The 57,671-nt window shown below is 56.3% G+C and carries 53 protein-coding genes (2 of these 53 only partly in view); 33 read left to right on the top strand and 20 right to left on the bottom strand.

The window, feature by feature from the left end:
• The 4 genes from AC1RP7_RS17340 to AC1RP7_RS17355 form a co-directional block, all read left to right on the top strand.
• On the top strand, positions 1–215 hold the final stretch of the coding sequence (locus tag AC1RP7_RS17340) for a winged helix-turn-helix domain-containing protein (RefSeq protein ID WP_167362854.1). 526 nt of this gene lie to the left of the window's left edge; only the last 215 of its 741 coding nucleotides appear in the window; the start codon falls outside the window, past its left edge; the stop codon is at positions 213–215.
• A gap of 29 nt (positions 216–244) precedes the next feature.
• The gene (locus tag AC1RP7_RS17345; RefSeq protein ID WP_057715618.1) at positions 245–988 is read left to right on the top strand and encodes an EAL domain-containing protein; all 744 of its coding nucleotides are present in this window, start codon (positions 245–247) and stop codon (positions 986–988) included.
• A gap of 34 nt (positions 989–1,022) precedes the next feature.
• Positions 1,023–1,709: a winged helix-turn-helix domain-containing protein gene (locus tag AC1RP7_RS17350; RefSeq protein ID WP_493181841.1), complete on the top strand. Its 687-nt coding sequence runs from the start codon at positions 1,023–1,025 to the stop codon at positions 1,707–1,709.
• 352 nt (positions 1,710–2,061) lie between these two features.
• On the top strand, positions 2,062–3,456 hold the full coding sequence (locus tag AC1RP7_RS17355) for an undecaprenyl-phosphate glucose phosphotransferase (protein ID WP_090454165.1): 1,395 nt from the start codon (positions 2,062–2,064) through the stop codon (positions 3,454–3,456).
• Positions 3,457–3,938: 482 nt separating this feature from the next.
• On the opposite strand, the gene rfaH is transcribed toward AC1RP7_RS17355, so the two are convergent.
• Complete coding sequence (rfaH, locus tag AC1RP7_RS17360; protein WP_154863131.1) at positions 3,939–4,445, bottom strand: transcription/translation regulatory transformer protein RfaH; 507 nt, start codon at positions 4,443–4,445, stop codon at positions 3,939–3,941.
• Positions 4,446–5,110: 665 nt separating this feature from the next.
• Here rfaH and AC1RP7_RS17365 point away from each other — a divergent pair.
• The 17 genes from AC1RP7_RS17365 (at position 5,111) to AC1RP7_RS17445 (ending at position 23,251) form a co-directional block, all read left to right on the top strand.
• A complete protein-coding gene (locus AC1RP7_RS17365; protein ID WP_218496633.1) occupies positions 5,111–5,551 on the top strand; it encodes a low molecular weight protein-tyrosine-phosphatase in 441 nt (146 codons plus the stop codon).
• Positions 5,552–5,588: 37 nt separating this feature from the next.
• Positions 5,589–7,814 (top strand): polysaccharide biosynthesis tyrosine autokinase, encoded by a 2,226-nt coding sequence (locus AC1RP7_RS17370; RefSeq protein ID WP_218496634.1) that lies wholly within the window; start codon positions 5,589–5,591, stop codon positions 7,812–7,814.
• Positions 7,815–8,152: 338 nt separating this feature from the next.
• Positions 8,153–9,271: a non-hydrolyzing UDP-N-acetylglucosamine 2-epimerase gene (gene wecB, locus AC1RP7_RS17375; protein ID WP_218496636.1), complete on the top strand. Its 1,119-nt coding sequence runs from the start codon at positions 8,153–8,155 to the stop codon at positions 9,269–9,271.
• Between the two features lie 88 nt (positions 9,272–9,359).
• Positions 9,360–10,595, top strand: a complete 1,236-nt coding sequence (wecC, locus tag AC1RP7_RS17380) for a UDP-N-acetyl-D-mannosamine dehydrogenase (RefSeq protein WP_218496638.1) — start codon at positions 9,360–9,362, stop codon at positions 10,593–10,595.
• A gap of 37 nt (positions 10,596–10,632) precedes the next feature.
• A complete protein-coding gene (locus tag AC1RP7_RS17385) occupies positions 10,633–11,889 on the top strand; it encodes an MATE family efflux transporter (RefSeq protein WP_218496640.1) in 1,257 nt (418 codons plus the stop codon).
• Positions 11,879–13,036 (top strand): polysaccharide pyruvyl transferase family protein, encoded by a 1,158-nt coding sequence (locus tag AC1RP7_RS17390; protein WP_218496642.1) that lies wholly within the window; start codon positions 11,879–11,881, stop codon positions 13,034–13,036. Before AC1RP7_RS17385 ends, AC1RP7_RS17390 begins: the two co-directional genes overlap by 11 nt.
• On the top strand, positions 13,003–14,133 hold the full coding sequence (locus AC1RP7_RS17395) for a glycosyltransferase (protein ID WP_218496644.1): 1,131 nt from the start codon (positions 13,003–13,005) through the stop codon (positions 14,131–14,133). Before AC1RP7_RS17390 ends, AC1RP7_RS17395 begins: the two co-directional genes overlap by 34 nt.
• Positions 14,130–15,362: a DUF6369 family protein gene (locus AC1RP7_RS17400; RefSeq protein WP_493181838.1), complete on the top strand. Its 1,233-nt coding sequence runs from the start codon at positions 14,130–14,132 to the stop codon at positions 15,360–15,362. The genes AC1RP7_RS17395 and AC1RP7_RS17400 overlap by 4 nt, the downstream gene beginning before the upstream one ends.
• Positions 15,363–15,376: 14 nt before the next feature.
• Complete coding sequence (locus AC1RP7_RS17405; RefSeq protein ID WP_493181836.1) at positions 15,377–16,111, top strand: WecB/TagA/CpsF family glycosyltransferase; 735 nt, start codon at positions 15,377–15,379, stop codon at positions 16,109–16,111.
• Between the two features lie 383 nt (positions 16,112–16,494).
• Positions 16,495–16,662, top strand: coding sequence for a hypothetical protein (locus AC1RP7_RS17410; RefSeq protein WP_224795414.1), 168 nt, complete (start codon positions 16,495–16,497; stop codon positions 16,660–16,662).
• 88 nt (positions 16,663–16,750) lie between these two features.
• Positions 16,751–17,863, top strand: coding sequence for a polysaccharide biosynthesis/export family protein (locus AC1RP7_RS17415; protein ID WP_218496867.1), 1,113 nt, complete (start codon positions 16,751–16,753; stop codon positions 17,861–17,863).
• A 13-nt stretch (positions 17,864–17,876) separates the two neighbouring features.
• Positions 17,877–18,536, top strand: coding sequence for a YjbF family lipoprotein (locus tag AC1RP7_RS17420; protein WP_057715627.1), 660 nt, complete (start codon positions 17,877–17,879; stop codon positions 18,534–18,536).
• Entirely contained in the window at positions 18,533–19,300 is a 768-nt protein-coding gene (locus AC1RP7_RS17425; RefSeq protein ID WP_371318476.1) for a capsule biosynthesis GfcC family protein, read from the top strand. The genes AC1RP7_RS17420 and AC1RP7_RS17425 overlap by 4 nt, the downstream gene beginning before the upstream one ends.
• Positions 19,297–21,381 carry a YjbH domain-containing protein gene (locus AC1RP7_RS17430; protein WP_493181834.1) on the top strand — a complete coding sequence of 695 codons (2,085 nt, stop codon included), beginning with the start codon at positions 19,297–19,299 and terminating at the stop codon, positions 21,379–21,381. The genes AC1RP7_RS17425 and AC1RP7_RS17430 overlap by 4 nt, the downstream gene beginning before the upstream one ends.
• Positions 21,378–21,767: a VanZ family protein gene (locus tag AC1RP7_RS17435; protein WP_090454135.1), complete on the top strand. Its 390-nt coding sequence runs from the start codon at positions 21,378–21,380 to the stop codon at positions 21,765–21,767. Before AC1RP7_RS17430 ends, AC1RP7_RS17435 begins: the two co-directional genes overlap by 4 nt.
• Positions 21,768–21,887: 120 nt before the next feature.
• Complete coding sequence (galU, locus tag AC1RP7_RS17440; protein WP_057715631.1) at positions 21,888–22,721, top strand: UTP--glucose-1-phosphate uridylyltransferase GalU; 834 nt, start codon at positions 21,888–21,890, stop codon at positions 22,719–22,721.
• Between the two features lie 68 nt (positions 22,722–22,789).
• Positions 22,790–23,251, top strand: a complete 462-nt coding sequence (locus AC1RP7_RS17445) for a phosphohexomutase domain-containing protein (protein WP_090454133.1) — start codon at positions 22,790–22,792, stop codon at positions 23,249–23,251.
• 38 nt (positions 23,252–23,289) lie between these two features.
• Here the strand turns inward: AC1RP7_RS17445 and AC1RP7_RS17450 are convergent, their stop codons facing one another.
• Both AC1RP7_RS17450 and AC1RP7_RS17455 read right to left on the bottom strand, forming a co-directional pair.
• On the bottom strand, positions 23,290–23,874 hold the full coding sequence (locus tag AC1RP7_RS17450) for a hypothetical protein (RefSeq protein ID WP_493181832.1): 585 nt from the start codon (positions 23,872–23,874) through the stop codon (positions 23,290–23,292).
• A 116-nt stretch (positions 23,875–23,990) separates the two neighbouring features.
• On the bottom strand, positions 23,991–24,359 hold the full coding sequence (locus tag AC1RP7_RS17455) for a hypothetical protein (RefSeq protein WP_090457794.1): 369 nt from the start codon (positions 24,357–24,359) through the stop codon (positions 23,991–23,993).
• Positions 24,360–24,831: 472 nt separating this feature from the next.
• On the opposite strand from AC1RP7_RS17455, the gene tal reads away from it, so the two are divergent.
• A complete protein-coding gene (gene tal / locus AC1RP7_RS17460; RefSeq protein WP_057715632.1) occupies positions 24,832–25,758 on the top strand; it encodes a transaldolase in 927 nt (308 codons plus the stop codon).
• A gap of 204 nt (positions 25,759–25,962) precedes the next feature.
• Here tal and rssC read toward each other — a convergent pair whose 3' ends face one another.
• From rssC to AC1RP7_RS17475, 3 genes are all read right to left on the bottom strand, one after another.
• Complete coding sequence (gene rssC / locus AC1RP7_RS17465) at positions 25,963–26,445, bottom strand: anti-sigma factor antagonist RssC (protein WP_057715633.1); 483 nt, start codon at positions 26,443–26,445, stop codon at positions 25,963–25,965.
• Positions 26,445–27,626, bottom strand: a complete 1,182-nt coding sequence (gene rssB / locus AC1RP7_RS17470; protein ID WP_057715634.1) for a two-component system response regulator RssB — start codon at positions 27,624–27,626, stop codon at positions 26,445–26,447. The genes rssC and rssB overlap by 1 nt, the downstream gene beginning before the upstream one ends.
• A 389-nt stretch (positions 27,627–28,015) precedes the next feature.
• Entirely contained in the window at positions 28,016–28,705 is a 690-nt protein-coding gene (locus tag AC1RP7_RS17475) for an MlaA family lipoprotein (RefSeq protein ID WP_150812442.1), read from the bottom strand.
• Between the two features lie 201 nt (positions 28,706–28,906).
• Between AC1RP7_RS17475 and pcrP the strand changes: the two genes are divergently transcribed.
• Both pcrP and AC1RP7_RS17485 read left to right on the top strand, forming a co-directional pair.
• Complete coding sequence (pcrP, locus tag AC1RP7_RS17480; RefSeq protein ID WP_057715636.1) at positions 28,907–29,527, top strand: HAD superfamily inactivated hydrolase PcrP; 621 nt, start codon at positions 28,907–28,909, stop codon at positions 29,525–29,527.
• Positions 29,528–29,639: 112 nt separating this feature from the next.
• Positions 29,640–29,903 carry a DUF4404 family protein gene (locus AC1RP7_RS17485; protein WP_057715637.1) on the top strand — a complete coding sequence of 88 codons (264 nt, stop codon included), beginning with the start codon at positions 29,640–29,642 and terminating at the stop codon, positions 29,901–29,903.
• 51 nt (positions 29,904–29,954) lie between these two features.
• Here AC1RP7_RS17485 and queF read toward each other — a convergent pair whose 3' ends face one another.
• Positions 29,955–30,785: an NADPH-dependent 7-cyano-7-deazaguanine reductase QueF gene (queF, locus tag AC1RP7_RS17490; RefSeq protein ID WP_493181829.1), complete on the bottom strand. Its 831-nt coding sequence runs from the start codon at positions 30,783–30,785 to the stop codon at positions 29,955–29,957.
• A gap of 61 nt (positions 30,786–30,846) precedes the next feature.
• Positions 30,847–31,368: a copper-resistant cuproprotein CopI gene (copI, locus tag AC1RP7_RS17495; protein WP_429521333.1), complete on the bottom strand. Its 522-nt coding sequence runs from the start codon at positions 31,366–31,368 to the stop codon at positions 30,847–30,849.
• Positions 31,369–31,523: 155 nt separating this feature from the next.
• Here copI and AC1RP7_RS17500 point away from each other — a divergent pair, with 155 nt between their 5' ends.
• Together AC1RP7_RS17500 and AC1RP7_RS17505 are read left to right on the top strand one after the other, a co-directional pair.
• Positions 31,524–32,204 (top strand): heavy metal response regulator transcription factor, encoded by a 681-nt coding sequence (locus AC1RP7_RS17500; RefSeq protein WP_057715640.1) that lies wholly within the window; start codon positions 31,524–31,526, stop codon positions 32,202–32,204.
• Positions 32,204–33,553, top strand: coding sequence for a heavy metal sensor histidine kinase (locus AC1RP7_RS17505; protein ID WP_493181828.1), 1,350 nt, complete (start codon positions 32,204–32,206; stop codon positions 33,551–33,553). The genes AC1RP7_RS17500 and AC1RP7_RS17505 overlap by 1 nt, the downstream gene beginning before the upstream one ends.
• Positions 33,554–33,659: 106 nt before the next feature.
• Here the strand turns inward: AC1RP7_RS17505 and AC1RP7_RS17510 are convergent, their stop codons facing one another.
• The 3 genes from AC1RP7_RS17510 to AC1RP7_RS17520 form a co-directional block, all read right to left on the bottom strand.
• Positions 33,660–34,904, bottom strand: a complete 1,245-nt coding sequence (locus AC1RP7_RS17510; protein ID WP_090454120.1) for a lipoprotein-releasing ABC transporter permease subunit — start codon at positions 34,902–34,904, stop codon at positions 33,660–33,662.
• A gap of 66 nt (positions 34,905–34,970) precedes the next feature.
• Positions 34,971–35,654, bottom strand: coding sequence for a lipoprotein-releasing ABC transporter ATP-binding protein LolD (gene lolD / locus AC1RP7_RS17515; RefSeq protein ID WP_167362852.1), 684 nt, complete (start codon positions 35,652–35,654; stop codon positions 34,971–34,973).
• A gap of 7 nt (positions 35,655–35,661) precedes the next feature.
• Complete coding sequence (locus AC1RP7_RS17520) at positions 35,662–36,912, bottom strand: lipoprotein-releasing ABC transporter permease subunit (RefSeq protein ID WP_493181826.1); 1,251 nt, start codon at positions 36,910–36,912, stop codon at positions 35,662–35,664.
• 94 nt (positions 36,913–37,006) lie between these two features.
• On the opposite strand from AC1RP7_RS17520, the gene AC1RP7_RS17525 reads away from it, so the two are divergent.
• Complete coding sequence (locus tag AC1RP7_RS17525) at positions 37,007–37,588, top strand: PilZ domain-containing protein (protein ID WP_429521335.1); 582 nt, start codon at positions 37,007–37,009, stop codon at positions 37,586–37,588.
• Between the two features lie 14 nt (positions 37,589–37,602).
• Positions 37,603–38,325 (top strand): glycerophosphodiester phosphodiesterase, encoded by a 723-nt coding sequence (locus AC1RP7_RS17530; RefSeq protein WP_057715645.1) that lies wholly within the window; start codon positions 37,603–37,605, stop codon positions 38,323–38,325.
• 42 nt (positions 38,326–38,367) lie between these two features.
• On the opposite strand, the gene sthA is transcribed toward AC1RP7_RS17530, so the two are convergent.
• The 3 genes from sthA to AC1RP7_RS17545 form a co-directional block, all read right to left on the bottom strand.
• Positions 38,368–39,762 (bottom strand): Si-specific NAD(P)(+) transhydrogenase, encoded by a 1,395-nt coding sequence (gene sthA / locus AC1RP7_RS17535; RefSeq protein WP_007984277.1) that lies wholly within the window; start codon positions 39,760–39,762, stop codon positions 38,368–38,370.
• Positions 39,763–39,969: 207 nt separating this feature from the next.
• The gene (locus AC1RP7_RS17540) at positions 39,970–41,007 is read right to left on the bottom strand and encodes an FAD:protein FMN transferase (RefSeq protein WP_493181824.1); all 1,038 of its coding nucleotides are present in this window, start codon (positions 41,005–41,007) and stop codon (positions 39,970–39,972) included.
• A gap of 295 nt (positions 41,008–41,302) precedes the next feature.
• Positions 41,303–42,766 (bottom strand): glyceraldehyde-3-phosphate dehydrogenase, encoded by a 1,464-nt coding sequence (locus AC1RP7_RS17545; protein ID WP_090454111.1) that lies wholly within the window; start codon positions 42,764–42,766, stop codon positions 41,303–41,305.
• Positions 42,767–43,129: 363 nt separating this feature from the next.
• On the opposite strand from AC1RP7_RS17545, the gene mfd reads away from it, so the two are divergent.
• From mfd to AC1RP7_RS17560, 3 genes are read left to right on the top strand one after another with little or no spacing between them, the layout of a single operon-like run.
• Positions 43,130–46,579 carry a transcription-repair coupling factor gene (gene mfd, locus AC1RP7_RS17550; RefSeq protein ID WP_057715648.1) on the top strand — a complete coding sequence of 1,150 codons (3,450 nt, stop codon included), beginning with the start codon at positions 43,130–43,132 and terminating at the stop codon, positions 46,577–46,579.
• A gap of 10 nt (positions 46,580–46,589) precedes the next feature.
• Complete coding sequence (locus AC1RP7_RS17555; protein WP_057715649.1) at positions 46,590–47,168, top strand: CsiV family protein; 579 nt, start codon at positions 46,590–46,592, stop codon at positions 47,166–47,168.
• A gap of 6 nt (positions 47,169–47,174) precedes the next feature.
• Complete coding sequence (locus AC1RP7_RS17560; RefSeq protein WP_349736682.1) at positions 47,175–49,868, top strand: SNF2-related protein; 2,694 nt, start codon at positions 47,175–47,177, stop codon at positions 49,866–49,868.
• Between the two features lie 122 nt (positions 49,869–49,990).
• Here AC1RP7_RS17560 and AC1RP7_RS17565 read toward each other — a convergent pair whose 3' ends face one another.
• The 3 genes from AC1RP7_RS17565 to AC1RP7_RS17575 all read right to left on the bottom strand — a co-directional run bounded on the left by AC1RP7_RS17565 (position 49,991) and on the right by AC1RP7_RS17575 (position 52,617).
• The gene (locus AC1RP7_RS17565) at positions 49,991–50,728 is read right to left on the bottom strand and encodes an S-methyl-5'-thioinosine phosphorylase (protein WP_349736683.1); all 738 of its coding nucleotides are present in this window, start codon (positions 50,726–50,728) and stop codon (positions 49,991–49,993) included.
• A gap of 12 nt (positions 50,729–50,740) precedes the next feature.
• Complete coding sequence (gene nagZ / locus AC1RP7_RS17570) at positions 50,741–51,751, bottom strand: beta-N-acetylhexosaminidase (RefSeq protein WP_056722002.1); 1,011 nt, start codon at positions 51,749–51,751, stop codon at positions 50,741–50,743.
• A gap of 158 nt (positions 51,752–51,909) precedes the next feature.
• Positions 51,910–52,617, bottom strand: coding sequence for a TetR/AcrR family transcriptional regulator (locus AC1RP7_RS17575; RefSeq protein WP_007974041.1), 708 nt, complete (start codon positions 52,615–52,617; stop codon positions 51,910–51,912).
• Between the two features lie 229 nt (positions 52,618–52,846).
• On the opposite strand from AC1RP7_RS17575, the gene lexA reads away from it, so the two are divergent.
• A complete protein-coding gene (lexA, locus tag AC1RP7_RS17580; protein WP_007995278.1) occupies positions 52,847–53,455 on the top strand; it encodes a transcriptional repressor LexA in 609 nt (202 codons plus the stop codon).
• Between the two features lie 10 nt (positions 53,456–53,465).
• Entirely contained in the window at positions 53,466–53,942 is a 477-nt protein-coding gene (sulA, locus tag AC1RP7_RS17585) for an SOS-induced cell division inhibitor SulA (RefSeq protein ID WP_349736684.1), read from the top strand.
• 92 nt (positions 53,943–54,034) lie between these two features.
• Here sulA and AC1RP7_RS17590 read toward each other — a convergent pair whose 3' ends face one another.
• The 3 genes from AC1RP7_RS17590 to topA form a co-directional block, all read right to left on the bottom strand.
• Positions 54,035–54,268: a hypothetical protein gene (locus AC1RP7_RS17590; RefSeq protein ID WP_046041430.1), complete on the bottom strand. Its 234-nt coding sequence runs from the start codon at positions 54,266–54,268 to the stop codon at positions 54,035–54,037.
• A 94-nt stretch (positions 54,269–54,362) separates the two neighbouring features.
• Positions 54,363–54,887 carry a DUF6586 family protein gene (locus AC1RP7_RS17595; protein ID WP_057715652.1) on the bottom strand — a complete coding sequence of 175 codons (525 nt, stop codon included), beginning with the start codon at positions 54,885–54,887 and terminating at the stop codon, positions 54,363–54,365.
• A gap of 243 nt (positions 54,888–55,130) precedes the next feature.
• Positions 55,131–57,671 carry the 3' portion of a type I DNA topoisomerase gene (gene topA, locus AC1RP7_RS17600; RefSeq protein WP_493181818.1) on the bottom strand. Its footprint extends 87 nt past the window's final position, so the window shows 2,541 of its 2,628 coding nt (coding positions 88–2,628); the start codon falls outside the window, past its right edge; its stop codon occupies positions 55,131–55,133.

The raw sequence follows: 57,671 nt of genomic DNA on the forward strand, positions 1-57,671 counted from the left end.
TTGAGGCTTTTTCTCAGACCAAAAACCAAATATTGAGCCATGATGAAATCGCCAGGATCATGGGGCTGAATATAAATTTTTATGACCCAAGAGCCTTGGAAAAGTCGATCAGTCGCCTTCGCGGCAAAATAAAAGGCATGTATGGAACCAACGCCATTCAAAGTATCCGTGGGCATGGATATCGTTTAATCAGGGGTCTGATCTCGACAACCTGATTCTTAATGTAAAAGGGAGTTTCTGTTTTATGAACGCAACAGGGAGCGTGCGATTCTACGATCACGCAGAGCATTACCTGTCTCGACAATTGATCCTCACTCGGGATGACTGCCCGTTTGCCAGCGAGATCAGAATACATTTTGACGATTCTGCTTCCGCGCCCTGCGCGCCAGAGGCGTATCAGATGAGTGGGATCTACAGTGAAGTACTGATGCAAACCAGGCTGATTGCGTTCTCACTAAAAGATCGCGACACCACTAACGGGAGCAAGTACTTAAGCCGTAGTTTTGTTTGCGTAAAACAGTCGGACCTCGCCAACTCTGCGCTCACGGAAGAGTTGATACAGTCCGGCGCTGCTCTGCGCGAATTTGGCCAGACACTGGTTATCGCGCTCAATGAACTACCCCTCTCGGCAGTCAGCTTCGCAGAAAAAAAGAAAATCCTTCATAACGTGTATCTATTGAAAGATCACGGCATAGAAATCGCGCTCGACGATTACAACATCGATGATGAAAGTATCGAAATCTTTACAACCCTGAATCTATTCGACTATATAAAGATTTCCACTTCCTCTCTAGACTTGAGTCTCAAGCTCAGCGGCAATCCAGAATTATTCAATCGCCTCCACGAACGCATGACCATGCTCACTCACAACACAAAAGTCTCCTTTATAGCGGACAGAGTCGAGCATGCTGCCAGCCATATACTGGCACGTGCGCTGCCCTTTGATTACTTCCAAGGGAGCCATTACTCCCCCGCCGACAACCTTTAAATCAACACCCAGATGTGCAAATCAGGAGAGAGCCATGGATAGCAGCACAAACCTCCCTAGAAAATACTTTGTCGTGGTTACTCACAACCCCGCACTACAACTAGAGCTTGAGGCATTACTGACCAGCAAGCGATATAACAGTTACGGCACGTCACAGGCAAAGATGTTTTATGAAGGCGTTGCCCCACCCACTTCTGCCCCCAAGCTTATGGAATTTATTTCCCCGCAGGTAGCCAAGATGGTTCCTCCGGTTATCAAGCATGATACCCAGCGCATCCTTTCGACGTTCAAGTCCGAATGGCAAGCAGTCCAATCCGTAACGAAATTTACTCACTTCACATCAACTGCGGACAACGCCAGAGATGACACCAGGGAATGCGTCTCCCAGGCGTCCAAACCGCACGCTCCACTGACTGAAACCTGGCGACTGAGCGATGCCAACGGCGCGCTGACCAAAGATGGCGTGGAGATTGCCTTGACTGGCCTGGAGGCCACGCTGCTGAAAAAAATGCTGCACCATGAAGATCGCGTGGTCAGCAAGGACGATCTTATCCGCAGCATCGGCAGAGAACCTGAACACTATCGGGGTCTCGAAATGTGCCTGAGCCGACTACAGGAAAAGTTTAAAAACGCCAGCAACGGCGAACGTCTTTTCCGTGCAGTAAGGAATCGTGGGTACTGCCTGATACAAAAAATCGTGCGCGTAAAAAAATCAGCCTGAACCATTCAGGCGTTCGCCCTGGCAGTGCAATACAACAATAAAAAAGCACGCCAATTTATCTCCCCCCCTCTCCACCCGCCCCCCTTCTAAAAAGCCGTGTTAATAAAGTTGAATCCAGACTATTTCTAACGCCACTCTCGCCCAGATATATCAACCATATACACCGCCCTCTCGTTAAAAGTCGTCAGACAGTGCTCCCCCTAATAACTTAATCTATCCATTGATGACGGCGCCGCCCTCTTGGCGTTTCGATCATCAATGCTCCGCCATCTAATATGAACAATAACTCTTATTTCATTAATTTTGGCTTTTGTCTGTCGAAACGCGAATGGACGTATTTTGGGGATAACGTATGGTTAACAATCTTCGTATCAATCGAAATACCACTCTCAAAGGACTGACCTTCTGGGGACAGTGGGCTCTTGGCCTGGGCTTTGTTGTTGCCCTATTGTTAATACTGGTTTATTACAAGACGGGTACGGTTGAGTTCTATTATCGAGTATGTGCAACCCTTACTGTACTTGCATCGGTTCCAGCCTATTCCTGGTGTGGCGTCTACGCCAAGAAGGACAACTACCTGGAGGGTCTGGTAAGACTTCTGATGGGTTGGTCAATGACACTGGCAGCGCTGGCTATTGTCGCCTTCCTCTGTAAGGCCAATGAACTGTTTTCTCGTCAAATCATTCTGATATGGGCTATCTGCAGCTACCTCGGGCAGGCGCTGTTGTACGTCCCACTGCATGGTTTTTCGAAGTACTACCAACGGGCGCTTCAAGTTGAGCGCAGAACGCTGATTGTGGGTACTGGCGAACTGGCACTGGGACTGGCTAACAAGCTTCGTGCCCTCGAGCACTTCCCATTGGTCGGCCTGGTAAGCTCCGACACCACTCCTTTGCTGGAGACCGGCGCACCACCGGTTGTAGGCCCGCAAGAGGAACTGCTCGAACTGATCAAGACTCATGACATCCGACGTCTGTACATCACGCTTCCCCTGAGCGAAGCGGTACAAATCGAAGAAATGTATGTCGACTTGCTGGATGCCCACGTCGATGTTGTCTGGGTCCCGGACTTGAACAGCCTGACGCTGCTCAATCACTCGGTCAGTGATGTGGATGGCATGCCGGCAATCCACTTGATTGAATGCCCGCTTTCCAGCCAACCCACTGCCGCATTGAGTAAAAGCCTGTTCGATAAAAGCGTGGCTCTGATGGCCATTATCGCTCTAAGCCCGTTACTGTTGATCATTGGCCTGGCCGTCAAATTCACCTCCCATGGTCCGGTATTTTTCAAACAGGACCGCCACGGGTGGAACGGAAAGGTCATCAAAGTCTGGAAGTTTCGATCCATGCGCGTGCACGACGATCACGAGGTGAAGCAAGCCAGTCGTAACGACTCGCGGATTACCCCGATCGGGCGCTTTATCCGTCGCACTTCCATTGACGAGTTGCCGCAGCTGTTCAATGTATTGCAAGGTCATATGGCGCTGGTCGGACCTCGCCCTCATGCCGTTGCGCACAACAACTACTACTCCGGCAAGATTCTCGCCTACATGGCTCGCCATCGAATCAAACCGGGAATCACCGGGCTGGCTCAAATCAACGGTTGCCGCGGCGAGACCGACACCATCGACAAGATGCAGAAGCGCGTCGAGATCGACCTCAAGTACATCAATAACTGGTCGTTGTGGCTGGATGTGAAAATCCTGGTGAAGACGCCGTTCACCTTGCTGTCAAAAGACATTTATTGAGGGGACGCCTGCAGGCTAACCAGGGGACGCAAGCCATTTACCCAGTGCGCTTGCGCCGTCACTAGTGGCTGGGTTTTCCCAGCCATGCCTGCAACTGCACCAACACCGGCAGGTTGTTCTGCTGTCGACTCTCGTGGCGATACTCATCGCCAACTTCTTTTAAGTCTCCGCTCGATACCGTACGGCTTTTTGACCAGGTTCAGGGCGATATCGACACGCCCGGGCTTACCTTCAGGCAGGCGCAACGGCAGCAGTTGACCGCTAAAAAGTGGATACCGGGTAATCGCGTGACGACAAACACCGTATTAGCGAACGGGAGCGTCAGCCATGGCGTAAAGCTGCGGCCCTGGCCGAGACCGCTGCTTTCCTGGTGCTGCGACAAAAGCTTAATGCCTACTGGGGAGGGGGAACTAAGACGACGGCAATTGACCTTGTTGCCAGGCGGTATCTGTTGATTGGCAGGCCGGGAGCAACGCTCCGTGTCAATGCTTACTGATACCAACCAAGGGCATGCTGATTCTTTGCTCACGTTGCAGCAATGTCATCAGGAGCAACACTCGCTGCTCGCCCTCCATCGCCAGGAAGATCGCTTCCACATCGACAAAAGGCCCCTCATTGATACGCACCCGCTCTCCACAGGCAAACCGAGCCTCCACAGGGGCTCCGCTATCGTGCTCATGAAGTTGTGCGATCAAGTCATCACCTACGGGTACCGGTTTGCCTCCAAAACTGACAATTCGCAATACACCGCGAGTAGAACGCAAAGGCGCCCAACTCTCACCTAAGCCGAGCTGGATAAACAGATAACCCGGAAACAGCGATTCGCGAACAACCCTCCTGCGCCCCTGCATATCACGCTCGCGCCGATGCGTAGGGCGAAAACAGGTATACCCCTGGTTAACCAGATTGATCTCTGCACGCTCGTCCTGGCTCGCCTTGCATTGCACCAAATACCATGCGCTAGAGGTGAGACTCTCAGGCAAGGTCATTTGAACAGCCGAAGCACTATGGATGGACACAATCAGCCCCTTCTGCACCTGTGTGGTCAAGTAGCTCCGTGGTTTTCTCATCGATCTTGCGACGAATTTCTCCCAAGGATGGAAATGCACCTGAAAAACGGAGTTGGCCGATCATGGAAACGTAACCCTTCAAAAACATACGAAACTTATTAGCAATACAGGAACGCTAGTGAACCCTTCGCCCAAGGCAAAACCCCGAACATCATTAGCATCAAATTACGTATCAAGACGTTTAACACACTCCAATACAGGACAACACAAAAAAGCCAAAAACGTTAAAATCCGTCAGGCAAGAACCAACAATGTTATTTAACTGTTATTTAATATCTGGCTTTATGTATGGAATTTTTTTTGCCATATGCTTTCAATACTCGCGTGGCATTTAATGGTTGATGTTGTCGTGGGTTGCCAGTTATGATTTTTAGCATAGCAACTGTCAAGCACACTCCAAGTCCGGATTCCAGCAGGCCAGAGTCTTCGCAGTCAAAAGCTTCATCCAGCACGGTAACTCCTCACGGAAAGAGGCACACACCCAATAGCTGCAAGCCGTCACAAAAGTGCCATTGAAGAAAAGCATAGTTTTAGTCTTTCCAATTGCACATCACCACAAGTGTGGAATTTCCAGGGAGGTTGCCTTGTTTAACAAGATTCTAATCGTTTGCATTGGCAACATTTGCCGAAGCCCCACTGCCGAACATTTGTTGCGAGCAGCACTGGGGCAGTCCGATATCGAAGTTAGCTCTGCCGGTCTTGGCGCACTACAAGATCACCCGATCGAACCCACCGCCCGGATCGTACTGGAAGAGCATGGCCATCTGCCAGAAGAGCACAAAGCCAATCAATTGACCCATGCAGCCATCAGCGAATCGGATCTGATTCTGGTGATGGAGCAGTCGCACATAGACCGTGTTCTCAAGATCGCGCCTGAAGCGCGAGGAAAGGTCTTCTTGCTGGGCAAGTGGCAGAACAACCGCGAAATCAGCGATCCCTACCGTCAAGGCAAACCTGCTTTTGTGCATGCATACGCGTTGACTGAAGAAGCAGTAACCGCCTGGGCAAGGCGTCTCGCACGCTAAACCACTCCTCGAATATCTGTTAAAAAAGAACCCACTTATGCAGCAAACTCCAGCATTAACCTCACATGACGATGATGAAATCGACTTGATGGGCCTACTCGGGACACTGGTCGATCATAAATGGTTGATTGCCGGGATCACTGCTGCCTCCATGGCCGTTGGCACGGCGTATGCGGTGCTGGCCAATCCTGTTTATCAGGCAACTGCCTTGATACAGGTGGAGGCAAAGAAAAATGACATGCTCGGCTTCTCCGATATCAACAGCATGTTGGGTAAAGAGTCACCTTCAGCCACAGAAATTGAATTAATCAAATCGCGCGCGATCATCGGCAAGGTTATCGACAATCTATCGCTCGATATTACCGTCGAGCCGAACCATTTTCCGGTGATCGGCGACTTTATTGCTCGTCGGTTCAAACCAGACGCTGTTAATACGGTCGCAACGCCATGGCTTGGCATGAACAGTTTTGCCTGGGGTGGCGAAACCCTGAAAATATTTCAGCTCGAGCTCCCACAAGAGCTCCTGAGCAAGACGCTTACATTGGTCACCGGTGAGAACGGTCACTTCACGTTGATGGATGAAGACGACAATGCCCTGGTCCAAAGCCAGGTAGGCCAAGCCTATGAGCAGAACGGCATCAAACTGCAGGTCGAAGTGTTGCAGGCGAATCCTGGTACAACGTTCAGCATTGTGCGTGACCCACGTCTGACCAGTATTTTGAAGTACCAAAAGGTACTTGATGTATCAGAGCGCGGTAAAGAATCCGGCATGATCGGGCTTGCTCTTGAAAGCGAGAAACCGGCTGAAGCCATTCAAATCCTCAATGAAATCGCCAAGCTCTACGTACGGCAGAATGTCGAGCGGACTTCGGCCGAAGCCGCTCAAAGCCTGGAGTTTCTAAAAGATCAACTGCCTCAGGTCCGCAAAGACTTGGAGAAAGCCGAAAACGCCCTGAACAAGTATCAAATTCGCAGTAAATCCATCGATATCAGCCTGGAAGCCAAAGCCATTCTCGATCAGATCGTGGCGCTTGATACCAGCATCTCCGAACTGAAATTGCAGCAAGCGGAAATGGATCGCAAGTTTACCCGTCAGCATCCCGCCTATCGGGCCTTGCTCAGCCAATTAGGCGAGCTGACAGCCAAGCAGGATGGCCTCGCCAAAAAAGTCGAGGGCCTGCCTTCAACACAGCAAGAACTGCTTAGCCTCACCCGCGATGTAAAAGTCAGTACCGAAATTTATACCCAGCTCCTGAATAAATCCCAGGAACTGGATGTGATGCGTGCCGGCACCGTGGGCAACGTGCGCTTGATCGATACCGCCGATGTGGATCTGCTTAAGCCCGTTAAACCCAGGAAGCCACTGATCGTTCTCATCGCCACCCTGTTCGGGGCTTTCCTGGCGACTGCAGTGGTGCTTTTTCGCAGAGCCCTTAATCGTGGCGTGGAAAATCCGGATCAAATTGAACAGCTGGGATTACCGGTGTACGCATCCATTCCTTTCAGCACTCTGCAAAAAACTGAAGAAAGCAAAACCTTCCGAAGTGGCCGAGGCCGCGCTAACAACGCCGCCCCCATACTGGCCAGCAGTCACCCCACCGACCTGGCCATAGAAGGATTGCGCAGCCTGCGCACCAGTCTGCACTTCGCCATGCTCGAAGCCAGCAATAATCGCCTTATGATCTCCGGCCCGAGCCCCAAGGTTGGTAAAACGTTCGTTTCCGCCAATCTCGCTTCAGTCATCGCTCAGACCGGCCAGCGTGTATTGCTTGTCGACGTGGATATGCGCAAAGGGTATTTGCATAAAGTATTCGGGACCCCCGCTGAAAACGGGCTTTCTGATCTACTCGTCAAGCGCTGCGACCTGGCAACCGCGATCAATAAAACTGAATTCGAGCACCTTGACGTTATCGGTCGCGGACAAATACCGCCCAACCCTTCAGAACTGCTAATGCATGCAAACTTCAGTGCCTTTCTGGAGCAAGTCAGCGCCCAGTACGACCTGGTAATTCTGGATACACCACCGTTGCTGGCGGTGACGGATGCGGCGATTGTCGGTCGCCAGTCGGGTACAAGTTTGATTGTGACGCGCTTTGCGCTCAACCCGGTTCGTGAAATTGAATTGACCATGCGCCGCTTTGCACAAAATGGTGTTGATTTGAAAGGCGCCATTTTCAATGGTGTTGAAAAAAGAGCCTCGGCCAAATATGGCTATGCCGACTATGGTTATTACAACTACGAATATAAATCAGAGAACGTTTAGTTAATTAACTGCTGTCTGTACCCCCGCTACCGTCGAGCAGTAATGAATGGCGGTAGCCATATCAACTCCACCTTGCTACCTGCAGCTGAAAAAAATGCAGACACATTAATAAATAGTGACGCTCTCAGGGACTGGCAATTAATCCTGGGGCGGTAGCGTGGCAAAAATCAAATTCGTACTGCCCCACATCGATGGCTATCCGTTAATTCGGCGTATTTCTCTGGATCAACAAAGGTTGGGTCGCCGTTGTTTTATACAGCATCGGTCCGAAACGACATTTGTTATGTCATCCAAACATTCCTCCACCTTAAGCTACGAACATAGCAATGGATCGCCCTATGAAGACCCTATGCATTTTTGGTACCCGTCCTGAAGCCATTAAGATGGCTCCACTTGCATTGGCACTGGCGGCAGATGAACGCTTTGAGGCGAAAGTCTGCGTCACCGGCCAACACCGTGAAATGCTCGATCAAGTACTGGGGTTGTTTGCCATTGAGCCAGACTTCGACCTGAACATCATGAAACCCGGTCAGGACCTGACCGATGTGACCAGCGCGATCCTGCAAGGGCTGAAGAAAGTCCTGGCAGAATTCAAACCCGATATCGTGTTGGTTCACGGTGATACCGCCACCACCTTTGCTGCCAGCCTCGCGGCCTACTACCAGCAGATTCCGGTTGCGCACGTAGAAGCCGGTTTGCGCACGGGTAACCTCTACTCTCCGTGGCCGGAAGAAGGCAATCGTAAACTCACCGGGGCGTTGGCCAACCTGCACTTCGCGCCAACCGAAACGTCAAAAGCCAATCTGCTGCGCGAGGGCGTTGATCCAGACACAATCGTCGTCACTGGCAACACAGTGATCGATGCCCTGCTGGATGTCGTCAAACGTCTCGATCAGGATCAGGCCCTGCTTGCCCAGGCCTCTGCACCGGCGGCCTTCCTGAACCCTGCTCGAAAATTGATCCTCGTAACAGGCCATCGCCGGGAAAGTTTCGGTGACGGCTTCGAGCGCATTTGTCAGGCATTAATGGAGGTTGCCCAGCAACATCCAGAGGTTGATATCGTCTATCCCGTGCACCTCAATCCCAATGTGCGCGAGCCCGTCAATCGTCTACTGACCGGCATTGACAACATCTACCTGATCGATCCCCTGGACTACCTGCCTTTCGTTCACATGATGAGCCGTGCGCATATCATTTTGACCGACTCCGGAGGCATCCAAGAGGAAGCGCCGTCACTGGGCAAACCTGTACTGGTGATGCGCAATACCACGGAACGGCCAGAGGCTGTTGCCGCAGGCACCGTGAAACTGGTCGGCACCGAAACCGCCGATATCGCCCGCGAGTTGAACCGCTTGCTGACCGATACGGTCGCCTACCGCACCATGAGTTACGCCCATAACCCCTACGGCGACGGTAACGCCTGCCAGCGCATCATCGAGGCGCTGCTCGCTCGATAACCCCCTCCCTTGCTTAACAGCCGTTGCGTTGCGCGGCTGTTATCTCGCTTGAAAAACGTATCAACACATCACTATTCAAGGACGTTCCATGCCTTTCAAAACCATCTCCGTCGTTGGTCTCGGGTATATCGGCTTGCCCACTGCGGCTGTCTTCGCTTCGCGCAAAAAACAAGTGATCGGTGTCGACGTCAATCAAAACGCGGTTGATATCATCAACCGTGGAGAGATTCATATCGTTGAGCCAGACCTGGACATGGTTGTGCATGCGGCGGTGACGGAAGGCTACCTGCGCGCCACCACCCGGCCGGAACCCGCCGATGCTTTTCTGATAGCGGTGCCCACACCATTCAAGGGCGACCATGAGCCAGACCTGGGCTACATCGAATCGGCCAGTAAAAGCATTGCCCCGGTGTTGAAAAAAGGCGACCTGGTCATTCTTGAATCGACCTCCCCCGTCGGCGCTACCGAACAGATGGCCGCCTGGCTAGCCGAAGCCCGTCCAGACCTGAGTTTTCCGCAAACCCACGGTGAAAGCTCCGACATCCGCATTGCTCACTGCCCGGAACGGGTACTGCCCGGCCATGTGCTGCGCGAGCTGGTGCAAAACGACCGTGTTATTGGTGGCATGACGCCAAAGTGCTCCGAATTAGCCATCAGCCTTTACAAGGTTTTTGTCCAGGGCGAATGCATCGTCACCAACGCCCGCACTGCAGAAATGTGCAAACTCACCGAGAACAGCTTTCGCGACGTGAACATTGCCTTCGCCAACGAACTCTCGATGATTTGCGACAAGCTGGATATCAACGTCTGGGAACTGATCCGCCTTGCCAACCGCCACCCAAGGGTCGATATCCTGCAACCCGGGCCAGGAGTCGGCGGACACTGCATCGCTGTTGATCCATGGTTCATTGTCAGCAAAACTCCTGAAACTTCAAAACTAATAAGAAGTGCCAGGGAAGTTAACGACTCAAAACCACAATACGTAATTGAAAAGGTAAAACGCGAAGCCGATCGCTTTAAACAACCAAAAATCATGTGCTTTGGTTTAGCTTTTAAAGCCAACATTGATGACCTCCGCGAAAGCCCAGCTGTCGAAATTACAAAAGAACTATCCGAGCTATATCCGGACGCTGTATTTGGAGTAGAACCAAACATAGAAAAACTGCCTGAAACCCTTAGCAAAAAAATACAACTAATAAGTCAGGAGCAAGCCCTCCGCGAGGCAGACATCATTTTACTTTTGGTGGACCACAAAGAATTCAAAGCTATTGAGAAAAACAGACTCGACAGAGCCCTAGTAATAGATACAAAAGGGATATGGTGACGAGTGAACGCGCAGACAAAAAAGGCTGCGTCAACAAATGAAAAATATTATCTACAGCGCCTTAAGCAACCTGATTAACTTTCTTTTCTCAAAAGGCGCAATGGTCGTAGCGGGGGCTTTTGCCTCCCACTACGCAACCATTGAAGACGCTAAGACCCTGACAATAATAATCACGACCATCTCAGCCTTTGGAACACTATTCCAACAGGCCATTAGCACCACCCACATTAGATACAATGGAGATACGATTACCCATGACAAAAAATACAAAGCAACCTTAGTCGCTTTAATTGGAGTGATGTCGGTACCTGTTTCGATGTACCTATATTACTCGTCCTCTCTCTCACTCACCAATGCAGCATTAACAATAGTACTTCTAATTGCACACGGCGCTAGCGGCTTCAAGATAGCCGCAGCAACCCAATCAAAGAAATTTAAACTAATCTCTTTGATTGGCACCCTGCAAGGATTATTACTATTATTAACGTTACTACCACTTATAGCATACTCAGGAAACTCTTACTTATACACCGTTCCATTTCTTCTCACCTCCATACTATGGCTATTTGTAAACCCCACCCGAACTGAAACAGAAAAATGTTCTGCAACAATTTTAAGCATTGTGAAAAGAACATTTCTCCCTGCCATCTTTACCGGTTTATTTTTCATGCCCGTAATTTGGTTACTCCTCGGGTATGTACAGAGTAGATTTGGAGATCAGGAGTCTTTTCTGCTTGCGACAGCAAATCAGTGGAGAATGACCATAGGTATATTGCCCACGATTTTTGGAGGATATTTACTTCTGCTACTCGTCAACAGCCCGAAAGACACTCAACACAATAAAAACATAAACTTTTCGATCACCTACTACCCTGCCGTAATCATTGCAATTTTTCTTGCATTATCCACAAATAAATTATCAATGATTTATCCGGATGCGATTGTAAGAAACGGGGACCTTCAGCAAACAATAATGTTATTTATGCTTGCGAGCATTCTTACCTCATTCAAGAGCTCAATATCTCGAGAAATGGTAGCTGCTGAACTTGCAAAACTAAGCATACTAAGCAACATGATATGGGCGGGAATATTCTCTCTAATTTACTTTACGGCTTTCAATGAATCAGGAGCCACCGGAGTTGCTAAAGCCTTTTTAGCATCCCAGGTTATACATCTAATTCTTTGGGCCCCAGCACTTTCGAAACACAACTTAGTACCCAAAAGCTTCTTTGACAAGAAATTCTACATCAGCCTAATACCAATCGCCTGGATAACGTACACCTATGCCATCTAACAAAAAACCTTTAAACGCTTATATTCGAGGTGCTTATGGTCCGGGAAACCTGGGCGACGACGTCCTTCTTGAGGTGTGCATTAACATCTTGCGCCCGCACTTTAAAGAAGAAAATATATCCATAGGAGTTAAGCAGCCCAATAACGTCGGCTATCTAAATAAATACAAATGCAATTACGTGCCGATATCTGCCCCCATCAACACAGATTTTCTTTTTTTTGGAGGTGGAGGACAGTTTTTTGAGTTTAATGGGAACAAGGCCAAAAAGCCCTTTATCAAAAAATATCTGGAAGTTAGAAAACAAGGCCTAACTCACTTTGATATTTTGAAGATATTTTTATTGCGAGCGCTAAAAAAAAATCACCCTTTATACAAAAGAAGCGCAGCCATCTGTTTGGGCGTGGGCCCGTTTGAGACTTCTTCGCCCACTCAAATAGAACAAGCCATAAGTCCTTTTCTCAGCTGTGACTTCAGATCCGTACGGGACACTGTAAGCCTCGACATACTCAAAAAACTTCTTCACACGTCTGCTCTCTATACTGATCCGACCTTTCTACTTAGCCACTGGAATATTGATACATCGAAACCAGTTAGAGAAAAAAGTGATTCTATTGGAGTCATATTACGAGATTGGAAATTAAATCAGCACGGCGAGAATGTACTACAAAACACTATTGAAGCAGCGCGCCAACTTATTTCCCGAGGTTATGTAGTTAAACTCATTTCGCTATATCACGAGCATGACCGCGCAATTATAGATAAACACCCTGATTTTGAATGGCTAATCTGGGATCCTCAAAAGGGCACACCAAGCACATTCATAAGCAAATTACAACAAGAGTTCGACATATTAGTCAGCACTCGGGCCCACGGGGTTTTGCTACCCGCACAAGTTGGACTACCGAGCGTAGTAGTTGGCATAGAACCCAAACTGAAAAATATCCACAACTTATTACCTCAAGGCACCCTTTACAGTGACGGGCTGAATCCAGATGACATTATTGAGAAAACCTTAATCGGCCTCAATAATCAAAATGAGCTTTCTCAACAACTGCTTAGCGATGTTAAAAAGCAGACCACCGTTGCCAACAACTTCTTAAAAGACATAAATTCATGGATAACAAAAAGCGTTCGGGAACTGCAGTAATCCTATACTTCGGGGTTGGAATTGAAACAACCCCAAAAATCGCCTTAATAAAGAGCACACTTGAAAAACAATATGAAAAAGTAACAATCGCAGGCATTACAGCCAATCACTATTCATCAACTGAACCACACAAAGTTATAGCGGTGAGCGCCAAAAATAAGCCATTGAAAATATTTAAATCTGTAACTGGAATATTAAAACTTTGCCACTGGATCAACAAAACACCTCCACAATTGATTTACGCAGTTAACCCAATACCAGGTTTGATTGCGGCTGTATTTAAAAAATTTAAATCCATTGAGTACATCTACGAAACACTCGAGATTTTTTGCGGACTAGATTACTTCCCCTATAGCAAAAAATATCGCCCAATCTGGTACTTCTTAGAGAAGATGACCATCAACAACAGCCTAAAGTCGTTCACGACAGATGAGTTCAGAGTAAAATTTCTTCGACGATTACTAAAAGTAAAAAAAGAAAAAATCACCTATACCTACAACACCAATAGCCAAGCGCATATTTTACCAGAGCAAGCCAAAAGTCAGCCGACCATTTTAAGCTACTGTGGCGGTGTATATCCAGGCAGAGAAATTGATAAAATTATTCGAGCATTTTCCCTACTAAAAACATCTACACCGAATATCAGACTAATAATAGCGGGCGGGGGAAATGCACTTTACATCCAAGAATTAATGCAATTGAGTAGTGACTTAGAAATAGCCTCATGCGTTGACTTTACAGGATCCATATCCAATAGCCAGCTTAAGAAAATAATGAGCGAATCCAAAATAACATTCGCCTTTTACAAGCGAGATTCACTCAACAACAGGCTCAACAGCCCCAACAAAATTTTTGACGCAATTTTCTGCCGCACACTTCTACTAACTACTAACTCTCCACTCTCAAGAAAAATCATACAATTAAACAACATAGGAGAATTGATTAAAGAAACCAGCGCTACAGAAATCAGTAAAAAATGTCATGAGCTTCTCAACAACCGCGAAAACCAATCACATTTCAATGAACTGATAGACAAGTATTCCTGGGAAACAGAAGAAAGAAAAATATTAAAAGCACTTGGATCAGCCTTACAATGACTTACATCGTTCTTTCTCTTCTATTTTTATGCCTAGGCCTTCTGAGGGAAAAAGGCCTACTACCTTTCCTGACGTTAATTGCCTGCTTACCATTCTCAAACTCTTTCTCCATTTATTTTTACCAATACGGATTGTACTCTTACGACTATTTTTTCTTCGGAGTACTGATTTCGACAAGTATCAGTGGCATTGCCACTAAAGCCAACGTTATAAATGTTCCCAAATGGGCAACCATTTCGTTTTTAATAATTGCAACTTATTCAGTCATCCCTGTCTTCTCTGGGACCTCCCTGGATGTATATTTTTTGCGGGATTATAGGCCCGCAATTTTTGCTCTTGAGTTAATCGCGGCATCGTTACTGCTCAGGTCACGAAAACTACAATTATCAAGTCGCAACATCCTCACCATAGCAACTCTAGCAGGCGCTACAAATCTCATTTGGCTGGCACTTTCCATCGCGGGGGTAATGTCATCAGAGGACGAGTATTACACGACAAACAACTTCAAGTACTTTGATGCAAGTACATATATATCCGCACTATTCATAATATATTTTTTCTCCAAAGCAAAGGCTCACAGGCACCCCGAACGCAAACTAGCTTTTAATCTGAGACAGACCCTCGCAATCACTGCTTCATTACTTTCAGTCATTTTGTCAGGGTATAGAATACTCGCCTTCGCGACGATTATTGCAGCCGCCTTAGCTGCAGCCAAAAGCCCAAAAAAACTTATCCCTATCGTAATAATTTTGGCCATCTCCTCACTGATATTTATATACTTGGCTGAATATTTCGGTGCCGCAAGGGTAGCTGAAGGTCTCACTGCAAGTGGATTACTACAGCAATTATCGACTAGGTATGGGCCAGCCTTAGACGTCATATCCTCTTTTAAACCATATAACTATTTATTTGGAAGCGGCTTTGGCACTTCATTCGATATAACATGGTTTGAATACAGATCGCTAGACACCAGAAACAATTTCGTTGACAGCGCCTACATTACATTTTTCGCAAAATATGGACTTCTCGGAATACTGTACATCACATCAATCACTTTATCCCTTCTATCCCTAGTACCAAAGCTGATCAAACTTTCGCTCTTGGCATATCTACTTATTCTATTCATTGCTTACGCAATATCTTACCAACCAGCATCAGCGGGAATCATCATAGGCTGCATGATAGTTAGGATACTTCAATCAAATTCGGACAGCGCGGCAAAAATATGACCACGAGATTAAACATGCAAAGAATCGATTTTTTGGACTGCCCCATGGATGTCGCCTCCATGGACAACACCGTCGAGACAATTCGTAGCGCGATTACTGCCGGCCAGTTCACCCAGCACGTGGTGGTGAATGTCGCCAAGCTTGTAAACATGCGTGACGACCCTCAGTTGAGCGAATCTGTTCGTTCTTGCGACATCATCAATATCGACGGTATGGGTGTGGTGTTGGGTGCCCGCTTTCTCGGCCACTCAGTGCCCGAACGCGTCGCGGGTGTCGACCTGTTTCATGAATTGCTGGAGATGAGCGCGGCCAACCACTTTTCGGTGTTCTTGTTAGGCGCCAAGGACGAGGTCGTTTCCACCGCCGCCAGCAAGGTGAAAGCGCTTTACCCTGGGCTGAAAGTCGCCGGGTATCACCATGGCTATTTCTGGGACGACGAAGCCGCACTGGTCGAGAAGGTTCGGGCTTCAGGTGCTCAGCTGCTGTTCGTCGCCATCACCTCGCCGATGAAAGAAAACTTTATCAACCGCTGGCGCGATCAGTTGGGGGTCACCTTTGTGATGGGGGTGGGCGGAACGTTCGATGTGGTCGCGGGGAAGGTAAAACGTGCGCCGCAATGGATGCAGAATTACGGGCTGGAATGGCTGTACCGTGTTATCCAGGAACCCGGCAGGATGTGGAAGCGCTACTTGACCACCAACAGCAAGTTCGCTTGGTTGCTTATCAAAGAAAAGCTTAAGCGGTCTTGAATATCATCGCCGTACTCGTGGCGTGGGCGGACAATGTTAGAAACAGTGGGTGCGCGTTATAAAACGTCAGACCTGTCAGGCGTCCTACACAGGTATTCTTAAGGCAATAATCGCAAGATAAACCTCACTGAGGAATGACCCAGAGGTCCACTCTCATCGAGTTCGAATCAATACTATCCTTAACGTTAATGGACGCTCAGCGTTTTTGGCCTTGCACGCTCGCTTTTTAGTTTCACCGCCAATACCGACGATGCATCAAAAAGGAATCTACTATGACCAAACTACTTGCTTCCGCTCTATTGCTGTCTTTAAGTGCCTCCGCTTTAGCCGCTGAGCCCCCTGCAGCGTCTTCCGCTCCAGGCACACCTGTAAAAAACACTTCTTTGAATCAGTCCACCCCTCTCGTGGGCAGCCTGTCCACAGAGGCTGCTCTTGGCCTCGGCGCCGTGGTTGTCGCCGGAGCCGCTGCACTGTCATCCAGTGGTGGCAGCAGCAATGGCGGCGGCACTACCGGCACTACTGGTACTACCGGCACCACCGGTACACGCTAAGCGTACCGCGAGGTCGATAGCCTTCCACCACCCGGAGCAATCCGGGTGGTTCAGTTCTGATGTGTTCCCTCCACAAGTGTCCTCAATCATGATTCGTAGTTTGTCGCTCGCTGTGCTTGCAGGCGTAGCCCTGCAAGGCTGTATGTTCTCACCCGGTCAACACTTGGATACCAGTCAGGTCGGCCGTGATGGCTCACCGGAAAGCAGTCGGATCGAGTTGATTCCGATAACGCCCAAACTGATTGCCCAGAACGCGGCGACAAAAGTGCAAGCCTCGGTGCCAGCCGAGTTGTTGGCGTTCAAGCCGCAGGCTTACCGGATTGGCGCCAATGATGTGCTGTACATCACGGTGTGGGACCATCCTGAGTTGACTGCACCATCGGGTGCGCAACAGCAAATCGATGCGAACGGTCGCCTGGTACGCCCGGACGGCACCATGTTTTACCCCTATATCGGCAATATTCATGCCGCAGGTAAAACTATCGAGGAGCTACGCGGTTTTATTGCCGAGCGCCTGACGCAATTTGTCGACAGCCCCCAGGTTGACTTGAGTGTTTTGCGGTTTGCCAGTCAAAAAGTGGTGATTTCCGGTGCCATTTTAAAAGCCGGTCAACAACCCATTACCACTTCGCCACTCACTGTCGTCGAAGCCATGGGTACTGCTACTGTCGATCCGTTGAATGCCGACCTTGCAGGCCTGACACTGACCCGGGACGGACGTGAGTATCCGCTCGACCTGGACTCGCTTAACAGCAAAGGCTCGCAGTTGCACAACGTCTATTTGAAAGACGGCGATCAGTTGTACCTGCCCTACAACGACCGGAAAAAGATCTACGTCATGGGTGAGGTCAACCAGCCTCGGGCGCTCACGTTCAAAATCAACCGGATGAACCTGGCGGATGCGATCGGAACGGTCGGTGGACTGAACCAGACCACCTCCAACGGCAATGCGCTGTATGTCATTCGAGGTGCCGAGAATCTTGAAACCGAGCCGGCAAAGGTCTTTCAGCTGGACGCCGAATCGCCTACCGCGTTTGCTCTCGCCAGCCGCTTCGATCTGCAACCCCAGGACATCGTCTACGTCGGCCCTGCAGGCGTGACCCGCTGGAACCGCTTGATCAGTCAGTTGCTGCCCTCGGCTACTATCCTGGGTACCGGAGCGGCCGCTCAAAACAATCTCAGTGAAGCCAGCAGTCGATAAGGTTTGAGCCGCTTTGAAAACTTTGCGTAACAGCTCATGCCTGGCGGTGGGTTTACTGCTGTGTGGCTGCAATCCGTTGATGCAGGCGTCCCTGGATACCTTTAAAGCCGCCACACTGGGCGTCCAGCCGCTGCAAGTGACTGCAGCGCAAGTGGAGGCCGTGCCCTATGCGCAGATCAAGGTCACCACGGACGTCAGCGAAGGTGTGCTGGCGAAGCTTCGCCAGCAGGACGACCTGGAGTTCTGGGTCGCCTCCGGCAAGCAAGTGTTGTTGATGCGCGATGGTCTGGTCGTGCGCACTGTTGGCCTGAGCATCAATCTCGATGGCACGCGCTTCGACGGTGAGTCGCCGTTCAAGCGTGGCTTGCAGCAATTGCCCGACGGTTACAGCAGTACCCGCTGGATTGATGTCTATCAGGGTCCGCGGGTCGGTCTGGCTGTTAACAGTCGTTTCAGTCGACAGGGCATCGAAACCGTCACCATCCTGGACAAGGACTATGCGTTGCAGCGCATAGATGAACGCGTCGACATCCCCGAGCTGGGATTCAAGGCCACCAACCGTTTTTGGGTCAGGCCTGACGATGGCTTGATCCTGCAGAGCGAACAACATCTCACGCCGGAACTTTTCTTGAAGATTGTGCAATTGCGCCCTGACCGGGAGACGGCTCGGTGAGATATTCGAAAACGCTGTCGGCTTGCCTGTTGCTGGCAAGTTCTACGATGACTCAGGCCGCCGTCACGGTCACGGGTGATGTACTGAACGCCGGATCCTTCACGTTCGTGCCAGGCTCGCGCTTGCTCGATGCCGTCAGCGAGGCACGCCCGAACGCCGAAAGTTACTGGTTGGCCGCCGCCTGGCTGCACCAGCCACTGCTGGAGCAGCAAACCCGCCTTAAGGCCGGCGTGCTGTTCGATCTGAAGTTGCTTCAACGTGGGGCCTTGCTTGAAGAAAAAAGCAGCCTTGCGGCCCTGGCTGCGCGTCTGTTTGAAGAGGTCAGCCGACTGCCCGTTACCGGCCGAAAAGTCGCGGTGCTCGACCCTGTGGCGCTGGAGGTTGGGTTCGCCCGCAATTACTCGCTCAGTGACGGTGACCAGCTGATTTACCCTCTACGCCCGACGACGGTCACTGTCCTGGGTGCAGTTGAACAGCCCTGCACGCTGCCCTATCGCGCCCAGCAGCCAGCCCAGGAATATCTCAAAAGCTGTCTGCCGGTGACCGACGCAGATGCCGATTACCTGTGGTTGATTCAGCCCGATGGCCTGGTCAAGCGAGTCGGCAACGCCGCCTGGAACCGCGAAGATGGTGTGATTGCCGCCGCCGGCAGCACAATTCTGGTACCCGTGCGCAACGATGATCTGGATTTGCCCACACCCGACTTGAACGAGCAGCTTGCTCAGTTTCTCGCCACCCAACCGCTGCCCGAGGTGGCCCCTTGAAGTTACGTTTTGCCGCCGTAGTGTTGTTGCCCTACAGCTTGGCTCATGGAGAGCCGCGTTTTACTCAGAATGATTTCGGTGGTGTGGGTTTGTTGCAAACCCCCACCGCACGGATGGCACCCGCCGGCGAATTCAGCTTGAACGCCAACCGGACAGACCCTTATTCGCGCTATAGCATTTCAATACAGCCCCTTGAATGGCTGGAAGGTAGTTTCCGTTATACCGCTATCGGCAACCATAAATACGGGGCCGAATCATTCAGTGGCGACCAGAGCTATAAAGACAAGGCGGTCGATGTCAAAGCCCGCCTCTGGCAAGAAAGCCACTGGTTGCCCGAGGTCGCGCTCGGTTTTCGGGATGTCGGGGGCACCGGCCTGTTTTCCAGCGAATACTTTGTGGCGAACAAACGTTACTACGACCTGGATTTCAGCCTGGGCGTTGCCTGGGGCTACATCGGTAACCGCGGGGATTTCGATAACCCGCTGGGGTACATCGACGAGCGTTTTGATACACGCCCGGTAAACACAGGCGCGGACGCGGGCAACGTCAATACCGGCTCGTATTTTCGCGGTTCGCCCGCGTTGTTTGGCGGTGTGTCCTATCAGACGCCCTGGTCACCCTTGAGCTTGAAACTCGAGTTCGACGGTAACGACTACAAGCACGAGCCGTTCAACAGTAGCCTGGAGCAGGACTCGCCCATCAACATCGGGGCGGTCTTCAAGCTAAGTGACTCTGTCGATCTGACCGCCGGTTGGGAGCGCGGCAACACCGCGCTGTTCGGCATCACTTTTCATACCAACTTCGTCAGCCGCAAGGCGCCGGCCAAGCGCTACGACCCTGCCATCGAAGCGCTTCCGGCAAACGCGCCGACTACGCCCCTCAATCAGGTCGACTGGGCCGGGGTTTCCAAACGACTGGAAAACAACGCCGGTTATAAGGTCGAGCGTATTGCTCAGCGCGATTCCGAGCTGATTGTGTATGGCGAGCAGTCGCGCTATTTCTACTCAGCCAAAGGTGTAGGCCGGGCCAGCCGGATTCTGGACAACAGCGCGAATGACGACATCGACTGGTTCACGATGGTGAACAAGCGTTACGACATGCCCGTGGAAGAAACCAGTGTGCCGCGCGAAACCTTCCGGGAAGTGGTGAACAACCAACAGGACCTTGCAGACCTGCACCGCACCACCGAATTGAACCGGGCCACGCCACACATTGAAAACACGCTGTACACCCAGGCACTCGAGCCTTTTACCTATGGTATCGGCTTGGGTTACAAGCAAAACATTGGTGGTCCTGACGGTTTGCTGTACCAGTTGACCGCTGATGTGGACGCAGAGTACCGCTTTACCCGCAACACGTGGACGAGTGGGGTCATAAGCACCAATCTCCTGAACAACTTTGATAAGTTCACCTACGACGCGCCGAGCAATCTGCCCCGAGTGCGGACCGATTTGCGCAAGTACGTCATCACCTCTGATGTAACAATGCCGACATTTCAGCTCAACCATGCCAAGCAATTGGATCAAGACTTGTATGGCATGGTGTATGGCGGTTATCTGGAATCAATGTTCGCCGGGGTCGGTGGTGAATTGCTGTACCGCCCCATGGGCGAGCGTTGGGCCGTGGGTGCTGATTTGAACTTTGTACGCCAGCGTGACTTTGACCAGGGTTTTGGTCTGCGCGATTACAACACCACGACCGGTCACATCACCACCTATACCGAACTGCCGTTCGACTTGCAGGCGGCGGTCAGTGTTGGACGTTACCTGGCGCGCGATTGGGGTGCCACGATCGATCTGTCGCATGAGTTCACTAACGGCGTGAAGTTCGGTGGCTGGGTCACCCGCACCACGGCCTCGAAAGAAGAGTACGGCGAGGGTAGCTTCGACAAAGGTATCTACATCTCGGTCCCCTTCGACGAGTTGATGAGCGTCTCCACGATGCGTCGCGCCAACCTGGTCTGGGCTCCGCTGACCCGCGATGGTGGTGCGCGTCTTAACCGCCAATATTCGCTGTACACAATGACCAATGGCCGCGACAAAGATGCGTTCTATAAGAACTTTGAGAAAATCACCGAATGAGTTCGTTGTTCCTGGGCATAACACAACTTCCCCAATGGATACGAACTCTGATTTTCATCAGCGTTGGCGTGGTCTTGCTGGCAGCCGGGTTGCGAGCGCAACCCATTCCCGAAGCCTTTGTCCAGGAAGACAAGCTGCATCACTTGATAGGCTTTTTCGCTTTGTCGTTTAGTTGCCGGCTGGCCTTCCTGCGGGTCAACGTGCGCTGGATCGCCTTGGGCTGTCTGGTGACGGGTATCCTGATCGAGTATGCACAAGGACTGATGCCGCTGCGCACAGCATCACCTTACGACGCCCTGGCCAATGCTGTCGGTGTGCTGATCGGCTTGATTGTGTGGCGTTGTAAGCACCCAATCAAACAGTCCGCAGAGCTCCCGGGCACTTAAGACCATGGCTTCGTCCGTGAGCATAGCGAGAATTGGGAGGCTCTGCCCATTGGCGGGGGCATCTGTGCTGTCCGCAGTAAATGACGGCTTCTCTTATACATTGGAAAAAAGGACGCTTCTATGATCCGTAAATGTCTATTCCCTGCTGCCGGCTATGGCACGCGCTTTCTGCCCGCCACCAAGTCGATGCCGAAGGAAATGCTGCCGATCGTCAACAAGCCGCTGATCCAGTACGGTGTTGAGGAAGCACGGGATGCCGGCCTGCAGCACATGGCGATCGTCACCGGGCGCGGCAAGCGGGCGCTGGAAGACCATTTCGATATCAGCTACGAGCTGGAGCATCAGATTCGTGGTACCGACAAGGAGAACTATCTCAACGGTACCCGCGAGTTGATGGATACCTGCACCTTCTCTTACACCCGCCAGGTGGAGATGAAGGGGCTTGGGCACGCCATTCTCTCTGGCCGTCCGTTGATTGGTGATGAGCCGTTTGCGGTGGTGCTGGCGGACGACCTGTGCTTGAACCTGGAAGGCGATGGTGTGTTGTCGCAGATGATCGCGCTCTATAAGCAGTTCCGTTGCTCGATCGTGGCCATTCAGGAAGTACCCAACGACCAGACGCACAAGTACGGCATCATCGCCGGCGAGCAGATTCGCGAAGGTATTTACCGGGTTAACAGCATGGTTGAAAAGCCTAAACCGGAAGATGCCCCGTCCAATCTGGCCATTATTGGTCGTTACATTCTGACGGCCGATATCTTTGACTTGATTGCTGATACCGAGCCCGGCAAGGGCGGTGAGATCCAGATCACTGACGCGTTGATGAAGCAGGCACAAAGCGGTTGTGTCCTGGCATACAAGTTCGAAGGTCACCGCTTTGACTGCGGCGGAGCGGAAGGTTATATCGACGCGACCAATTTCTGTTATGAGAATTTGTATAAGAAAGGCCTGTAACCGGTAATTTTCAGCTCTTGGGTGCCGCGTTTCCGAGCGGCCATAAACCTTTTGCAAGGCAGACCACTATGAACGCTTCCAGATCACCGATCGACTCTGTCTATAAATCGCTGGACCCTTTTGCACCGGGCAATATGGTTTTGGGGCAGGAGTTCACCGAGGGCAACAGTGGATTGATGGCCTGGTTGCGGACGTACGAAAGAGCACCCTCCTCTACCTCCCCTCAACCCAGATTGCTGGTGGAACGCATCGGGCTTTTCCCCTCCTCCGGGGACATTCGATGTGCAGTCAGTAATCCGACTGCCGTACTGACGCATCTTCGTTCGTTGTACGCCAGTAAAGCGCTGGACGTAGACGAGAGCGACGGCCTAAGCCTGACGTTCACTGAATGGCGCTTCAAGATCCACCTCTCGCAGACCGAGCCAGAAATCGTGCTGAACGTTGAGAGTCGTGGTGATGTTGCACTGATGCAGTTGAAAACTGCAGAGCTGCTGGCCCGGATTGATGAGAAAAGCAGTAGTGAGTCCTAGCTCCACCCTCTTGCCGGGACTCGACATCAAGCCAATCGCTATAACCGTGACGGCCCGCCAGAAGTACGCCAATGAGGCTGCATAAAAGCCTTTTCTGCCCCCGACAGAGTCACTGCCAGCGAGTTCAAGACCCCCTCGGCGGTGTACTTGGGAATGCTCGTACTCAGTAGAATCCCCGCGAGCCCCAGCGCCAGGGCCGGCAAAGGAATTTTGCGGATTTCCCTTCTCTCCAGCCTGAAAAGAAAGACGCACGCCGCGGCTGATCCCACAACCGCCCCGGCAATCGCTTCCGGCAGAGGATGAATCGTCTGACCGACATACTGGATGCTGAACCACCAGGTCGACAGCAGCCCCGCTCCCAGCGCCAGCCATCGAAGGCGATGATCCAGTTGGCGCAACAGCAAACTCAGTACAACGGTCGACACCAGGCAGGCGTTCATTGCGTGGCCACTGATGACCGCGATATCCAGGCTTTCCAGGCCGATTCCCCAGCCCTTGAAAAGCACCTTGCTGAAACCTACGACGAAATAGGCTACGAACAGTACGCCTAGCCATAAGAGGGCGAGTTTTCTGGATGCCGTGCACCATAACCAACCCGCGACGACCATGGCCGCTGGAAGCATGACTGTGATTCCGGCGTATTGTGCGATGTACAGTTTTGACTCCAATCTACTTCCTCACGCCTGATGCAATTTTCCAGTGTAATGGACACTGGGCGCGTGTTCAGTAGATACAGCGCTCATCGATCCGAAAAGCACTTCAGACGGTTCTCTACGACAAGCACCGAATAACTCGCGATGTGCATTGCCAGTCCATCCTCTACCAGCGCGTCCAGCAAGGCAGCCTGTGCCGCGAAGCGCAGGTCGCGGTTGAGTTTTCGAGAGGCGTGCATCTGATCGATCAGAACATGCGTCACTTGATACGGAGTGTTAACCCTCAGACGTCCCAGCCAGACAGGTAGTTTTTTTGCAGTTTTAGTCTGCTTGATATCCTGTACGCCTGTTGCCTTGTCCGAAGAGGGGCTTTTCGAAACTTCCACGATCTCTTCAAACACGTTGGTCAACTTTTTTAATGCGTAGCCGAGCATCAGATCATCAAACGCATCCAAAAACATATACCTCTTCACTTTGTGAAGTCATTTCTACCATGCAAACACTTGCTATTATCACACTACACTTTATTCGCTTTATATATTTGACGTATTCTAACGATCACACCTTATTAGATAACACCCCACCAACAACAAGATTACCGTTGCGACAACTTATTGGACTTTTTATAACAATCACTGAGGACGCAACCAAACTATATAGAATTCAAAAATTTAGCGGTATTACACCCAGGACACAGTGAGCGTTATCAGAAGATTCAGGTGTCAGGTGATCTGATTGCAAGGCGATAACCGTCAGATGAGTTGAACCTGTGAGCCCGCCTGGCATCCTATTTATCGATACCGCCCCCCACCTTTCAAACACCTGTTTTCAGGTTGTTGCCACAGGGGGCATTGATACACGTACACGCCCTTGAGTGGCTGTCAGCGCTCGGGTAATGTCATCAGACCCATAGGACAGAGCACGCCCATGACTTCCAAGCTGGAACAACTCAAACAAATGACAACCGTGGTTGCCGACACCGGCGACTTCGAAGCTATCGCTCGCGTTAAACCCGTGGACGCCACCACCAACCCTTCCCTGCTGCTCAAGGCCGCGGCCATTCCTGCGTATGCCGAGCTGCTGAACGCCTGCGTCAATGACTGCAAGGGCGATGTGGGCCTGGCCAGCGACCGTTTTGGCGTGGCCGTGGGGCAAGAAATCCTGAAAGTGATTCCGGGCCGCATTTCCACCGAAGTGGATGCGCGCCTGTCGTTCGACACTGATGCCATGCTCAAGCGTGCACATCGCCTGATCGAGCTGTACGACAAGGCCGGTATTGGCCGCGACCGCGTGCTGATCAAGATCGCGTCCACCTGGGAAGGCATCCGCGCTGCCGAGATCCTGGAAAAGGAAGGCATCCAGACCAACCTGACCCTGCTGTTCTCCTTTGCCCAGGCGGCCGCCTGTGCCGACGCCGGGGTGTTCCTGATTTCGCCGTTCGTGGGCCGTATCTACGACTGGTACAAGAAAGCCAACGGCAACGACTACACCGGCGCGGATGATCCGGGTGTGCAGTCGGTGACGCGCATCTACAACTACTACAAGGCCAATGACTACAAGACCGTGGTCATGGGGGCGAGCTTCCGCAACCTGGGCCAGATCGAGCAACTGGCCGGCTGTGACCGCCTGACCATCAGCCCGGACCTCATCGACAAGCTGGCCGCGGATACCGGCAAGCTGGAGCGCAAACTGGCGCCTGGCCATGCCGGTGAAGCGCGCCTGAGCCTAAACGAATCGCAGTTCCGCTGGCTGTCCAACGAAGATGCGATGGCGACCGAGAAACTCGCCGAAGGCATTCGTCAGTTCGCGCGGGATCAGGAGAAGCTCGAGGCGTTGTTGCAGGCCAAGCTGTGATCTGAGCGGGTGTAATGCAAAAAGGGCGAACCTGTGAGGGTTCGCCCTTTTTTGTATGTGCTTGGTGACTGGCAGGACGCCATCGCGAGCAAGCTCGCTCCCACAGGAGTTCGCGGGATGACTGAGGTCGTGTGCTAAACGAGGACCTGTGGGAGCGAGCTTGCTCGCGATGGGGGTCTGGCTGACCCACATCAATTCAGGGGATCAATGGCGTTCGAGCGCATTCACCAGGTCATGGAAGGCTTCACGATTGGTGTCGTTCAGGCCCATGAGGATCTTGTGCGCTTCGAGCACCTTGATCCGCACCACTTCTTCGGACTGATCCTGGTCTGGCAGGTCGTCCAGGCATTCCGGGCACGGCACCGGCTTGTCAACGATGTTGAACACCTGCTCGAAGCCCATGGACTGGAGCAGCCGCGTGATGTCTTCGTGGGTGGTGACGACGGTCGGCAGCAGGCCAACCTTCTGCCGCGACAGGATCGACAGCTTGGCCAGCAGCCCAAGTGTGGTGCTGTCGATGCTGCGGGTTTCGGTCAGATCGATCACGATCGAATTGAAATTCAACGCGCTGAAGATCCGCTCAATAGTCGCATCCAACGCCGAACACAGGGTCAGGCGAACTTCACCGACGAACTTCAGGACGAAGGTGCCATCCTGCTCGGCGAACTGGATTCTACCGGTACTCATCAAAGATTCCTGCTCAACACCAACAGGGCGATATCATCCGGCATCTCCCCTAGCGTGGCCAATCCAAAAACCTGCCGCAGCCCATCCAGGGTGCCGCCCGCAGCCTTGACCCGTTGGGGCAACGCCGCTTCTTTCTCTTTGAGTGTGGGTTCTGGCAAAAGATCCAGAATGCCATCAGACATCAGCGTCAGGCTGAACGTCGGTGGCAGTTCCAGCACGTGGTCTTCGTAGGTGGCTTCGTTGAAGAGGCCCACCGGCAGACCACGCCCTTGCAGATAACGAACACTGTCTGGCGTGTACAACACTGGCAACGGCAAATGACCACCGATGCTATAGGTCAACAAACCGGTCTCCTCGTCGATGACTCCACCGACCATTGTGACGTGTTTACCCAGCTTACAACTGATCAGGCCCCGGTTGATATGACCAAGAACCTCTGAAGGCTTGAATTCCGGCAGGGTGCCGCTGCGCTTGGATTCGAACAGCAAGCGCGTGGTCATGAACTTCAACAGCACGGTGACGAAGGCTGAGGAGGCGCCGTGACCGGAAACGTCCGCCAGGTAAAAGGCGACCCGGCGCTCGTCGACCCGGAAGTAGTCGACGAAATCACCCGACAGGTACAGCGACGGGATGATCTGGTGAGCAAACTTGAACTCGTCGATGGTCCAGGGACTGACCGGCAGCATGTTCATCTGCACCTGGCGACCGGCGTTCTGGTCCTCCTGGAGCAGGTTCAGGCTGGCTTCGAGCTCGCGATTGGCCTTCTCCAGCTTCTCGCGGTAGCGCTGGTTCTCCAGCAGCAGGCGCGCACGATCCAGGGCCCGGCGCACAGAGTGCTCGAGCACAGCCAGATCTTCGAGAGGCTTGATCAGGTAGTCCGCCGCGCCCAGGCGCAGGGCTTCGACCGCGTCATTCATCACGCCGGCACCCGACACCACGATCACCGGGGTTTGCGGCGACAGTTCGGTGACCTGGCGAATGAGTTCGAGACCGCCCATCTGCGGCATGCGCAGATCGCAGATGACCAAGTCGGGCTTGTCTTGCTCGAATACCTGAAGACCCTGCTGACCATTGCTGGCCTGCAAGACGCTGAAACCACTGTCTTCCAAATAGGCGGCGAGGCTCGCGCGCACTACTTCGTCATCATCGATTATCAGCAGCGTGGCACTGGTTTTTGGCATGTGGGCAAACGGCGCCAGAATTAGGTTGGCGTAGCAGGCGGGGATTTTGGCCCGGCGCTGACTACTGGATTCGCTTTCTAGCCTCTCTGTCGCACCGCTTTCGGGCAATTGCCCTACACACGTGTTCACCAGAGGTGCCCTTCTAAGGCGCAGACGGTACTCCCATCCGCGGGGCGTTTCAAGCTCACGCCGATGGTCGCCTGACGTCTTTATTTGTCAAATCACCGAGAGTTATAAGAACAGGCAAATCCGTAACCCAATGGAAGGTTCGAACCTGCGAGTCAAACCGGCCGGGACTACAGTGAAAACCGCGATTTCATCCGCATGCGGCTTTTCGCAGACAAAAAAGGCGGCCTTGATGGCCGCCTTTTTCAGTTTACCGGTCGAGATCAAAAATCGTCTTCGACCTGACCGTCTTTCACCTTGAATTCACGGTTCTGCAAGTATGCATTACGGATGAAGGTGTACTTGTCGCCGGTGATCAGCTTCTCGCTCGACAGCAGGTTGGCACGGGTATCGATGATGTCCAGGGCGTGGAACGAGTTACGCACCGAAACGTCGTTTACGTAACGATAAGCGCCGGTGTAGCTGTCGACGTACTTCGACGGCGTATCACGCAAGGTGCTTGGCCCCAGCAGCGGCAGCATCACGTAAGGGCCGCTGCCGACACCCCAGTAGCCCAGCGTCTGACCGAAGTCTTCGTCATTGCGCTGCAGGCCCATTTTCGTGCCGACATCAATGACGCCCAGCAAGCCGAAGGTGGTGTTGAAAATGATTCGTGCGGTATCAACGCCTGCGGCACGAGGTTTGGCCTGCAGGATATCGTTGGCCAGGTTGCGCACATCGCCGATATTACGGAAGAAGTTATGAACGCCGTCTTCGACAAACTGCGGCGTCACGTACTGGTAGCCCTGGGCCAGGGGTTTGAGCGCGTAGGTGTCGATCACGTCGTTGAACTTGAAAATCGGGCGGTTGACGCTTTCCCAAGGATCCTCTTCCGTGGCTGCCTGGGCAGCGAACGGAACCAGCATCACACTGGCGCATACACAAATCCTGGCTAGATGATTGCTCCAGCGCATAGAAAAAAACTCCTTGGTTTGTACTGGCTCGGGCACTTGGCCCAGGCAATAAGTTGGCAAGTATAAGACGTAAACGCCGTTTAACGCACTTTGTACAAGATCCACACGGAAGGAATCGTGCCAAATGTGAGCGTTTCACATCCATGTCATTCAACTGTCACCGTCGTCCACTAGCCTTCAGGCTATTTCAGGGACGTCCACATGCCGCTCGCCGAAGCCTTGCCCCAAACCGCACCCAGCCTGACCGCCGTACTGTTCGGCCTCAGTGGCTGCCTGGTGGATTTCGGCGCGCACACGCACCGGCACGGCAGCCACTCGGCCGAACACGCCGAGGCCACGCCCGGCGCACTGGATAGCCTGCGCAGCTTGCAGCGCCAGCAAATCCCCTGCGCCTGGCTCGATGAACTGCCCCCTGCCCTCAGCCAATCCCTGGCCGCTGCGCTGCCGGAATGGATCAAACCCTCGCAACATTCAGCTACAAACAACCCATGGCCCGCCCCGAATGCCTGCTGGCACGCCTTGATGACCCTGAACGTCGAGCGACTCGACGGCTGCGTACTGGTGAGCGGCGAACCCCGTTTGCTGCAAGCGGGGCTCAATGCCGGGTTGTGGACCATCGGTCTGGCGTCCTGCGGCTCGCTGTGCGGGCTGGCGCCCGAGCAATGGCAAGCGCTGCCCCCGCAGGAGCGCGACATCAAACGCGCCAAGGCGACGATGCAACTGTTTGGTCTGGGCGTGCATTCGGTGATCGATCACCTCGGTGAACTCGATACCTGCCTGGCCGATATCAGCTTGCGTCGGCTCAAGGGCGAAAAGCCCTGATCGAGATCATGCACGTTGGGCGCGAGTGGATTAATCTAAAGGTCAGACATCGACCTTTGGCCTGCCGCCATGGTCTATGCCAGTGCCTATCGATAAAAGAAGGAAGAACGCCATGCCTGCCCGCGAACTGCAAGAACAGCTCAATGCCCTGCGCGAGCAATTGGAACAGAATCCTCCATTGTCCGAAGCCGAACGCGCAGAGTTGAACGAACTGATGCAACAGATCGAGTTGAAGCTTGAACTCGAAACCAAAACACAGGATTCCAGCCTCGCCGATGGCGTCAACCTGGCCGTGGAACGCTTCGAGCTCGAACACCCTACCCTTGCCGGCACCCTGCGCAACATAGGACAGGCCTTGGCCAACATGGGGATCTGAAACCAACAATGCCTTTGCAGGAGCGAGCTTGCTCGCTCCTACAGGGTTTCGTTACTGACGGACCAGGCGATGGTTCGGCAGCTGCACCTCTTCAGTGCTGCGATACGGGTTGATATCCAGCCCGCCACGACGCACATAACGCGCATACACCGTCAGTTTCTCTGGCTTGAGCAACCGCTGCAGGTCGAGAAAGATCCGCTCTACACACTGCTCATGGAAGTCCGAGTGCTGGCGGAAGCTGACGATGTACTCGAGCAGGCTCGCATGATCCAGCGCCGCGCCACGGTACTCCACCGCGACGCTGCCCCAGTCCGGCTGGCTGGTGACCGGGCAGTTGGACTTGAGCAAATGGCTGTGCACGCTCTCCTCGACAATGCGCGAATCATCGCAACGCAGCAGTTCCGGCCGTGGATGCTCGTAGTTGCTGACGCTGATATCCAGTTCATCGATGCACACGCCCGGCAAGACCACGACGCCTTCGCTCTCGACATCCTTGAGACTGCGAATGCGCACACCCACCGGCTTGCCGGCAGCCGCCGACAAGTCCTTGACCAGCGTCGCCTCAAGGCTCGCGGTATCGGCAAACGGCGTCTGGTTCAGGGAGTTGAGGTAGAGCTTGAACGACTTCGACTCGATGATGTTCGGCGAATCCGCCGGAATGCTGAATTCGCCGATCGCCACCACCGGCTTGCCCGACGGCAGCAGCCAGGACAACTCGAAGCAGTTCCAGAAGTCCACGCCTTTGTACGGCAGGGTTTGCGCCGTCAGGCCCAGCTCCGCCCACTTCGCGGTGCGCGGGATCGGGAACAGCAAGGACGGCGTGTAGGTGGCGATGTATTCGCTGGACTTGCCCAGCGGCGAGTGTTCGGCTGCGGGATGCATGGCGGAAACCTGACTGAAGAATCAGCGGATTCTATCAGCCTTTGCTCCCGCCTTTGAGTGCTTACTGACTGACAGTCAGTTTGCCGACCATGCCGGCCTGGTAATGACCGGGAATATTGCAGGCAAACTCAAGGCTGGTGGCCTTGCTGAAGGTCCAGGTCAGCTCGGCGGTCTTGCCCGGTTCCACCAGCACGCTGTTGGGGTCATCATGCTTCATGCCGTGGTCCATTTTGCTGTGATCCATGCCGGCCATTGCCTTCATACCGGTTGGCGCCAGCATGCCGCTCTGTTGCATCTGCAACATTTCCTGCTGGTGCCTGGCGTGCAATGCCGCATCCCCCAAGTTGAACTCATGCAGCAACTGGCCTTTATTGACCAGCACGAAGCGCACGGTTTCCCCGGCCTTGATATCGAGGGACTTAGGCGTGAAGGACATGTCCCCCATCTCCATCTCGATGCTGCGGGTCGCCTTGGCCGCCGAGGCCGGTTGACCGAAATCGTAGGTATGCCCGGCGTCTGCCCACACCGGTGAACTCAGCGCCAGCAAACACAGGATTTGCGCCACGGATTTGCGTAAAAACATCGTCATACTCCAACAAGTTAAGGCTCAGCATGCGCAAAACTCTAAACTGCTGCCACTGCCCGTAACCTGACAGCCAGATTACAACTTTGTCAGGTTGCCCTGTGCGAATGCTGCCCACGGTATAAAGCCTTCGTTCCACTTGCCATGAGTCGCCCATGAAACTGCTGATCGTCGAAGACCAACCGAAAACCGGCCATTATCTGCGCCAGGGCCTGACCGAGGCCGGGTTCAACACCGAACTGGTGGCCGACGGCAACACCGGTCAGCAATTGGCCCTCAGCGGCGAATATGCCCTGCTGATTCTTGATGTGATGCTGCCGGGTCGTGATGGCTGGCAAATTCTCCAAGCGGTGCGCAGCGCCGGCCTGGACACGCCGGTACTTTTTCTGACCGCCCGTGACGCCGTGGAGGACAGGGTTCACGGCCTCGAACTGGGCGCCGATGACTATCTGGTCAAGCCGTTTGCCTTCTCCGAGCTGCTGGCCCGGGTCCGCAGCCTGTTGCGTCGCGGCAGCACCACGCCGCAGGAGACCAGCCTGCAACTGGCCGATCTGCGCCTGGACCTGATCCGGCGCCGGGTCGAACGCAGCGGCCAGCGTATCGACCTTACCGCCAAGGAATTCGCCCTGCTGGAAATGCTCCTGCGCCGCCAGGGCGAAGTCCTGCCCAAGTCGCTGATTGCGTCCCAGGTCTGGGACATGAATTTCGACAGCGACACCAATGTCATCGAGGTGGCGATCCGTCGCCTGCGCCTGAAGATCGACGATGAATTCCCCAACAAGCTGATCCATACCGTACGCGGCATGGGCTACGTCCTTGAAGAGCGCCCCGCCTGATGCGCCGTCTCTCCTTGAGCAGCCGCCTGGCGCTCCTGTTTGCCGCATGCACCGCCGTGGTGTCGTTGTTCGCCGGGGTGCTGTTCAGCCGCGCCAGCGAGGCGCACTTCGTTGAACTCGACCAGCAACTGCTGGACGGCAAGCTGATTGGCTTGCGTCGGGCCCTGCACGACTTACAGTCGAGTGACAGCGAAGTGAAACTGGCCGAGGAGTTGAGCCGGCAGGCTGACCTGTCCCTGCGAATCACCGGCAGCGACGGCCAGCGCTGGTATGACAGTTCGACCAACATTCCCCAGGCACTGCCGCGCCGGTCCGGATTGTCGACGGTGAGCCATGAAGGCACAGATTACCGCGTCCTGAATGCACCGCTTTTCGCGGACAAACCCGAGTCACCGCAACTGACTCTGCTGTTGGACATCACCCATCACCAGCACTTTCTGCAACGCATGCAGCATTTGATCTGGCTGACCGTCGGCCTGTCAGCCCTGGCCACCGCACTGCTGGGCGCCTGGGCGGCACGCAGCGGCTTGCGCCCGTTAAGGCGGATCAGCGCGGTGGCCAGCGGTGTTTCCGCGCAATCGCTGAACTCGCGACTACCTGAAGAAAACATGCCACCGGAACTGGCGGAAATGGCCCACAACTTCAACGCCATGCTCGGACGCCTCGACGACTCGTTTCAGCGCCTGTCGGCCTTCTCCGCCGACATTGCCCATGAACTGCGCACGCCATTGTCGAACCTGCTGACCCACACCCAGGTCACCCTCACCCGCCCTCGCCCCATCGAGGACTACCGCGAAGCCCTGCACAGCAACCTCGAAGAGCTGCAATGGATGGCGCAACTGGTCAACGACATGCTCTATCTGGCCAAGGCTGACCATGGACTGTTAATCCCCAAGCGCGAACCGCTGGAACTGGGACAGGAAACGGATCTGCTGCTGGAGTTTTTTGCGCCGCTGGCGGAAGACGCGCAGGTAAAACTGAGTCGTGACGGCAATGCCCGCATCGAAGGTGACCGCAGCATGTTGCGCAGGGCACTGTCGAACCTGCTGGACAACGCACTGCGTTTCACGCCGATCGATGGCGAGGTTCGGGTGCGAATCGTCGATCAGCCAAAAGAGTTGCGCCTGACCGTTGAAAACACGGGCCAACAGATTTCCAAAGATCTATTGCCGCGCTTGTTTGACCGGTTTTACCGGGCCGATCCTGCGCGTCGTGAAGGCAGTAGCGAACATGCGGGACTGGGACTGGCGATCACCCAGTCGATCATCCGTGCCCATGGCGGGCAGATTCGTTGCGAATCGGAGAATGGGTGGACGCGGTTTGTGATCGAGTTGCCAAGGGGGGATTGAGGCCGGCAGGTACAGCCCCATCGCGAGCAAGCTCGCTCCCACAGTTGACCGAGTTGACTCAGATCTACTGTGGGAGCGAGCTTGCTCGCGATGGCGGTGTTACTGGTTACGAATATCTAAGTGCATGAGCCGGCTCGATCTTCGCCGCACGCCAGGCCGGGTAAACCGTGGCCAGGAAGCTCATGACAAACCCCGCCGTGCAGATCAGCGCCACATCCGCGCCTTGCAACTCAGACGGCAGGTTACTGACGAAGTACACGTCGGAACTGAAGATGTGCTGCCCGCTGACCCGCTCGATCCAGCCCACGATCTGGCTGACGTTCAGTGCGGCAATCACGCCCAATACACCGCCAATCAAGGTGCCGACGATGCCGATCACCGTGCCCTGCACCACGAAGATCGCCATGATCTGCCGTGGCGTGGCGCCGATGGTGCGCAGGATCGCGATGTCCGCACCCTTGTCGTTCACCACCATGATCAGGGTCGCGATGATGTTGAACGCCGCCACCGCGACGATCATCAGCAACAGCAGGCCGATCATGGTTTTTTCCATCTTCATCGCGCTGAACAGGCTGCCCTGGGTGTGGGTCCAGTCGTCAGCCTTGTAGGCGGCGCCCAGTCCCGTGGCGATGTCGTTCGACACTTGCGGCGCGGCATACAAGTCCTTCACCGCCAGGCGCACGCTCTGCACCTGATTCGGCTCCCAGTGCTGCATCTGCGCGGCATCGGCCATGTGGATCAGCGCCATGGTGCCGTCCAGTTCCGCACCGACCTTGAACACGCCGACCACATTCAGCCGCTGCATGCGCGGGGTAATGCCGCCCGGCGCATTGCTGACCTCAGGCACGATCAAGGTGATCTTGTCGCCCACGTTCAAGCGGAAGCGGCGCGCCGTGATCTGCCCGATCACCACGCCGAATTCGCCCGGCTTCAGGGCTTCCAGGCTCCCCTGAACGATGTGCTTGGCAACGATCGACACCTGGCCTTCCAGCGCCGGGTCGACACCGCTGACCTGGATCGGCTGCATCGTGCCCTTGTAGGACAGCATGCCCTCCATCTCGGTGAACGGCACCGCCGCCGTCACTTCCGGGTTTTTCATCGCGGCCGCCGCCACGGGCTTCCAGTCGTCAATCGGGTTCACGCCGACGATGGTGGCGTGCGGCACCATGCCAAGGATGCGCGAGCTCATTTCGCGCTGGAAGCCGTTCATCACCGACAGCACCACGATCATCGCCAGCACGCCGAGGGCGAGGCCGATCATCGAGGTCATCGAGATGAAGGAAACAAAGCGATTGCGGCGCTTGGCGCGGGTATAGCGCGTGCCGATAAAGATCGATAACGGTCTGAACATTCGCTGGGGCACCGTATAAAAATATAAGACCCGACGCACCTTTCGGTCGCGTCGGGTTTCAATCCGTTAGATGGGAGTCAGGCAACCTTCCTGCAAGTGCAGGACGCGGTCCATCTGGCGGGCGAGGTTCATGTCGTGGGTCACCACCAGGAACGCCGTACGCATCGAGGTGCTGAGCTCCAGCATCAAGTCCTGGATCCCCTGGGCGGTGTGGGAATCGAGGTTGCCGGTCGGCTCGTCGAGCATCACCAGGCCCGGATTGTTCACCAGGGCGCGGGCGATGGCCACGCGCTGACGCTCACCACCGGACAGTTCGGCCGGCTTGTGCTCCAGGCGATGTCCCAGCCCTACCCGCTCCAGCAACGCCTTGGCACGCTGACGCGCTTCGGGGATCGCGGTCTTGCCGATCAGCAACGGCATGCAGACGTTCTCCAGGGCGGTGAATTCCGGCAGCAGGTGGTGGAACTGATACACGAAGCCGAGGGCGCGATTACGCAGCAGGCCGCGTTTCTTCTCGCTCAGCGCCGACAGTTCTTCACCGTCGAGCCAGACGCTGCCCTTGGTCGGTGTATCGAGGCCGCCCAGCAGGTTGAGCAAGGTACTTTTGCCCGAGCCCGACTTGCCGACAATCGCCACACGCTCGCCCGGGTGCAATTCCAGTTGCAGGCCGGCCAACACTTCCACCGATTCCGGGCCTTCCTCGTAGGATTTGCCCAGGCTGCGGCAGCTCAAGATTGCTTTATCACTCATGCCCGACTCACTCATAACGTAGCGCCTCCGCAGGCTGGGTGCGCGCGGCACGCCAGGCTGGATACAGGGTGGCGAGGAAACTCAGGACCAACGCCGCGGAGCAGACCATTACGACGTCCTGGCTCTGCACCTGCGACGGCAGGTAATCGATGAAGTACACGTCGGCGTTGAGGAACTTGTGCCCGATCAGGCCTTCGAGGGCCGAGATCGCGGCGCTGACGTTCAGCGCGGCGAAGATCCCGACCACCGCGCCGATCGCGGTACCGACTACGCCGATGACAGTGCCTTGCACCATGAACATGCGCATGATCGTGCCCGGTGTGGCGCCCAGCGTGCGCAGGATCGCGATGTCGCCCTTCTTGTCATTCACCACCATCACCAGCGTGGAAATGATGTTGAACGCAGCGACGGCAACGATCAGCAGCAGCAACAGGCCGATCATGGCTTTTTCCATGCGGATCGCCTGGTACAGGTTGCCGTGGGTGCGGGTCCAGTCGCGGGCGTAGTAGCGGTCTTCGCCGAGGTCGCGGGCGATGCTCCACGCGGTGCGCGGCGCCTGGAACAGATCGTCGAACTTCAGGCGCAGGCCCTGGACCTGATCCGGTTTCCAGCGGTGCAGCCGGGCCAGATCCTGCAGGTTGGTGACGCCAAGATAGCCATCGAGCTCACCGGCGCCGACATGGAAGATGCCGACCACGGTAAAGCGCTTCATGCGCGGGAACATCCCGGCCGGGGTCACCGTGACTTCGGGCGCGACGAAGGTCAGCTTGTCGCCGATGGCCGCACCGAGCTTGGCCGCGGCCTTGTCGCCGATGACGATGCCGAACTCACCCGGCACCAGGTCGTCGAGTTTTCCCTGGGTCATGAATTGATCGATGATCGACACCTGGCGCTCTTGCACCGGGTCGATGGCATTGAGCAGGACTTTCGAGACCTTGCCGTTATTGGTCAGCAAACCCTGCATTTGCGTAAACGGCGCCACGGCGGTCACCTGCGGGTTCTGCTTGACCTTCGCGGCCAGGCCTTGCCAATCGCTGATCGCCTCACCGGACTCGATGGTCGCGTGGGGCACCATGCCCAGCACGCGGGTGCGCATCTCATGATCGAAGCCGTTCATCACCGACAGCACCACGATCATCACGACCACGCCAAGGGCGAGCCCGATCATCGACGTCAGGGAAATGAATGACACAAAATGATTGCGACGCTTTGCACGGGTGTAACGCGTGCCGATAAATACGAAGAGAGGTCTGAACATGTCGGGGCTTGTTCGGAGGGAAAAGGAACGTCCTTGTGGCGGGGGTCGATAACCAGCTTTACACTCAGACCACCGCCGCTACCATGGGTTCGCCATGTCGACATTAGATGAAGAAGATCGCCGCGAATACTACCGTATCGAGGATACGATCGCACTGGAAATTCGGCCCCTGTCCGCTACTGAAGCCACAGGCCAGGAAGTGTTGCAGGATGCTTCCCCACTCTTCAACTTGCTCAGCGAACTGCACCTGAGCGAATTCGAGTCGCAACACCTGTTGCGCCAGATCAGCGAACGCGACCGGAACCTCGCGGCGTTCCTCAAATCCCAGAACAAACGCATCGACTTGCTGAGCCAGGTGATCGCCATCACCGCGCTCGGGCAGATCGGCGAACCGCAGCCGGTGATCATCTCCGAAGGCGGCATCGACTTTCAGCATCCATCGCCCATTGCCACCGGCGCACACCTGTCGGTCAAGCTGGTGCTGATGCCGCAAGCCCTGGGCCTGCTGCTGCGCGCCCGCGTCACCCATTGCGACCGCAAGGGCGACGGCTATGACGTCGGCACCGAGTTCGAACACCTGACCGACGCCCAACGCCAACTGCTGGCCCGCCACATCTTGCAAAAGCAGGCCCAGGAACGACGCCTGGCCCGCGACCAACTCGAATCAGGCAATTAAATTAAGGAAGAACCGTGACCCTCATCTACGGCCATCGCGGCGCCAAGGGCGAAGCACCGGAAAACACCCTGACCAGCTTTCAGGAATGTCTCAAGCACGGCGTGCGTCGCTGCGAACTGGACCTGCACCTGTCCATGGACGGCGAGCTGATGGTCATCCACGACCCGACCCTCAAGCGCACCACCGACCGTCGCGGCAAGGTCGTCGAACACACGGCGGCCGAGCTTGTGACCTATGACGCACGCAAGGGTGGACCGGGCTGGATCAAGCCTTGCCCGATTCCGACGCTGGAACAGCTGTTCGAGCAATGCGACTTCGATCACTGGCAGCTGGAAGTCAAAAGCGCATCACGGATGCGTGCCGCAACTACCGTGCTGGCGATTCGCGAAATGGTGCAGCGTCATGGTCTGATGGACAAGGTGACCATCACCTCGAGTTCCCGTGAAGTGCTCAAGGCTGCGCTGGAACTGGTGCCGGACGTGTCCCGCGGGCTGGTGGCCGAGTATGCCTGGCTTGACCCACTGAAGGTCGCCGCCAGCTATGGCTGTGAGATTCTGGCGCTGAACTGGACCCTGTGCACGCCGGAACGCCTGCAAAGGGCGCAACGTCAGGGGCTGCATGTGTCGGTATGGACCGTCAACGAGCCCGCGCTGATGCGCAGACTCGCCGACTTCGGCGTTGACAGCCTGATTACAGACTTTCCCGGTTTGGCCACCGCCACGCTCGAGAATTGCTGAAATCGGTCTCCCCGGCCGGCTCAGGCCACCGGCCGGAGCCCGTCAAAAAAGCCGGTTGAGGCCGTCGTACGCGGCTACCCGATAGGCCTCGGCCATGGTCGGGTAGTTGAACGTGGTGTTGACGAAGTACTTCAACGTGTTGAGTTCGCCCGGCTGGTTCATGATCGCCTGACCGATGTGCACGATCTCCGACGCCTGATAACCGAAGCAGTGAACACCCAGCACTTCCAGGGTTTCACGGTGGAACAGGATCTTCAGCATGCCTTGCGGCTCGCCGGCGATCTGCGCCCGCGCCATGCTCTTGAAGAAGGCCTTGCCCACTTCGTACGGCACCTTGGCCTGGGTCAGTTCCTGCTCGTTCTTGCCGATCGAGCTGATCTCCGGAATGGTGTAGATGCCGGTCGGCACGTCATTCACAAAGCGCCAGCTGCCGTTATCGACGATGCTGCCAGCGGCCGAGCGACCCTGGTCGTGGGCGGCACTGGCCAGGCTCGGCCAGCCGATCACGTCGCCGGCGCCGTAGATGTTCGGCACGCAGGTGCGGTACGCCTCGTCGACTTCGATCTGGCCACGGCTGTTGACCTTCACGCCGATGTTTTCCAGGCCCAACTGATCGGTGTTGCCGGTACGACCGTTACACCAGAGCAAGGCGTCGGCCTTGATCTTCTTGCCGGACTTGAGGTGCAGGATCACGCCGTTGTCCACGCCTTCGACGCGGTCGTAGTCTTCGTTGTGGCGAACCGTGATGTTGTTGTTGCTGAAGTGATAACTCAGGGCCTGGGAAATTTCCGAGTCGAGGAAGCTCAGCAACTGCCCACGGTTGTCCACCAACTCAACCAATACACCCAGACCGCTGAAGATCGAGGCGTATTCGCAACCGATCACGCCGGCGCCATAAACGATGAGTTTACGCGGGGTGTGGCCGAGGCTGAGGATGGTGTCGCTATCGTAGATACGCGGGTGGTGGAAATCGATGTCCGCCGGGCGATAAGGACGCGAACCGGTGGCGATGATGATGTGCTTGGCCACCAGTTTCTCGACCACGCCGTTGGCGCAGACCACTTCGATGGTTTGCTCGTCGGCGAAGCTGCCGGTGCCGAAGAACACGTCGACGCGGTTACGGGCGTAGTAGCCGGTGCGCGAAGCGACTTGTTTGGAGATGACCTTCTCGGCGCTTTTCAACACGTCCGGGAACGAGAACCAGCGCGGCTCACCAATGGCCCGGAACATCGGGTTGGTGTTGAACTGCATGATCTGCCGCACCGAGTGACGCAGTGCCTTGGACGGGATGGTGCCCAAGTGAGTGCAGTTGCCGCCGACCTGGCGACGGCTATCGACCATCGCCACCTTGCGCCCTGCCTTGGCGGCGTTCATTGCCGCGCCTTCCCCTGCCGGGCCGGAACCCAACACCACCACGTCGTAGTTGTAGACAGCCATGCGTACTCCTCAGAACAGGCCGCGGCACCCTCGGCACCTGCGGCTAAATCACGCCAATGCGTGGCATGAAGGAACAATTTGGGGCCAGTGCAGAACCCGGACACAGTCTATAGAAGCGTCAACGCCGCGCACATTAACCCTTGGTCGCGTCGTAGGCTACTTTTGCCTGCGCTACAACGCCAGTTTTCAATGCTCAAATCGCCGAAATCATTCGGTTTTTTCGCCACTGAGGCGTTCAAAAGCGCGACTGCTGCGTGTGACGAAACCTGTATCGGCACGAATCACAAAAAATGCGCCGATATCGTGTTTTTCTGCGTAGTCCCAACCGCGCTCCGGGCCGAGAATCAGCAACAGTGTCGATAAGCCATCGGCCATCAACGCAGAAGGATGAATCACTGTGACGGACGCCAGGGGGTGTGAGACCGGCGCACCGGTGCGGGCATCGAAGGTGTGGGAAAAACGCTGTCCGTCCTGCTTGAAATAATTCCGGTAGTCGCCGGAAGTGGACAGGCCATAGCCGTCGACAACAATGACCCGCTCCGCCACATGCCGGTCATCCCGCGGCTCTTCCAGGGCAATGCGCCACGGCGAGCCGTCAGCTTTCTTGCCGGACGCCTTGAGCTCACCCGTGGCCTCGGCGAGGTAGTCATGGATACCCATCGCCTCGAGTCTTGCGGCAATCGTGTCCACCGCATAACCGGCGGCAATGCTGTTGAAGTCGACCTCGACGGCGGCGTCCTTGCACAACCGGTCACCATCGATGCGCAAATGCTGGTGACCGACGCGCTTGCGGACTTCGGCGAGCGCGTCGGCGGTCGGGACTTTTTCCCCGCGGGCCTGCGGACCAAACCCCCAGAGGTTCAGCAACGGCTCCACCGTCAGGTCGTAGGAACCGTCGCTTTGCACTGACAGTTGCTCGCCCACGCGGACCAATTCGAGGATCGACGCCGGCATTGCCTGACAGCCGTTGGCCGGCAATGCATTGAAGCGCTCGATGTCCGAGTCGCTGCGGTAGGTCGACATTTGCCGGTCAATGTCAGCGAGGATCTGCTCGACCTGGACACGGACTTCGTCCGGCGCCGGAAGGTCGGCATGGCGCACATACTTGATCGAATAAGTGCTGCCCATGGTCGGGCCGCCGAAGCTCTCCAGAGTGTCGTCGTTGCCGCAGCCTGATAGTGCGCCGAGCAGCAAAAATGCCACCCTCTGCCACCTGATCAACAATTTCCGAGCTCCCCAATGCATCCCCTGACACACCGCCAGGGCCAGCCATTATGCGATAGAACCGTGGGTGCGGGCTTGCTCGCGAAGAGGCCATCACATTCAGCATTGATAGCTCTCTCAGACCGCTATCGCGAGCAAGCTCGCTCCCACATTGGATAGCTGGCGTGATCACTACCGTGCAAACACCACCATACCCTGTGGGAGCGAGCTTGCTCGCGATGAGGCCAGTGCGAACAACACATCCCCCAATAGACAAAAGCAGCACAAACAAAAACGCCCCGACCAAGGCCGGGGCGTTTTCATGTGCAGCTAAGGCTTAGCGCGGGAATGCTGGCGGGTTTACACCGGCCATGTCTTCCATCACGCGAACCACCTGGCAGCTGTAACCGAATTCGTTGTCGTACCAGACGTACAGCACAACGCGGTTATCCTGGGTGATGGTCGCTTCAGCGTCCACTACGCCCGCGTGGCGCGAGCCAACGAAGTCGGTGGAAACCACTTCCTGGGAGCTGACGTAGTCGATCTGCTTGTGCAGATCCGAGTGCATGGCCATCTGGCGCAGGTACTCGTTGATCTCTTCGCGAGTGGTGGCCTTTTCCAGGTTCAGGTTCAGGATAGCCATCGACACGTTCGGCGTAGGAACGCGAATCGCGTTACCGGTCAGCTTGCCCTTCAACACTGGCAGAGCCTTGGCGGCTGCAGTGGCGGCACCGGTCTCGGTGATTACCATGTTCAGCGGCGCGGCGCGGCCACGACGGCTGCCCTTGTGGAAGTTGTCGATCAGGTTCTGGTCGTTGGTGAACGAGTGAACGGTTTCGACGTGGCCGTTGACGATGCCGTACTTGTCATTCACAGCTTTGAGCACCGGCACGATGGCGTTGGTGGTGCACGAAGCGGCCGAGATGATCTTGTCGTCAGGGGTGATTTCGCCGTGGTTGATGCCGTGCACGATGTTCTTCAGCGCGCCCTTGCCAGGTGCGGTGAGGATTACGCGGGCAGCGCCCGGGCAAGCCAGGTGCTGGCCCAGACCATCGGCGTCACGCCATACACCGGTGTTGTCGACGATCAGAGCGTTTTCGATGCCGTACTGGGTGTAGTCGACTTCGGCCGGGCTCTTGGCGTAGATAACCTGGATCAGGTTGCCGTTGGCGGTGATGGTGTTGTTGGCTTCATCAATGGTGATGGTGCCATCGAACGGGCCATGAACCGAGTCGCGACGCAGCAGGCTGGCACGTTTGACCAGGTCGTTCTCGGCGCCCTTGCGGACCACGATGGCGCGCAGACGCAGGCCGTCGCCACCACCGGTTTTCTCGATCAGGATGCGCGCCAGCAGACGGCCGATACGACCGAAGCCGTACAGGACAACGTCGGTGCCTTTGCGGGCGGAAGCGTTCTGCTGGCCAACCACGTCGGCCATCTCTTCACGGACGAACTGCTCGGCACTACGGCCATTGCCTTCGGCCTTGTATTTGGCCGCCAGCTTGCCCAGGTCTACCGAAGCGGCACCGAGCTTGAGCTCGCTCATCGCCTTGAGTAGCGGGAATGTTTCGTGGACGGAGAGTTCGGTTTCGTCGGTCTGGCGATGACGGGCAAAGCGGTGCGCTTTGAGGATCGAAATCACCGAGCGGTTGATCAGGCTGCGGCCATAGATCGAGCTCACCACGTTGTTATTGCGGTAGAGCTGACCGATAAGCGGAATCATCGCTTCTGCGAGTGCTTCACGGTCGATCCATTCACCAAGACACTGGTCGGGCTTCTGAGTCACGGGAACCTTCCACATGTAGGGGCAGAAAAAAGGGGCTACATTATGCCGCCGAGTGACAGCGGTAGCAATGCGCGCCCGTCGCGCTTTACGTAACAAATCGTCGTTCAAAAAAATTACGCCTCGCTCCAGCCCAATAAAACCGGGGCTTTCAGCACAGTCAATTTTTTGGAGCCAAAGTCTCCTTATCCGTAACCCTCCGTAACACTCGTTGTTTTTGCCACTACATATTCATTAATTTTAGGTAAAAAAGCGCAGAATTTTGTCTTTACCACTACATTTCGCCAAACCCGTGCTTTAGACACAGTCAGCAACTGACAGGCGGCATCGTAGACCGCTACAATTACCGACTTTGTCGCAACGCTTGGAGCTCAACCTTCCGTGCCCGTTCTGCGTCTACCGCTTCTCCCTGCCGCGGCAGGTAAACAGCACTGGGGCAACCTGCCCGGTGCCGCCCTGAGCCTGGCCATTGCCGAGGCCGCCAGCGCTGCCAAGCGCTTTACCCTGCTGCTGACCGCCGACAGCCAAAGTGCCGAACGGCTGGAACAGGAGCTGGCTTTCTTCGCCCCGGATTTGCCCGTATTGCACTTTCCCGACTGGGAAACCCTGCCCTACGACCTGTTCTCACCGCACCAGGACATCATTTCCCAACGTATCTCGGCGCTCTATCGACTGCCGGAGTTGAGTCATGGCGTGCTGGTGGTGCCGATCACCACGGCCCTGCACCGCCTGGCGCCCACCAAATTCCTGCTCGGCAGCAGTTTGGTGCTGGATGTCGGCCAGAAGCTAGACGTCGAGCAAATGCGCACCCGGCTTGAAGCCACCGGTTATCGCTATGTCGATACCGTGTACGAGCATGGCGAGTTCACGGTCCGCGGCTCGTTGATCGACCTGTTCCCGATGGGCAGCAAACTTCCATACCGCATCGACCTGTTCGACGACGAAATCGAAACCCTGCGCACCTTCGACCCGGAGAATCAACGCTCCATCGACAAGGTCGACTCGGTCAAACTGCTGCCGGCCAAGGAGTTCCCGCTGGAGAAAGAAGCCGTGACCCGCTTCAAGGCGCGTTTTCGCGAGCGCTTCGATGTCGATTTCCGTCGCTGCCCTATCTTCCAGGACTTGAACAGCGGGATCACCCCGGCCGGTATCGAGTACTACCTGCCATTGTTCTTCGAAGAAACCTCGACGCTATTCGATTACCTGCCACAGGACACGCAAGTGTTTTCCCTGCCGGGCATCGAACAGGCCGCCGAGAATTTCTGGAACGATGTGCGCAATCGCTATGAAGAACGCCGTGTCGATCCTTCCCGTCCTTTATTACCGCCAGCCGAGTTGTTCCTTCCAGTGGAAGACTGCTTCGCGCGCCTGAAGAACTGGCCGCGCGTAGTGGCCAGCCAACAGGACATTGAAAGCGGTGGCGGCCGCGAGCGCTTCCCGGCTCGAGAACTGCCGAACCTGGCCATCGAAGCCAAGGCCACCCAACCATTAGCGGCACTGGCTGGTTTCCTCGACGAATTCCCCGGTCGCGTGTTGTTTACCGCCGAATCGGCAGGCCGCCGCGAAGTGTTGCTGGAGCTGCTGGAACGCCTGAAGCTGCGACCAAAAACCGTCGACAGCTGGCCGGACTTTGTCGCCGGCAAGGAACGCCTGGCGATCACCATCGCCCCGCTCGACGAAGGCTTGCTGCTCGATGACCCGGCCCTGGCCCTCGTCGCCGAAAGCCCGCTGTTCGGCCAGCGCGTGATGCAGCGCCGTCGCCGCGAAAAACGCGCCGATGCCAACAACGATGCCGTCATCAAGAACCTCACCGAGCTGCGCGAGGGTGCGCCGGTGGTGCACATCGACCACGGTGTCGGCCGCTACCTGGGCCTGGCGACCCTGGAAATCGACAGCCAGACCGCTGAATTCCTCGCCCTGGAATACGCCGAAGGCGCCAAGCTTTATGTGCCGGTGGCCAACCTGCACCTGATCGCCCGCTACACCGGCAGCGACGATGCCCTGGCCCCGCTGCATCGCCTGGGCTCCGAGACCTGGCAGAAAGCCAAGCGCAAAGCCGCCGAACAGGTGCGCGATGTGGCCGCCGAGTTGCTCGACATCTATGCACGTCGCGCTGCCCGCGAAGGCTACGCTTTCGCAGATCCGAAGGCCGACTACGCCACCTTCAGCGCCGGTTTCCCGTTCGAAGAAACCCCGGACCAGCAAACCACCATCGAAGCGGTGCGCGAAGACATGCTTGCGCCCAAGCCGATGGATCGCCTGGTGTGCGGCGACGTCGGCTTCGGCAAGACCGAAGTGGCAATGCGCGCCGCGTTCATTGCAGTGCACGGCGGTCGCCAGGTAGCGATCCTGGTGCCGACCACCCTGCTCGCCCAGCAGCACTACAACAGCTTCCGCGACCGCTTTGCCGACTGGCCGGTGAGCGTGGAAGTGATGAGCCGCTTCAAGTCGGCCAAGGAAGTGAATGCGGCGGTCGCGGACCTGGCCGAAGGCAAGATCGACATCGTCATCGGCACGCACAAGCTGCTGCAGGACGACGTGAAGATCAAAAACCTCGGGCTGGTGATCATCGACGAAGAGCACCGTTTCGGTGTCCGTCAGAAAGAACAGCTCAAGGCCCTGCGCAGCGAAGTCGACATCCTGACCCTGACCGCCACGCCGATTCCGCGCACGCTGAACATGGCGGTGTCGGGCATGCGCGACCTGTCGATCATCGCCACGCCGCCGGCCCGTCGCCTGTCGGTACGCACCTTCGTCATGGAGCAGAACAAGAGCACGGTCAAAGAGGCCTTGCTGCGTGAGTTGCTGCGTGGCGGCCAGGTCTACTACCTGCACAACGACGTGAAGACCATCGAGAAATGCGCTGCCGATCTGGCCGAACTGGTGCCGGAAGCACGGATCGGCATCGGCCACGGGCAGATGCGCGAACGCGAACTCGAACAGGTGATGAGCGACTTCTACCACAAGCGCTTCAACGTGCTGATTGCCTCGACCATCATCGAGACCGGCATCGACGTACCGAGCGCCAACACCATTATCATCGAGCGTGCCGACAAGTTCGGCCTGGCACAGTTGCACCAGTTGCGCGGCCGGGTCGGACGCAGCCACCACCAGGCGTACGCCTACCTGCTGACGCCGCCACGCCAGCAAATCACCCCGGACGCGGAAAAGCGCCTGGAAGCAATTGCCAACACCCAGGACCTCGGCGCGGGCTTCGTGCTTGCCACCAACGACCTGGAAATCCGTGGCGCCGGCGAACTGCTCGGCGACGGCCAGAGCGGGCAGATTCAGGCCGTCGGCTTCACGCTGTACATGGAAATGCTCGAGCGCGCGGTGAAGTCGATCCGCAAGGGCGAACAGCCAAACCTCGATCAACCGCTTGGCGGCGGTCCGGAAGTCAACTTGCGGGTACCGGCATTGATCCCGGAAGACTACCTGCCGGATGTCCACGCTCGCCTGATTCTCTACAAGCGCATTGCCTCGGCCACCGACGAGGACGGCCTCAAGGATTTGCAGGTGGAGATGATCGACCGTTTCGGCCTGTTGCCGGAACCGACCAAGAACCTGATCCGCATCACTGCATTGAAATTGCAGGCCGAGCAACTGGGTATCAAGAAAGTCGATGGCGGCCCCCAAGGCGGTCGCGTCGAGTTCGCCGCACAGACGCCGGTCGACCCGCTAACCCTGATCAAACTGATCCAGAGCCAGCCAAAACGCTACAAATTCGAAGGTGCCACGATGTTCAAATTCATGGTTCCGATGGAGCGCCCGGAAGAGCGCTTTAATACTGTAGAGGCGCTTTTCGAGCGCCTCGTTCCGAAAACTGCTTGAAGGACGCCGCATGCGCCTGTTTCGCTCACTGACCCTGCTGACCCTGTTGATGCCAGCGCTGGTCGCACCCACGGCATATGCCGATGACCTGTATCAGGTCGAAATGATTCTGGTCCGTCAAAACACCGTGCCGGCAATCGTCAGTCGCGCCGCGCCGGAAGACTGGGCCGCTGGCGCCCAACCGGTCAGCCCCGACAGCCTGCGCACGCCAAGCCTCAATGGCGAGGTGGAAAAACTCACCAGCAGCGCTGACTACACGGTGTTGCTGCACAAGGCCTGGCAACAGCCCCTCGGCGAAACCGCCAGCAAAGTGGCGATCAGCGACGGCAAGGAACAGTATGGTCAGTACCCGATCGAGGGCACACTGAACATGAAACTGGGGCGCTTTACCGACGTCGACGCCGATTTCTGGGTCAACCAGATCGATGCCAATGGCATGGTGACCGCCAGCGAGCGCTTGAAACAGGAAAGCCACACCAAAAACGGCCAATTGAACTTCCTCGACAACGGCCACCTCGGCCTGCTGATCAAGATCACCTCGCTGACCGCCCCCGCCCCCCGAGCAGCTCCCGAAGAAATTCCGGACTGATTCCCAATGTCCGCGACCCTGAGCAAACCCCTGGCACCGTCCTGGGTCAGCCGATTCAAGGAACAGAGCCTGGAGCGTGGCCGCCGCTACGCGCTGGAGAATCGTGTCAGGATCGTCGAAGCCGGCGACGCAACCATCGTCGCCGCGTGTGAAGGCTCGGGCGGTAACGTTTACCGCCAGACCATTCGCCTGCGCGAGTCAGCCAAGGGCACTCTGCTGATGGTCGACGCCACCTGCTCCTGCCCGGTCCACAGCAACTGCAAACATTGCGCGGCGGTGCTCCTGCAAGTGCAGGAAACCCTCGACTACCCCGCTGCCGCCAAAGATGCCGAACTCCTGGAAAAACTCCAGGCAGTCCTGGAAAACCGCAGCCCGAAAGCACCGCCGCAAGTGCTGGTGGACAATGTGCAGCCCGTTCCGCGCCTGTGGCTGGCCAGCATCGAGTTCAGCGCGTTCGAACCGCGCAACGGTCGAATGCAGCGTTACATCCAGCATCGCGCGGCGCTGTCTTTCAGTTACCTGGACGAGTACGTTTCCGGGCAGAAAAACACCGACATCCTGATTCGTCAGGAAACCCAGACGCTGCGGATAAAACGCCACCCGGAAGTGGAACAGTCCTACCGAGAGCAACTGCGAATCCTCGGCTTCAAAATCGCCACCCGGCAAAGCAAGGCCCTGCCGGAAAGTGCCGGCGAGCTGTTCGAGATGGTCAATGACAGCGCCTGGCTGACCTTTACCCTCAATGAACTGCCGAAGTTGCGCACCCAGGGCTGGGAATTGCAGATCGACGAGGACTTCGGTTTCGACCTGACGGCGGTAGACGACTGGTACGCCACGGTCGACCAGGCACCGGAGCGAGACTGGTTCGACCTGGAACTGGGGATCATCGTCAACGGCGAACGCCTGAGCCTATTGCCGATCCTGCTCAACCTGATGCGCTCCCACACCGAAATCCTCAACCCGGAGCGCCTTGCCCGACGCCGCGACGACGAGCTGATCCTGGTCAATATCCCCAATCGCCCGAACTCCGGGCACGGCCCGCTGCAAGTCGCCCTGCCCTTCGGCCGCTTGAAACCGGTGCTGGCCACCCTCGGCGAGTTCTACCTGCAGGAGCCCGGCGACACCACGCTGCGCCTGAGCAAGGCCGATGCCACACGCCTGAACCCACTGGAAGACATGCCACTGCTCTGGGAGGGTGGTGAACAGATCCGCACCTTTGCCCAGCGCCTGCGCGACATCAAGGACCACACGGCCGTCGCCCCGGACGGCCTGAATGCGACGCTGCGTCCGTATCAGCTTGAGGGCTTGAGCTGGATGCAATCGCTGCGGCAACTGGAAGTGGGTGGAATCCTTGCGGATGACATGGGCCTGGGCAAAACCCTGCAGACACTGGCGCACGTCCTGAGCGAGAAAAACGCCGGTCGTCTCGATCGGCCGTGCATGGTGGTGATGCCGACCAGCCTGATCCCCAACTGGCTCGACGAAGCGGCGCACTTTACGCCGCAGCTCAAGGTACTGGCGCTGTACGGTGCCAGCCGCAAAAAACACTTCGACAAGCTGGCCGACTACGATCTGATCCTGACCACCTATGCGCTGCTGCCCAAGGATGTCGAACGCCTGGCGGCGCAGCCCTTGCACATACTGGTGCTAGACGAAGCGCAATACATCAAGAACCCGACCAGCAAGGCCGCCCAGGCTGCCCGCGAGCTCAATGCCCGGCAGCGCCTGTGCCTGAGTGGCACGCCGCTGGAAAACCATCTCGGTGAACTCTGGTCGCTGTTTCACTTCCTGTTGCCCGGCTGGCTGGGCGACGTCAAAAGCTTCAACCGCGATTACCGCGTGCCGATTGAAAAACGCACCAGCGAGGTCAGGCTCCAGCACCTCAACGGCCGGATCAAACCTTTCCTGCTGCGCCGCACCAAGGAACAGGTTGCCACCGAGTTGCCGCCGAAAACCGAGATCATCCACTGGGTCGAACTCAATGAGGCCCAGCGCGACGTGTACGAAACCATGCGCCTGGCCATGGACAAGAAAGTCCGCGACGAGATCACCCGCAAAGGCGTGGCCCGCAGCCAGATCATCATTCTTGAAGCCCTGCTCAAGTTGCGACAGGTGTGCTGCGATTTGCGCCTGGTCAACGAGGCGACCCTGCCAAGCCGTGGCAGCACGTCAGGCAAGCTCGATAGCCTGATGGAAATGCTCGAGGAATTGTTCGAGGAAGGTCGGCGGATCCTGCTGTTCTCGCAGTTCACTTCAATGCTGTCACTGATCGAAGACGAACTGAACAAGCGCGGCGTGGCCTACGCTCTGTTGACCGGCCAGACCCGCGACCGCCGCACACCGGTGAAGGAATTCCAGAGCGGCAAGCGTCAGATTTTTCTGATCAGCCTGAAGGCCGGTGGCGTTGGCCTGAACCTGACCGAAGCGGACACGGTGATTCATTACGACCCGTGGTGGAACCCGGCGACGGAAAACCAGGCAACCGACCGTGCGTATCGCATCGGCCAGGAGAAGCCGGTGTTCGTCTACAAACTGATCGCGCGCGGAACGGTGGAAGAAAAGATTCAGCACCTGCAAAAGGAAAAATCCGACCTCGCGGCCGGCGTATTGGATGGGCGCAAGGCCGGGGACTGGAAACTGCAGAGCGATGATATCGAGGCGCTGTTTGCGCCGCTGCCGGAAAACCTCGAAAAACGTTGAGATCTGTGGCGTTTTTTAGTCCGTCATCGCGAGCAAGCTCGCTCCCACAGTGTCCGCAAAAGACGCGGACATTGTGGGAGCGAGCTTGCTCGCGATGAAGTCAACTCGGTATCAAGCGGGACTCAGCCCTTGAGCACCCTCGCCAGCGTCGACTTCACCTTGCCCATGCCGTCATGCAACGCCTGCTCGATCTCGGCCATGGTGATCACCGCCGTCGACTTGCCCGCCGCCGGGTTCACCACCAGCGCCAGACAGGCGTAATCGAGTTCCAGCTCGCGGGCCAAGGCGGCTTCCGGCATACCGGTCATGCCGACGATGTCGCAGCCATCGCGCTCCAGCCGGGCGATTTCAGCCACTGTCTCCAGGCGCGGCCCTTGAGTGCAGGCATACACACCATGACTGCTGTAGCCCACGCCTTCCACCGCCAATGCCGCAATCAGTTGCTGACGCAATGGCTCGCTGTAGGGGTAGCTGAAGTCGATATGGGTGACGTGCTCCAGGTCATCGGCAAAGTAGGTGTGCTCACGACCGCTGGTGTAGTCGATCAACTGATGCGGCACGCAGAAATGCCCGGTGCCCATCGCGGCATGGATGCCGCCCACGGCGTTGACTGCCAGAATGGCTTCGGCACCGGCCTGCTTCAGCGCCCAGAGGTTGGCGCGGTAGTTGACCTGATGCGGTGGAAAACGATGGGGATGACCGTGACGCGCGAGGAACAGTACTTCCTTGCCGGCATACTCGCCGATCTGAACGTCGGCCGAAGGTGCGCCATAAGGCGTGTCCACTGCCAGTGACTGGCGAATGCTCAGGCCTTCGAGTTGAGTCAGGCCAGTGCCACCGATAATCGCGTAAACCGTCATAACGAACAGTCCTTAATCAATCAATTGAGCTTCTTTGAGCGCGCCGACAGCGGCCAGCCAGCGCGGGTCTTGACGGTATTCGGTGCTGGCAAACGACTGGCCGCGCATCCGCGCAATGCGCTCGGAAGGCTTGACCTTCAGACGCTGGGCAGCGCTCAGGGCCAGTTCGGCGGCCGCACGGTCGTTGCACACCAGACCCATGTCGCAACCGGCAGTCAGCGCCGCTTCGATACGGCTGGCGGCATCGCCGACCACGTGAGCGCCCGCCATGGACAGGTCGTCACTGAAGATCACGCCATCGAACTGCAACTCGCCACGCAGGATGTCCTGCAACCAGCGGCGGGAGAAGCCGGCGGGCTGGGAATCGACTTGTGGATAAATGACATGGGCCGGCATGACCGCGGCCAGTTGCTTGCTCAGCTTGGCAAACGGCACCAGGTCATTGGCGCGGATCTCGTCGAGGCTGCGTTCGTCGTTGGGAATCGCGACGTGAGAATCCGCTTCAGCCCAGCCGTGGCCGGGGAAGTGCTTGCCGGTGGCGGCCATCCCGGCGCTGTTCATCCCGCGGATGAATGCACCCGCAAGCAAGGCAGCGCGCTCGGGATCGCCTTCGAACGAGCGAGTGCCGACAACGGCGCTGCGCTGGTAATCCAGGTCCAGCACCGGGGCAAAGCTCAAGTCCAGGCCGACAGCCAACACTTCGGTGGCCATGATCCAGCCGCACTGCTCGGCCAGGTATTCGGCGTTCGGGTTGTCGGCAATGGCGCGCATGGCGGGCAATCGCACGAATCCCTGGCGCAGGCGCTGCACGCGGCCGCCCTCTTGATCCACCGCCAACAGCAGATCGGGACGAATGGCGCGAATGGCCGCACTCAGCTCGCGCACTTGACGCGGATGCTCGATGTTGCGGGCAAAGATGATCAGGCCACCCACTTCGGGCTGGCGCAACAATTGGCGATCTTCAGCCGTCAGCCAGGTACCGGCGACGTCCACCATCAACGAGCCTTGCAAGCCAGCAGTCATAGAAATTCCTTGATAACAGAAAACCCGGCCCACACGAATTCGCCGCCAGACGCTGTGCCCGGCAGGTCGGCGATTTCAATGGGAAACGGGTTCAGAACGAGAGTCGGCATGGGCGGCTAGCTTAGCGGATGTCAGCTGCCGCGCCCACCCGTGTGCGGTTAAACCTTGGCGGCAACCGGTGTCGATTTGCTACGCGGACGCAACTGGGCCGTGGCCATGGCCGTGTCGGTAACGCCGGATTCGGCGCGCATGCCGGCAGCCAGGAACGGCACCATCAGGCGCATGACCTGCTCGATCGAGGTGTTCACGCCGAAATCGGTTTCGGCAATCGCGCGCAAGGCCTTGATACCGGACATGCTGAACGCCGCCGCACCCAGCATGAAGTGCACGCGCCAGAACAGTTCGATAGGTGGAATACGTGGCGCCGCTTCGTTGACCAGCATCATGTAGCGGCGAAACACCTTGCCGTACATGTCTTCCAGATAACGACGCAAGTGCCCCTGGCTCTGGCTGAACGCCAGTCCCAGCAAACGCATGAAGATAGACAGGTCGTTGCCACTGCGCGGCTGCACCACCAGTGCCTGCTCGACGAGGATTTCCAGCAACTCTTCGAGTGTCGGCTTGATTTCAGGCTTGGCCTGACGCCGCTCCAGCTCTTTATCGAGGCTGATGCAGAATGGCCCGAGGAACCGCGAGAAAACCGCTTGAATCAACGCCTTCTTCGAACCGAAGTGATAGTTCACCGCCGCCAGGTTGACACCCGCCTTGCTGGTGATCAGACGCAACGAGGTTTCGGCGAAACCTTTTTCCGCGAACAACTGCTCGGCGGCATCAAGAATGCGTTCAACGGTTTCCGACTGGGCCATGGCTACTCCGCCTGACAAACACTTGTTTGAAACATACGTTTCAGCCTGTGCATTGTCAAGTCTGGCAGTTCGTTTCGGGAATGGTCGGTCAGACATTTAACCACACAACGGCAAAGCTTCAATCCATCGGCTGTTTGACCGTCCGGCGGCGACTGAAAAATGGAGCATTGCCAAGACCGACTTACTGTATATAATCCCAGTCACTGTATAAAAAAACAGAGCGATCGATATGCTAAAGCTGACGCCACGACAAGCAGAGATTCTGGCCTTCATCAAGCGTTGCCTGGAAGACAACGGGTATCCACCCACCCGCGCGGAAATCGCTCAGGAACTGGGTTTCAAGTCACCCAATGCGGCGGAAGAACACCTCAAGGCACTGGCCCGCAAGGGTGCAATCGAGATGACGCCTGGCGCCTCCCGTGGCATCCGCATTCCCGGCTTCGAAGCCAAGGCCGACGATTCCACCCTGCCGATCATTGGCCGGGTAGCAGCCGGCGCCCCGATTCTTGCGCAGCAACACATCGAAGAGTCCTGCAACATCAATCCCGCCTTCTTCCATCCGCGCGCCGACTACCTGCTGCGCGTCCATGGGATGAGCATGAAGGATATCGGCATTTTCGACGGCGACCTGCTGGCGGTCCACACCACCCGCGAAGCCCGTAACGGCCAGATCGTCGTTGCGCGGATCGGCGACGAAGTGACCGTCAAGCGCTTCAAGCGTGACGGCAGCAAAGTCTGGCTGATCGCCGAGAACCCCGAGTTCGCCCCTATTGAAGTGAACCTTCAAGACCAGGAACTGGTGATCGAAGGCTTGAGTGTCGGCGTCATTCGCCGCTAAAGGAGGCACCATGCAGCTCCCACAGACATCACCACAGCAAACCCAACTGCCGTTGTTCGAAGCGTTCATGGCACAGCCATTGGCGCCGATCCTGAAAGACGTAGTCGAGTCCCCCTGGAGCGCCGAACCTGACGTTTTCAGCGAGCTGTCACTGCGTGGTGCAGCCGGGAACTGCCTGAGCCTTCTGGCACCGATCCTCAGGGAATTGAGCCAGGACCAGGACGCACGCTGGCTGACGCTGATCGCGCCACCCGCCAGCCTGACTCAAGCCTGGCTGCGAGATGCCGGCCTTAACCGCGAGCGCATTCTGCTGCTGCAACCCCGGGGCACCCAGAGCGCCCAGCAACTGACTTGCGAAGCCCTGCGCCTGGGTCGTAGCCACACGGTGGTCAGCTGGATCAACCCGCTGAGCCCCCAATCGCGACAACAACTGATCAGCGCCGCCCGTACCGGGGACGCTCAGAGCCTGAATATTCGACTGGGTTAACCGGCGGACAAACGCGTGATTCACCGCGCAAGGCTTCTCCAGGGACAGAGAAGCCGATGAGTAACGACATCAGGAAAAGCGACAGGCGGCGGTCAATGCAGAACCCGCGACCCCTCTTCCTTGTCGAATTCGCCTTCAACCAGGCGACCGGCCATCTGAACGCCGACGCTCAACATCGCCTTGGCGACTTCCACGTGCTGCCCTTGCAGGAATGCCTTGGCGTCCTCGGAGAAATCCAAAGTAACCAGAGAACCCTCGTCCTCGGCCCTGCGCAGCTCGATACGGCCGTCTGGTAACTCGACAATTTCTAGAAAGGACGTTGGCATAAAGGACTGTTCTCCACGAAAGGCGGGGATTATATAGGCATCGGCCAGGCTTCGCTCGGGATCTTGACCAGATGCCATCCCAAAACTGTTTCTGTCAGCACTCGTTCAGGCCTTCGCGAAAGCGGATCGCCAACCCCTTCAGGTTCTGACGCCAACTCTCCAGCTCTTCCCGACTCAGCTCTTGCGGCGCCTCCTCTTCATCCAGATTGACAGCCTGAATCAGTGGCTGGGTCACGTCCCCTTTCGGCTTGTGGGGCGCGCGCGGCGGCTGAAACAACGCAGCATGGGCAGCCAACAACTTGGCCAGCCAGGTTTCCGGGTTATTGGCCAGCTCGACCAGCTCAGCCATTTCCGGAATGGCGATGGTGTCCAGCACCTCGCGAGTCAGCAACAACTCTGCACGGGGCGCATTGGCCTGAGGCAAGCGATAGAAACCGGCGATCTCGTGACACAGGCCCAGCAGCGCGCCGTACAGATGAAACAGCGCGGATTCGCGCCCAGCCTGGATCAGCGCCAGCGAATTCATCGCCCGCCCCTCTTCAGTGCGGGCCAGCGCTTCGAGCGACAAGCCGGCGAAATAAATCTTCTGATTGGTGCGGGTGTACAGTTCGTGGGCCATGACGGCAGCCTCCACAACGAAATAATTGCTTCACGCAGGTTTGACAGTGTCATGGATCAGCCGATCCGACCGCAAGCCCAAAACAAAAAAGCCGCATGAAAACCCGAGGGTTCTCATGCGGCCTTGCGCACTGTAGGAGCGAGCTTGCTCGCGATGGACCTGAGAGCAACGCGGGCATTCTGAAGGCCCGCGTCATCGTTGACGACCATCGCGAGCAAGCTCGCTCCTACAGGGGGCGCGGCTTTAAGCCTTGGCTGCCGGACGCTTGTCTTCAACCGTCCACTTGCCACCGTCGTAGTAAGCCTTCCAACCGGTTGGCTTACCGTCAACTTCGGTCTGCACGTACTGCTCCTTGGTCTTGCGGCTGTAACGGATCACGGCTGGCAGACCATCCGGATCTTTCTTCGGTGCTTCGCAGAGGAAGTGATACTTCGGATCGATCTCATCCTTGTGCGGGATGATTTCCATCACCAATGGAGCACGAGTCTCGCGGTTTTTCGGGAACTGGCTGGCCGCCAGGAACAGACCGGATGCACCGTCGCGCAGAATGTAGGTGTCATTGACCTTTTCGCACTTCAGCTCAGGCATCTTCACCGGATCCATCTTCGGCGGCGCGGCATCACCACTCTTCAGCAGTTTGCGGGTGTTCTTGCAGGTGGCATTGGTGCAACCGAAGAACTTGCCGAAACGGCCGGTCTTGAGCTGCATCTCGCTGCCACACTTGTCGCACTCCAGGCTCGGACCTTCATAGCCCTTGATGCGATAGGTGCCCTCTTCGATTTCGTAGCCATCGCAATCCGGGTTGTTACCGCAGATGTGCAGCTTGCGCTTCTCATCGAGCAGATAGGCGTCCATCGCCGTGCTGCAGATCGGGCAGCGATGCTTGCCACGCAACACCAGCGACTCCGATTCACCCTCGTCGTCCGCAGCGATTTCGTCGCCCGGCACCAGGTTGACGGTGGCCTTGCAGCGCTCTTTCGGCGGCAGGCTGTAGCCCGAGCAACCGAGGAACACGCCGGTCGACGCGGTACGGATCTGCATCGGCCGGCCGCAAGTGGTGCACGGAATGTCAGTCATGACGGGCTGATTGGCCCGCATGCCGTGTTCCGGGCTTTCGGCTACTTCGAGTTTCTTCTTGAAGTCGCCGTAGAACTCGTCGAGCACGTTTTTCCAGTCGCGTTCGCCCTGGGCCACGTCATCGAGATGCTCTTCCATGCCGGCGGTGAAGCCGTAGTCCATCAGGTTGGAGAAGCTTTCGGCCAGACGCTCGGTGACGATGTCGCCCATCTTTTCCGAATAGAAACGACGGTTGTGCAGCGCCACGTAGCCGCGGTCCTGAATGGTCGAAATGATCGCCGCGTAGGTCGAAGGACGACCGATGCCGCGTTTTTCCATTTCTTTTACCAGGCTGGCTTCCGAGTAACGCGCCGGCGGCTTGGTGAAGTGCTGGGTCGGATCAAGCTTGATCAGCTTCATCGCGTCGCCCTGGGCCATGTCCGGCAGCACGTCGTCATCGCCTGGCTTGGCGATTTGCGGCATGACGCGGGTGTAACCGTCGAACTTCAGGATGCGGCCCTTGGCGCGCAGCTCGAAGTCGCCGGCACCGACAGTGACCGTGGTCGACAGGTATTGTGCCGGCAGCATCTGGCAGGCGAGGAACTGGCGCCAGATGAGCTCGTAGAGGCGCTCAGCGTCACGCTCCATGCCCGACAGCTTGCTTGGCTCGGTATTGGCGTCGGACGGACGAATCGCTTCGTGAGCCTCTTGTGCGCCTTCCTTGCTGCTGTAGACGTTCGGGGTTTCCGGCAGGTATTTCTTGCCGAATTCGCCTTCAATATAGGCACGCGCCATCGCCACGGCATCAACCGAAAGGTTGGTGGAGTCGGTACGCATATAAGTGATGTAGCCAGCTTCGTAAAGACGCTGGGCCATCATCATGGTCTTCTTCACACCGAAGCCCAGGCGATTGCTTGCGGCTTGCTGCAAGGTGGACGTGATGAAGGGTGCCGACGGCTTGCTGCTGGTCGGCTTGTCTTCGCGCTTGACGATGCTGTAGCTGGAAGCCTTGAGCTTCTCCAGCGCGGCCATGGCCTGGGTTTCATTAAGCGGCTTGAAGGCTTCGCCTTTCTCGCGGGCCACGTCGAAGCGCACGGTCGCGCCTTTTGCGGTGCCGAGGTCGGCGTGAACTTCCCAGTACTCTTCCGGGATGAACGCGCGGATTTCACGTTCGCGCTCGACCACCAGCTTCACGGCAACCGACTGCACGCGACCGGCGGACAGACCGCGAGCGATCTTGGCCCACAGCAGCGGCGAAACCATGTAACCCACCACGCGGTCGAGGAAACGACGCGCCTGCTGGGCGTTGACGCGGTCGATATCCAGCTCGCCTGGTTTCGAGAAGGCTTCCTGAATGGCCTTCTTGGTGATTTCGTTGAACACCACGCGCTTGTAGCGGGTATCGTCACCACCGATGGCTTCGCGCAGGTGCCAGGCAATGGCTTCCCCCTCGCGGTCCAAGTCGGTTGCGAGATAGATGGTGTCAGCATCCTTGGCGAGCCGGCGCAGCTCTTCGATGACTTTTTCCTTGCCCGGGAGGATCTCGTACTTGGCTTTCCAGCCATGATCCGGATCGACACCCATGCGCGCGACCAGCTGCTTGCGCGCTTTTTCTTTCGGCGACAGTGCCGGCACTTCACCCGCAGCAGCCTTGCCGCGCTTGGCGGCTGGCTCTTTGCTGGCGCTAGCCGAACCGCTGGTGGGCAGGTCTCGGATATGGCCGATACT

This window comes from Pseudomonas sp. GW822-FHT01E03, from assembly GCF_058802985.1.

Coding starts and splice junctions, on each gene's coding strand:
- AC1RP7_RS17345 (WP_057715618.1), top strand. CDS start 245: ATGAACGCAACAGGGAGCGTGCGATTCTACGATCACGCAGAGCATTAC.
- AC1RP7_RS17350 (WP_493181841.1), top strand. CDS start 1,023: ATGGATAGCAGCACAAACCTCCCTAGAAAATACTTTGTCGTGGTTACT.
- AC1RP7_RS17355 (WP_090454165.1), top strand. CDS start 2,062: ATGGTTAACAATCTTCGTATCAATCGAAATACCACTCTCAAAGGACTG.
- rfaH (WP_154863131.1), bottom strand. CDS start 4,445: ATGACCTTGCCTGAGAGTCTCACCTCTAGCGCATGGTATTTGGTGCAA.
- AC1RP7_RS17370 (WP_218496634.1), top strand. CDS start 5,589: ATGCAGCAAACTCCAGCATTAACCTCACATGACGATGATGAAATCGAC.
- wecB (WP_218496636.1), top strand. CDS start 8,153: ATGAAGACCCTATGCATTTTTGGTACCCGTCCTGAAGCCATTAAGATG.
- wecC (WP_218496638.1), top strand. CDS start 9,360: ATGCCTTTCAAAACCATCTCCGTCGTTGGTCTCGGGTATATCGGCTTG.
- AC1RP7_RS17385 (WP_218496640.1), top strand. CDS start 10,633: ATGAAAAATATTATCTACAGCGCCTTAAGCAACCTGATTAACTTTCTT.
- AC1RP7_RS17390 (WP_218496642.1), top strand. CDS start 11,879: ATGCCATCTAACAAAAAACCTTTAAACGCTTATATTCGAGGTGCTTAT.
- AC1RP7_RS17395 (WP_218496644.1), top strand. CDS start 13,003: ATGGATAACAAAAAGCGTTCGGGAACTGCAGTAATCCTATACTTCGGG.
- AC1RP7_RS17400 (WP_493181838.1), top strand. CDS start 14,130: ATGACTTACATCGTTCTTTCTCTTCTATTTTTATGCCTAGGCCTTCTG.
- AC1RP7_RS17405 (WP_493181836.1), top strand. CDS start 15,377: ATGCAAAGAATCGATTTTTTGGACTGCCCCATGGATGTCGCCTCCATG.
- AC1RP7_RS17415 (WP_218496867.1), top strand. CDS start 16,751: ATGATTCGTAGTTTGTCGCTCGCTGTGCTTGCAGGCGTAGCCCTGCAA.
- AC1RP7_RS17435 (WP_090454135.1), top strand. CDS start 21,378: ATGAGTTCGTTGTTCCTGGGCATAACACAACTTCCCCAATGGATACGA.
- galU (WP_057715631.1), top strand. CDS start 21,888: ATGATCCGTAAATGTCTATTCCCTGCTGCCGGCTATGGCACGCGCTTT.
- AC1RP7_RS17445 (WP_090454133.1), top strand. CDS start 22,790: ATGAACGCTTCCAGATCACCGATCGACTCTGTCTATAAATCGCTGGAC.
- AC1RP7_RS17450 (WP_493181832.1), bottom strand. CDS start 23,874: ATGCTTCCAGCGGCCATGGTCGTCGCGGGTTGGTTATGGTGCACGGCA.
- tal (WP_057715632.1), top strand. CDS start 24,832: ATGACTTCCAAGCTGGAACAACTCAAACAAATGACAACCGTGGTTGCC.
- rssC (WP_057715633.1), bottom strand. CDS start 26,445: ATGAGTACCGGTAGAATCCAGTTCGCCGAGCAGGATGGCACCTTCGTC.
- rssB (WP_057715634.1), bottom strand. CDS start 27,626: ATGCCAAAAACCAGTGCCACGCTGCTGATAATCGATGATGACGAAGTA.
- AC1RP7_RS17475 (WP_150812442.1), bottom strand. CDS start 28,705: ATGCGCTGGAGCAATCATCTAGCCAGGATTTGTGTATGCGCCAGTGTG.
- pcrP (WP_057715636.1), top strand. CDS start 28,907: ATGCCGCTCGCCGAAGCCTTGCCCCAAACCGCACCCAGCCTGACCGCC.
- AC1RP7_RS17485 (WP_057715637.1), top strand. CDS start 29,640: ATGCCTGCCCGCGAACTGCAAGAACAGCTCAATGCCCTGCGCGAGCAA.
- queF (WP_493181829.1), bottom strand. CDS start 30,785: ATGCATCCCGCAGCCGAACACTCGCCGCTGGGCAAGTCCAGCGAATAC.
- copI (WP_429521333.1), bottom strand. CDS start 31,368: ATGTTTTTACGCAAATCCGTGGCGCAAATCCTGTGTTTGCTGGCGCTG.
- AC1RP7_RS17500 (WP_057715640.1), top strand. CDS start 31,524: ATGAAACTGCTGATCGTCGAAGACCAACCGAAAACCGGCCATTATCTG.
- AC1RP7_RS17505 (WP_493181828.1), top strand. CDS start 32,204: ATGCGCCGTCTCTCCTTGAGCAGCCGCCTGGCGCTCCTGTTTGCCGCA.
- AC1RP7_RS17510 (WP_090454120.1), bottom strand. CDS start 34,904: ATGTTCAGACCGTTATCGATCTTTATCGGCACGCGCTATACCCGCGCC.
- lolD (WP_167362852.1), bottom strand. CDS start 35,654: ATGAGTGATAAAGCAATCTTGAGCTGCCGCAGCCTGGGCAAATCCTAC.
- AC1RP7_RS17520 (WP_493181826.1), bottom strand. CDS start 36,912: ATGTTCAGACCTCTCTTCGTATTTATCGGCACGCGTTACACCCGTGCA.
- AC1RP7_RS17525 (WP_429521335.1), top strand. CDS start 37,007: ATGTCGACATTAGATGAAGAAGATCGCCGCGAATACTACCGTATCGAG.
- sthA (WP_007984277.1), bottom strand. CDS start 39,762: ATGGCTGTCTACAACTACGACGTGGTGGTGTTGGGTTCCGGCCCGGCA.
- AC1RP7_RS17540 (WP_493181824.1), bottom strand. CDS start 41,007: ATGCATTGGGGAGCTCGGAAATTGTTGATCAGGTGGCAGAGGGTGGCA.
- AC1RP7_RS17545 (WP_090454111.1), bottom strand. CDS start 42,766: ATGTGGAAGGTTCCCGTGACTCAGAAGCCCGACCAGTGTCTTGGTGAA.
- AC1RP7_RS17555 (WP_057715649.1), top strand. CDS start 46,590: ATGCGCCTGTTTCGCTCACTGACCCTGCTGACCCTGTTGATGCCAGCG.
- AC1RP7_RS17560 (WP_349736682.1), top strand. CDS start 47,175: ATGTCCGCGACCCTGAGCAAACCCCTGGCACCGTCCTGGGTCAGCCGA.
- AC1RP7_RS17565 (WP_349736683.1), bottom strand. CDS start 50,728: ATGACGGTTTACGCGATTATCGGTGGCACTGGCCTGACTCAACTCGAA.
- nagZ (WP_056722002.1), bottom strand. CDS start 51,751: ATGACTGCTGGCTTGCAAGGCTCGTTGATGGTGGACGTCGCCGGTACC.
- AC1RP7_RS17575 (WP_007974041.1), bottom strand. CDS start 52,617: ATGGCCCAGTCGGAAACCGTTGAACGCATTCTTGATGCCGCCGAGCAG.
- lexA (WP_007995278.1), top strand. CDS start 52,847: ATGCTAAAGCTGACGCCACGACAAGCAGAGATTCTGGCCTTCATCAAG.
- sulA (WP_349736684.1), top strand. CDS start 53,466: ATGCAGCTCCCACAGACATCACCACAGCAAACCCAACTGCCGTTGTTC.
- AC1RP7_RS17590 (WP_046041430.1), bottom strand. CDS start 54,268: ATGCCAACGTCCTTTCTAGAAATTGTCGAGTTACCAGACGGCCGTATC.
- AC1RP7_RS17595 (WP_057715652.1), bottom strand. CDS start 54,887: ATGGCCCACGAACTGTACACCCGCACCAATCAGAAGATTTATTTCGCC.